The organism is Ruegeria sp. SAZD011 (assembly GCF_059612545.1).
The window spans coordinates 56,781-110,136 of sequence record NZ_JBXWQU010000026.1 but is presented as its reverse complement, the minus strand read 5'-3'; the positions used below and the strand labels follow the sequence as shown (position 1 = coordinate 110,136).

At 64.2% G+C, this 53,356-nt stretch carries 59 protein-coding genes and 1 tRNA gene (2 of these 60 only partly in view); 34 read left to right on the top strand and 26 right to left on the bottom strand.

Going from position 1 to position 53,356, the window contains the following annotated elements; all coding sequences use genetic code 11:
• A protein-coding gene (locus AC2FLM_RS13770) for an AraC family transcriptional regulator (RefSeq protein WP_496858642.1) crosses the window boundary here: on the bottom strand, positions 1–4 show its beginning. 827 nt of this gene lie to the left of the window's left edge; only the first 4 of its 831 coding nucleotides appear in the window; it begins with the start codon at positions 2–4; its stop codon lies beyond the left edge, outside the window.
• A gap of 122 nt (positions 5–126) precedes the next feature.
• Here AC2FLM_RS13770 and AC2FLM_RS13765 point away from each other — a divergent pair, with 122 nt between their 5' ends.
• Positions 127–1,089 carry an acetyl-CoA carboxylase carboxyltransferase subunit alpha gene (locus AC2FLM_RS13765; protein WP_496858640.1) on the top strand — a complete coding sequence of 321 codons (963 nt, stop codon included), beginning with the start codon at positions 127–129 and terminating at the stop codon, positions 1,087–1,089.
• Positions 1,090–1,181: 92 nt separating this feature from the next.
• Here the strand turns inward: AC2FLM_RS13765 and AC2FLM_RS13760 are convergent, their stop codons facing one another.
• The 4 genes from AC2FLM_RS13760 to AC2FLM_RS13745 are packed head-to-tail and all read right to left on the bottom strand — an operon-like array spanning position 1,182 to position 4,930.
• Positions 1,182–2,321: a lytic murein transglycosylase gene (locus AC2FLM_RS13760; RefSeq protein ID WP_496858638.1), complete on the bottom strand. Its 1,140-nt coding sequence runs from the start codon at positions 2,319–2,321 to the stop codon at positions 1,182–1,184.
• Between the two features lie 40 nt (positions 2,322–2,361).
• The gene (locus AC2FLM_RS13755; RefSeq protein WP_496858636.1) at positions 2,362–3,150 is read right to left on the bottom strand and encodes an ABC transporter permease; all 789 of its coding nucleotides are present in this window, start codon (positions 3,148–3,150) and stop codon (positions 2,362–2,364) included.
• Entirely contained in the window at positions 3,143–3,910 is a 768-nt protein-coding gene (locus tag AC2FLM_RS13750; RefSeq protein WP_496858634.1) for an ABC transporter ATP-binding protein, read from the bottom strand. The genes AC2FLM_RS13755 and AC2FLM_RS13750 overlap by 8 nt, the downstream gene beginning before the upstream one ends.
• Before the next feature lie 6 nt (positions 3,911–3,916).
• A complete protein-coding gene (locus tag AC2FLM_RS13745) occupies positions 3,917–4,930 on the bottom strand; it encodes an ABC transporter substrate-binding protein (protein ID WP_496858632.1) in 1,014 nt (337 codons plus the stop codon).
• Positions 4,931–5,094: 164 nt separating this feature from the next.
• Between AC2FLM_RS13745 and AC2FLM_RS13740 the strand changes: the two genes are divergently transcribed.
• Positions 5,095–5,898: a methyltransferase domain-containing protein gene (locus tag AC2FLM_RS13740; RefSeq protein ID WP_496858630.1), complete on the top strand. Its 804-nt coding sequence runs from the start codon at positions 5,095–5,097 to the stop codon at positions 5,896–5,898.
• Positions 5,899–5,908: 10 nt separating this feature from the next.
• On the opposite strand, the gene AC2FLM_RS13735 is transcribed toward AC2FLM_RS13740, so the two are convergent.
• The 3 genes from AC2FLM_RS13735 to AC2FLM_RS13725 form a co-directional block, all read right to left on the bottom strand.
• Entirely contained in the window at positions 5,909–6,556 is a 648-nt protein-coding gene (locus AC2FLM_RS13735) for a GntR family transcriptional regulator (RefSeq protein WP_496858628.1), read from the bottom strand.
• Between the two features lie 44 nt (positions 6,557–6,600).
• Positions 6,601–8,463 (bottom strand): adenylate/guanylate cyclase domain-containing protein, encoded by a 1,863-nt coding sequence (locus AC2FLM_RS13730; protein ID WP_496858626.1) that lies wholly within the window; start codon positions 8,461–8,463, stop codon positions 6,601–6,603.
• A 63-nt stretch (positions 8,464–8,526) separates the two neighbouring features.
• The gene (locus tag AC2FLM_RS13725) at positions 8,527–9,207 is read right to left on the bottom strand and encodes a M48 family metallopeptidase (RefSeq protein ID WP_496858624.1); all 681 of its coding nucleotides are present in this window, start codon (positions 9,205–9,207) and stop codon (positions 8,527–8,529) included.
• A gap of 100 nt (positions 9,208–9,307) precedes the next feature.
• Here AC2FLM_RS13725 and AC2FLM_RS13720 point away from each other — a divergent pair, with 100 nt between their 5' ends.
• Together AC2FLM_RS13720 and AC2FLM_RS13715 are read left to right on the top strand one after the other, a co-directional pair.
• Positions 9,308–9,634, top strand: a complete 327-nt coding sequence (locus tag AC2FLM_RS13720; protein ID WP_234144547.1) for a TIGR02300 family protein — start codon at positions 9,308–9,310, stop codon at positions 9,632–9,634.
• A gap of 178 nt (positions 9,635–9,812) precedes the next feature.
• Positions 9,813–9,888 (top strand) — tRNA-Ala (locus AC2FLM_RS13715).
• Positions 9,889–10,091: 203 nt separating this feature from the next.
• Here AC2FLM_RS13715 and AC2FLM_RS13710 read toward each other — a convergent pair.
• The gene (locus AC2FLM_RS13710) at positions 10,092–10,997 is read right to left on the bottom strand and encodes a LysR family transcriptional regulator (protein WP_234137133.1); all 906 of its coding nucleotides are present in this window, start codon (positions 10,995–10,997) and stop codon (positions 10,092–10,094) included.
• A gap of 154 nt (positions 10,998–11,151) precedes the next feature.
• Positions 11,152–12,060, bottom strand: coding sequence for an AEC family transporter (locus AC2FLM_RS13705; protein ID WP_496858622.1), 909 nt, complete (start codon positions 12,058–12,060; stop codon positions 11,152–11,154).
• A gap of 143 nt (positions 12,061–12,203) precedes the next feature.
• Here AC2FLM_RS13705 and AC2FLM_RS13700 point away from each other — a divergent pair, with 143 nt between their 5' ends.
• From AC2FLM_RS13700 to AC2FLM_RS13690, 3 genes are all read left to right on the top strand, one after another.
• Positions 12,204–12,644: a DUF4399 domain-containing protein gene (locus tag AC2FLM_RS13700; protein WP_496858620.1), complete on the top strand. Its 441-nt coding sequence runs from the start codon at positions 12,204–12,206 to the stop codon at positions 12,642–12,644.
• 78 nt (positions 12,645–12,722) lie between these two features.
• Entirely contained in the window at positions 12,723–13,046 is a 324-nt protein-coding gene (locus AC2FLM_RS13695; RefSeq protein ID WP_496858618.1) for an NIPSNAP family protein, read from the top strand.
• Positions 13,043–13,387 (top strand): antibiotic biosynthesis monooxygenase family protein, encoded by a 345-nt coding sequence (locus tag AC2FLM_RS13690; RefSeq protein ID WP_496858616.1) that lies wholly within the window; start codon positions 13,043–13,045, stop codon positions 13,385–13,387. Before AC2FLM_RS13695 ends, AC2FLM_RS13690 begins: the two co-directional genes overlap by 4 nt.
• Positions 13,388–13,446: 59 nt before the next feature.
• Here the strand turns inward: AC2FLM_RS13690 and AC2FLM_RS13685 are convergent, their stop codons facing one another.
• Complete coding sequence (locus AC2FLM_RS13685) at positions 13,447–14,076, bottom strand: hypothetical protein (RefSeq protein ID WP_496858614.1); 630 nt, start codon at positions 14,074–14,076, stop codon at positions 13,447–13,449.
• A 141-nt stretch (positions 14,077–14,217) separates the two neighbouring features.
• Complete coding sequence (locus AC2FLM_RS13680; RefSeq protein ID WP_496858613.1) at positions 14,218–16,245, bottom strand: FAD-dependent oxidoreductase; 2,028 nt, start codon at positions 16,243–16,245, stop codon at positions 14,218–14,220.
• A 135-nt stretch (positions 16,246–16,380) separates the two neighbouring features.
• Between AC2FLM_RS13680 and AC2FLM_RS13675 the strand changes: the two genes are divergently transcribed.
• Entirely contained in the window at positions 16,381–16,866 is a 486-nt protein-coding gene (locus AC2FLM_RS13675) for an RNA pyrophosphohydrolase (RefSeq protein ID WP_496858611.1), read from the top strand.
• Here the strand turns inward: AC2FLM_RS13675 and AC2FLM_RS13670 are convergent.
• Positions 16,824–17,732, bottom strand: a complete 909-nt coding sequence (locus AC2FLM_RS13670; RefSeq protein ID WP_496858609.1) for an EamA family transporter — start codon at positions 17,730–17,732, stop codon at positions 16,824–16,826. The genes AC2FLM_RS13675 and AC2FLM_RS13670 overlap by 43 nt on opposite strands.
• A gap of 83 nt (positions 17,733–17,815) precedes the next feature.
• Here AC2FLM_RS13670 and AC2FLM_RS13665 point away from each other — a divergent pair, with 83 nt between their 5' ends.
• Entirely contained in the window at positions 17,816–18,325 is a 510-nt protein-coding gene (locus AC2FLM_RS13665) for a MarR family winged helix-turn-helix transcriptional regulator (protein ID WP_496858607.1), read from the top strand.
• A 111-nt stretch (positions 18,326–18,436) separates the two neighbouring features.
• On the opposite strand, the gene AC2FLM_RS13660 is transcribed toward AC2FLM_RS13665, so the two are convergent.
• From AC2FLM_RS13660 to AC2FLM_RS13645, 4 genes are read right to left on the bottom strand one after another with little or no spacing between them, the layout of a single operon-like run.
• Positions 18,437–19,423, bottom strand: a complete 987-nt coding sequence (locus AC2FLM_RS13660; RefSeq protein WP_496858605.1) for an adenosine kinase — start codon at positions 19,421–19,423, stop codon at positions 18,437–18,439.
• A complete protein-coding gene (gene nth / locus AC2FLM_RS13655) occupies positions 19,420–20,064 on the bottom strand; it encodes an endonuclease III (protein ID WP_234137123.1) in 645 nt (214 codons plus the stop codon). Before nth ends, AC2FLM_RS13660 begins: the two co-directional genes overlap by 4 nt.
• A gap of 51 nt (positions 20,065–20,115) precedes the next feature.
• A complete protein-coding gene (locus tag AC2FLM_RS13650; protein WP_496858603.1) occupies positions 20,116–20,760 on the bottom strand; it encodes a cysteine hydrolase family protein in 645 nt (214 codons plus the stop codon).
• A 1-nt stretch (position 20,761) separates the two neighbouring features.
• Positions 20,762–21,211: a MarR family winged helix-turn-helix transcriptional regulator gene (locus AC2FLM_RS13645; RefSeq protein WP_496858601.1), complete on the bottom strand. Its 450-nt coding sequence runs from the start codon at positions 21,209–21,211 to the stop codon at positions 20,762–20,764.
• Positions 21,212–21,332: 121 nt separating this feature from the next.
• Here AC2FLM_RS13645 and AC2FLM_RS13640 point away from each other — a divergent pair, with 121 nt between their 5' ends.
• The 7 genes from AC2FLM_RS13640 (at position 21,333) to AC2FLM_RS13610 (ending at position 25,719) form a co-directional block, all read left to right on the top strand.
• Positions 21,333–22,184: a methylated-DNA--[protein]-cysteine S-methyltransferase gene (locus AC2FLM_RS13640; protein ID WP_496858599.1), complete on the top strand. Its 852-nt coding sequence runs from the start codon at positions 21,333–21,335 to the stop codon at positions 22,182–22,184.
• A 269-nt stretch (positions 22,185–22,453) separates the two neighbouring features.
• On the top strand, positions 22,454–23,152 hold the full coding sequence (locus AC2FLM_RS13635) for a helix-turn-helix transcriptional regulator (RefSeq protein WP_496858597.1): 699 nt from the start codon (positions 22,454–22,456) through the stop codon (positions 23,150–23,152).
• Between the two features lie 127 nt (positions 23,153–23,279).
• Positions 23,280–23,945 (top strand): YiaD family glycine zipper/OmpA-like lipoprotein, encoded by a 666-nt coding sequence (locus AC2FLM_RS13630; RefSeq protein WP_234176237.1) that lies wholly within the window; start codon positions 23,280–23,282, stop codon positions 23,943–23,945.
• A 153-nt stretch (positions 23,946–24,098) separates the two neighbouring features.
• Complete coding sequence (locus AC2FLM_RS13625; RefSeq protein ID WP_234144534.1) at positions 24,099–24,455, top strand: MerR family transcriptional regulator; 357 nt, start codon at positions 24,099–24,101, stop codon at positions 24,453–24,455.
• A 1-nt stretch (position 24,456) separates the two neighbouring features.
• Complete coding sequence (locus AC2FLM_RS13620) at positions 24,457–24,705, top strand: NAD-dependent epimerase/dehydratase family protein (RefSeq protein WP_496858594.1); 249 nt, start codon at positions 24,457–24,459, stop codon at positions 24,703–24,705.
• A gap of 12 nt (positions 24,706–24,717) precedes the next feature.
• Positions 24,718–25,056: a Rossmann-fold NAD(P)-binding domain-containing protein gene (locus tag AC2FLM_RS13615; protein ID WP_496858592.1), complete on the top strand. Its 339-nt coding sequence runs from the start codon at positions 24,718–24,720 to the stop codon at positions 25,054–25,056.
• A 120-nt stretch (positions 25,057–25,176) separates the two neighbouring features.
• Positions 25,177–25,719, top strand: a complete 543-nt coding sequence (locus tag AC2FLM_RS13610) for an NADPH-dependent FMN reductase (RefSeq protein WP_496858590.1) — start codon at positions 25,177–25,179, stop codon at positions 25,717–25,719.
• Between the two features lie 190 nt (positions 25,720–25,909).
• Here AC2FLM_RS13610 and AC2FLM_RS13605 read toward each other — a convergent pair whose 3' ends face one another.
• Complete coding sequence (locus AC2FLM_RS13605; protein ID WP_496858588.1) at positions 25,910–27,115, bottom strand: hypothetical protein; 1,206 nt, start codon at positions 27,113–27,115, stop codon at positions 25,910–25,912.
• A 149-nt stretch (positions 27,116–27,264) separates the two neighbouring features.
• Between AC2FLM_RS13605 and AC2FLM_RS13600 the strand changes: the two genes are divergently transcribed.
• The 4 genes from AC2FLM_RS13600 (at position 27,265) to AC2FLM_RS13585 (ending at position 29,707) form a co-directional block, all read left to right on the top strand.
• Positions 27,265–27,609, top strand: coding sequence for a YbaB/EbfC family nucleoid-associated protein (locus AC2FLM_RS13600; RefSeq protein ID WP_496858586.1), 345 nt, complete (start codon positions 27,265–27,267; stop codon positions 27,607–27,609).
• A 74-nt stretch (positions 27,610–27,683) separates the two neighbouring features.
• Positions 27,684–28,280 (top strand): recombination mediator RecR, encoded by a 597-nt coding sequence (recR, locus tag AC2FLM_RS13595; RefSeq protein WP_234171493.1) that lies wholly within the window; start codon positions 27,684–27,686, stop codon positions 28,278–28,280.
• Between the two features lie 60 nt (positions 28,281–28,340).
• Positions 28,341–29,036: a substrate-binding domain-containing protein gene (locus AC2FLM_RS13590; protein ID WP_496858583.1), complete on the top strand. Its 696-nt coding sequence runs from the start codon at positions 28,341–28,343 to the stop codon at positions 29,034–29,036.
• Between the two features lie 182 nt (positions 29,037–29,218).
• Complete coding sequence (locus tag AC2FLM_RS13585; RefSeq protein ID WP_234221298.1) at positions 29,219–29,707, top strand: hypothetical protein; 489 nt, start codon at positions 29,219–29,221, stop codon at positions 29,705–29,707.
• 7 nt (positions 29,708–29,714) lie between these two features.
• Here the strand turns inward: AC2FLM_RS13585 and AC2FLM_RS13580 are convergent, their stop codons facing one another.
• The gene (locus AC2FLM_RS13580; protein ID WP_496858581.1) at positions 29,715–30,344 is read right to left on the bottom strand and encodes a ribonuclease T2 family protein; all 630 of its coding nucleotides are present in this window, start codon (positions 30,342–30,344) and stop codon (positions 29,715–29,717) included.
• A gap of 128 nt (positions 30,345–30,472) precedes the next feature.
• On the opposite strand from AC2FLM_RS13580, the gene AC2FLM_RS13575 reads away from it, so the two are divergent.
• Positions 30,473–31,249 carry a DUF1013 domain-containing protein gene (locus AC2FLM_RS13575; protein WP_234221296.1) on the top strand — a complete coding sequence of 259 codons (777 nt, stop codon included), beginning with the start codon at positions 30,473–30,475 and terminating at the stop codon, positions 31,247–31,249.
• 50 nt (positions 31,250–31,299) lie between these two features.
• Positions 31,300–31,692 (top strand): hypothetical protein, encoded by a 393-nt coding sequence (locus tag AC2FLM_RS13570; RefSeq protein ID WP_234221295.1) that lies wholly within the window; start codon positions 31,300–31,302, stop codon positions 31,690–31,692.
• A 4-nt stretch (positions 31,693–31,696) separates the two neighbouring features.
• Here the strand turns inward: AC2FLM_RS13570 and AC2FLM_RS13565 are convergent, their stop codons facing one another.
• Together AC2FLM_RS13565 and AC2FLM_RS13560 are read right to left on the bottom strand one after the other, a co-directional pair.
• Positions 31,697–32,725 (bottom strand): permease, encoded by a 1,029-nt coding sequence (locus AC2FLM_RS13565; RefSeq protein ID WP_496858578.1) that lies wholly within the window; start codon positions 32,723–32,725, stop codon positions 31,697–31,699.
• Positions 32,718–33,035, bottom strand: coding sequence for an ArsR/SmtB family transcription factor (locus AC2FLM_RS13560; protein WP_234171485.1), 318 nt, complete (start codon positions 33,033–33,035; stop codon positions 32,718–32,720). Before AC2FLM_RS13560 ends, AC2FLM_RS13565 begins: the two co-directional genes overlap by 8 nt.
• Positions 33,036–33,217: 182 nt before the next feature.
• Between AC2FLM_RS13560 and pdxR the strand changes: the two genes are divergently transcribed.
• The 3 genes from pdxR (at position 33,218) to AC2FLM_RS13545 (ending at position 37,751) form a co-directional block, all read left to right on the top strand.
• A complete protein-coding gene (gene pdxR / locus AC2FLM_RS13555) occupies positions 33,218–34,684 on the top strand; it encodes a MocR-like pyridoxine biosynthesis transcription factor PdxR (protein WP_234137103.1) in 1,467 nt (488 codons plus the stop codon).
• Between the two features lie 125 nt (positions 34,685–34,809).
• A complete protein-coding gene (gene xsc, locus AC2FLM_RS13550; protein WP_234221292.1) occupies positions 34,810–36,585 on the top strand; it encodes a sulfoacetaldehyde acetyltransferase in 1,776 nt (591 codons plus the stop codon).
• Positions 36,586–36,590: 5 nt separating this feature from the next.
• Positions 36,591–37,751 carry an acetate/propionate family kinase gene (locus AC2FLM_RS13545; protein ID WP_496858575.1) on the top strand — a complete coding sequence of 387 codons (1,161 nt, stop codon included), beginning with the start codon at positions 36,591–36,593 and terminating at the stop codon, positions 37,749–37,751.
• Positions 37,752–37,758: 7 nt separating this feature from the next.
• Here AC2FLM_RS13545 and AC2FLM_RS13540 read toward each other — a convergent pair whose 3' ends face one another.
• Complete coding sequence (locus AC2FLM_RS13540) at positions 37,759–38,610, bottom strand: phosphate acyltransferase (RefSeq protein ID WP_496858573.1); 852 nt, start codon at positions 38,608–38,610, stop codon at positions 37,759–37,761.
• Between the two features lie 36 nt (positions 38,611–38,646).
• Here AC2FLM_RS13540 and AC2FLM_RS13535 point away from each other — a divergent pair, with 36 nt between their 5' ends.
• From AC2FLM_RS13535 to AC2FLM_RS13520, 4 genes are all read left to right on the top strand, one after another.
• Positions 38,647–39,780 carry a citrate/2-methylcitrate synthase gene (locus tag AC2FLM_RS13535; protein ID WP_496858571.1) on the top strand — a complete coding sequence of 378 codons (1,134 nt, stop codon included), beginning with the start codon at positions 38,647–38,649 and terminating at the stop codon, positions 39,778–39,780.
• A 117-nt stretch (positions 39,781–39,897) separates the two neighbouring features.
• Positions 39,898–42,723: a molybdopterin oxidoreductase family protein gene (locus tag AC2FLM_RS13530; RefSeq protein ID WP_496858569.1), complete on the top strand. Its 2,826-nt coding sequence runs from the start codon at positions 39,898–39,900 to the stop codon at positions 42,721–42,723.
• Between the two features lie 82 nt (positions 42,724–42,805).
• Complete coding sequence (locus AC2FLM_RS13525) at positions 42,806–43,555, top strand: 4Fe-4S dicluster domain-containing protein (protein ID WP_234176210.1); 750 nt, start codon at positions 42,806–42,808, stop codon at positions 43,553–43,555.
• Positions 43,555–44,442 (top strand): dimethyl sulfoxide reductase anchor subunit family protein, encoded by an 888-nt coding sequence (locus AC2FLM_RS13520; RefSeq protein WP_496858567.1) that lies wholly within the window; start codon positions 43,555–43,557, stop codon positions 44,440–44,442. Before AC2FLM_RS13525 ends, AC2FLM_RS13520 begins: the two co-directional genes overlap by 1 nt.
• A gap of 94 nt (positions 44,443–44,536) precedes the next feature.
• Here AC2FLM_RS13520 and dapA read toward each other — a convergent pair whose 3' ends face one another.
• Positions 44,537–45,409, bottom strand: coding sequence for a 4-hydroxy-tetrahydrodipicolinate synthase (dapA, locus tag AC2FLM_RS13515; RefSeq protein WP_234171473.1), 873 nt, complete (start codon positions 45,407–45,409; stop codon positions 44,537–44,539).
• Between the two features lie 130 nt (positions 45,410–45,539).
• Between dapA and AC2FLM_RS13510 the strand changes: the two genes are divergently transcribed.
• Positions 45,540–47,531, top strand: a complete 1,992-nt coding sequence (locus AC2FLM_RS13510; protein ID WP_496858565.1) for a lytic transglycosylase domain-containing protein — start codon at positions 45,540–45,542, stop codon at positions 47,529–47,531.
• Here AC2FLM_RS13510 and AC2FLM_RS13505 read toward each other — a convergent pair.
• Together AC2FLM_RS13505 and mnmC2 are read right to left on the bottom strand one after the other, a co-directional pair.
• Complete coding sequence (locus AC2FLM_RS13505; protein ID WP_496858563.1) at positions 47,487–48,383, bottom strand: DMT family transporter; 897 nt, start codon at positions 48,381–48,383, stop codon at positions 47,487–47,489. The two genes, AC2FLM_RS13510 and AC2FLM_RS13505, sit on opposite strands and share 45 nt — an antisense overlap.
• Positions 48,380–49,045 carry a tRNA (5-methylaminomethyl-2-thiouridine)(34)-methyltransferase MnmC2 gene (gene mnmC2 / locus AC2FLM_RS13500; RefSeq protein WP_496858561.1) on the bottom strand — a complete coding sequence of 222 codons (666 nt, stop codon included), beginning with the start codon at positions 49,043–49,045 and terminating at the stop codon, positions 48,380–48,382. The genes AC2FLM_RS13505 and mnmC2 overlap by 4 nt, the downstream gene beginning before the upstream one ends.
• 49 nt (positions 49,046–49,094) lie before the next feature.
• On the opposite strand from mnmC2, the gene AC2FLM_RS13495 reads away from it, so the two are divergent.
• Together AC2FLM_RS13495 and AC2FLM_RS13490 are read left to right on the top strand one after the other, a co-directional pair.
• Positions 49,095–50,138 (top strand): NAD(P)/FAD-dependent oxidoreductase, encoded by a 1,044-nt coding sequence (locus AC2FLM_RS13495; RefSeq protein ID WP_496858559.1) that lies wholly within the window; start codon positions 49,095–49,097, stop codon positions 50,136–50,138.
• Entirely contained in the window at positions 50,135–50,605 is a 471-nt protein-coding gene (locus AC2FLM_RS13490) for a GNAT family N-acetyltransferase (protein ID WP_496858557.1), read from the top strand. The genes AC2FLM_RS13495 and AC2FLM_RS13490 overlap by 4 nt, the downstream gene beginning before the upstream one ends.
• A gap of 79 nt (positions 50,606–50,684) precedes the next feature.
• Here AC2FLM_RS13490 and AC2FLM_RS13485 read toward each other — a convergent pair whose 3' ends face one another.
• The gene (locus tag AC2FLM_RS13485) at positions 50,685–52,430 is read right to left on the bottom strand and encodes a DNA polymerase III subunit gamma/tau (RefSeq protein ID WP_496858555.1); all 1,746 of its coding nucleotides are present in this window, start codon (positions 52,428–52,430) and stop codon (positions 50,685–50,687) included.
• Positions 52,431–52,600: 170 nt separating this feature from the next.
• Between AC2FLM_RS13485 and AC2FLM_RS13480 the strand changes: the two genes are divergently transcribed.
• Both AC2FLM_RS13480 and AC2FLM_RS13475 read left to right on the top strand, forming a co-directional pair.
• The gene (locus AC2FLM_RS13480; protein WP_496858553.1) at positions 52,601–52,912 is read left to right on the top strand and encodes a hypothetical protein; all 312 of its coding nucleotides are present in this window, start codon (positions 52,601–52,603) and stop codon (positions 52,910–52,912) included.
• A gap of 131 nt (positions 52,913–53,043) precedes the next feature.
• Positions 53,044–53,356 carry the 5' portion of a protein-tyrosine phosphatase family protein gene (locus tag AC2FLM_RS13475; RefSeq protein WP_496858551.1) on the top strand. 185 nt of this gene lie beyond the right edge of the window, so 313 of the gene's 498 nt are visible here — the first part of the coding sequence; its start codon is at positions 53,044–53,046; its stop codon lies beyond the right edge, outside the window.

Genomic DNA, 53,356 nt, shown 5'->3' with positions numbered 1-53,356 from the left:
TCATTGCCTGATGCCTGTTTCCTCTGCCCCGGCAGACTGCCATCGAAGCGTCCCACAAATCTTGCCGAGTTGCATCCTGCGCGACCTGAGGTCATATAGCGTGAAACTCCGCGACGTGAGGGCACCATGACCCAGTATCTGGATTTCGAGAAACCGCTGGCCGAAATCGAAGGCAAGGCCGAGGAACTGCGCGCTCTGGCCCGCGCCAACGAAGAGATGGACGTGGCAGAAGAGGCCGCGGCGCTCGATGCCAAGGCGGCCAAGCTTCTGGACGAGCTTTATCGCGATCTGACCCCCTGGCGGAAATGCCAGGTGGCCCGGCACCCCGAACGCCCGCATTGCCGCGACTATGTCGATGCGCTGTTCACCGAATACACGCCGCTGGCCGGCGACCGGAACTTTGCCGATGATCTGGCGGTAATGGGCGGGCTGGCACGGTTCAATGACCGCCCGGTCATGGTGATCGGCCACGAAAAGGGGTCCGACACCAAGTCCCGCATCGCCCACAATTTCGGCATGGCCCGGCCCGAAGGATATCGCAAGGCGGTGCGCCTGATCGAGATGGCCGGCCGGTTCGGTCTGCCGGTGGTGACCCTGGTCGATACCGCGGGCGCCTATCCTGGCAAGGGCGCCGAAGAGCGCGGCCAGTCCGAGGCCATCGCCCGTTCGACCGAGATGTGCTTGCGCGCTGGTGTGCCGCTGGTCTCGGTCATCATCGGCGAAGGTGGCTCGGGCGGCGCCGTCGCCTTTGCCACCGCCAACCGGGTGGCGATGCTGGAACATTCGATCTATTCGGTGATCTCGCCCGAGGGCTGCGCCTCGATCCTGTGGAAGAATGCCGAAAAGATGCGCGAGGCCGCGGAAGCGCTGCGTCTGACCGCGCAGGACCTGCTGAAACTGGGCGTGGTCGACCGCGTGATCCCCGAGCCGCGCGGTGGTGCCCATCGCGACAAGGCTGCCGCGATGGAGGCGGTACGCACCTCCATCGCCGCCATGCTCAAGGAGCTTGAGGGCAAATCCGCCGAGGCGCTGATCAAGGATCGTCGCAAGAAATTCCTCGATATCGGATCCAAAGGGCTGGCCGCATAGGAAAGGGCGCCGCGTGCCTCTTCATTTCGCCTGAAATACTCCGGGGGAGTCGCCCATCGGGCGACGGGGGCAGCGCCCCCGCCCCGCTCAGCTCAGCGCAGCATCCGCAACAGCTCGACCGAGGGCGTGCCGGTCACTGCCAGCCCACGCGCGCGCTGATAGTCGCTGATCGCTGCGGTGCTTTTCGAACCGATCACCCCGTCTGCACCGCCGGTATCATATCCAGCCGCCGTCAGGCGGGTCTGCAACTCCTTGCGCTCTTCCAGCGTCAAACCGGTCTCGTCCGGCCCGAACGATGCCTTGAACGGCCCGCCGCCCTTGAGGCGGTCCGACAGGTGGCCGACGCCGATGGCGTAGCTGTCGGAGTTATTGTAGCGCTTGATCACGTTGAAATTCTTGAACACCGCGATCTTGGGTCCCGGCACCTGCGGTTGCAGCACGGCCAGCGGCGTGCCCGAATTGGCAGCGGCGGATCCCACTTCGCCCCCCCAGGGCTGGCCCCGCACCCAGCCCGCATTGGCCAGATAGGCGGCGGTCGAGGCCAGCGCATCGGTCGGATCCTCGGACCAGATATCGCGCCGCCCGTCGCCGGTGAAATCCACCGCATAGGCCAGGTACGAGGTCGGGATGAATTGGGTATGGCCCATCGCACCCGCCCAGCTTCCGGTCATGTTTCGGGGTGACGTATCGCCGTTTTGCAGGATCTTCATCGCTGCGATCAGCTGTTTTTCGAAGAACGCGCCGCGCCGACCGTCATAGGCCAGCGTCGACAGGGCCGAGACGATCGGCACATCGCCGCGCCGGGTTCCATAGCGGCTTTCCAGCCCCCAGATTGCGGTCACCACCGCCTTGTCGACCCCATAACGTTGCTCGATCCGGTCCAAGAGCGCGCCGTGCCGGGCCAGCATCTGCTTGCCGGTCGCGATCCGCTCGTCCGAGGCCGCGATGGCCAGGTAATCCTCCAGCGAGCGTTTGAACTCGGTCTGGTTGCGGTCCCGCTCGATCACCTTTGGGATGTAGCCCGCCCCGCGAAACGCGCTGTCGAGGGTTGAGGCGGAAATGCCCTGCGCCGAAGCCCGCCCCTTGAAAGAGGCGACCCAGGCGGTCCAGCCCGCGTTGGGAACGGTGGGCCAGGCTTCTGCCGGCGCGGCGGTGGGCGCGGTCGTAGCCCCGCCACAGGCCGAAAGCGTCAGCGCTCCCAAGCCGAAAGTAAAAAGGCGACGATCAATCATGGTGAATCCTGCTCGTTTGTTTTGCCGCAAGATACCGCGATCAGCCGCGCCAGACCAGCAAGCGTTTCTCGATTTTGCCGATGGCCCAGCTGGTCAGCACGCCGAGGCAGGACAGAATGACCACACCGGCAAAAAGCCGCTCAAGATCATAGAGCGCGCCCGCTTGCAGGATATACGCGCCGATCCCGTGTTCGGCGCCCAGCATCTCGGCCGCGACCAGCAGGATGATGCCGATGGCCAGCGACACCCGCAGCCCCGACAGGATGCCGGGTAGCGCGCCGGGCAGCACGATCTTGCGCACGATAGACCACCAGCCCAGGCCAAAGCTCTGACCCATGCGAATGAGCCCCCGGTCGACATTGTCGACCGCGCCATAGGTGGCCACCACCGTGGGCGTGAAGGTGCCCAGTGCGATGAGCGCGTATTTCGACCCTTCGTCGATGCCGAACCAGATCACGAACAGCGGCAGCAAGGCAATCTTCGGGATCGGAAAGATCGCCGCCACCAGCGGCACCAGCCCGGCCCGGATGTAAGAGAAGAGCCCGATCAGCACGCCCACACCAACACCCGCGCTGATTCCCAGAATCGAGCCCACCGCCAACCGGCTGAGCGACGGGAGCAGATGCGTCCATAGCGCGCCGGACCGGGCCAGATCACCCAGCGTCGCGGCCACGTCCGAAGGGCGCGGCAGGGTCAGGTTGGAAATCCAGCCCGTCCGCGTGCCCCATTCGATCAGGAACAGCAGCAGCACGAACACCGCGATGCCAGTGCCGCGCCGCGCCTCGGGACGGAAACCGCCGCCACGAAAGGGAACCCTGATCTCAGGCATCCAGCAACTCCAGATCGGCGGCCATCGCCTCGTCCCGCATCAGTGCCCAGAGATGGGCCTGGATCGCCTCCAGCCCCGCGTCCCCTGCATGCCGTTCCGACAGCGTCCCCGGCACCTCGATCACCTCGCGCACGCGGCCAGGGCGACGCGACAGCACCGCGATGCGGTGACCCAGGCGCACCGCCTCGGCCAGGTTGTGGGTGACATAGACGCCGGTAAAGGGCTGCCGCTCCCACAGGGCCACCAGATCCTCCATCAACAGCTCGCGCGTCTGCGCGTCCAGCGCCGAGAGCGGCTCGTCCAGCAGCATCACCGCCGGGTTCACCGCCAGCGCCCTGGCAATGGCGACCCGCTGTTTCATGCCCCCCGACAGTTGTCGGGGCAGGGCATCGTGGAAATCCGACAGCCGGGTGCGGGCCAGCACATCCTCGATGATCGCGCGCACCCGGTCGCCCGGCAGACGGTGATCTTCGAGCACCAACGAGATATTGCCCGCCACGCTGCGCCAGGGCAGCAGGGCGAAATCCTGAAACACATAGGTCAGCGGGTTCAGACAGCCCTCGGGCGGGGTGCCGCCTTGCAGCACCTCGCCCCAATCGGGTTGTTCCAGCCCGCCCAGCATCCTGAGCAGCGTGGACTTGCCGCAGCCCGACGGACCGACCACGCACAGGATCTCGCCCGCCGGGATATGCAGCGAGACATCGTCCAGCACCACCATGTCGCCATAGCGATGGGTCAGACCGCGAACCGCGAGCTCCATGTGCCGTCAGATCATCGGTGCATAAGATCCGTCGACCAGCACCTCGGTGGTGATGCTGTCCTTGACCAGACCTTCGGACTTGAACCAGCCCAGCTGATCCTCGACCGAACCCATGTTCAGTCCCGCATCCTTGTTCAGGCGCATCGCGCCGTTGCGGATGGATTTCTCGGCCTTCTCGAAGGGTTGGTCTGCATAGACATATTTGTGCACCAGCTTGACCATTTCGACCCCGGCCTCGTCCCCGGCGGTCTTGTCCACCAGGGCCGCGTTGAAATCCGCCGCCCCGCGCGAGAAGGCGCGCAGGAACGCTTCGGTCTGCGCCCGTTCGCCGGATGCATTGCTGGCCGAGGTAAACACGGTGGTGACCTGATAGTCGGGCAGATAATCCGCAACCATGCCGATGTGCTTGACCGCACCACCGCCCGAGAGCGCCTTGCCTATATGGGGCACGATGGTCCAGGCGTCGACCTGTCCCGATTTCATCGCGCCGATGATCGCGCCCACCTTTTGCAGCGGCGTGAACTTGACCGAGGCGCCCTCGGCCGCCGCGATCTTGGCGCCCATATAGTGGAAGGACGAGCCCGGCTGCGTCACCGCAAAGCTGCGCCCGTCCAGCGCCGCGGCGCTGGTCAGCCCCGCGTCATAAGCCGCGTTCGAGGCCAGGATCATTTGGCCGTCAATGCCCTTTTCCTCGCTCAGCGCGCCGCCGATCACCTTGGCTGCGCCTTTTTCGGCCAGGCTGATCAGGCCGCCGGTGATTGCGGTGACGGCATAATCGGCGTCACCGCTGGCGATTGCCACCGCCATCGGTTGGGCCGCCTCGAAGAACTTGAATTCGACGTCCAGTCCCTCGTCAGTGAAATAGCCGCGCTCGAAGGCGACAAAGGACGCTGCATGGCTGGTGAAGCGCAACGCGCCGACCGTCATCTTGGGATTTGCCAGGGCCGGTGTTCCCAGCATCGGCAAGGTGGCCGCGCCACCGATCAGCCCCAGCGCACCGCGACGGGTGAAATATGTCATGGTTTCTCTCCCCTGTTGTTCACTGGATAATGTCGCAGTTCTGAAAATCATCCAAGCCCTGTTGGCCAAGCGTCGGGCCATCATGGGTTTCGGTGGCGTCGATTTGGTTCTTAGGCCGTTTCATGGGACGCTGACCGGATAACTTGCGAGTTCAGGGGGCCGAAATGTCAGATCCATATTCGAACCTTGCAGCACAGGACCGTGCCATTCAAACCGCAATCGCGGATGCTATGGAACTGCGTTGCCTTGACCCGTCACAAGTCGCAATCCGCGAAGCATATCTGTGCGGGTTAGAGTTGCCGCCGGGCGCTCTCGCCGTTGAGCTCGGTTCTGGCACCGGCCATGTCACACTGGACCTGATCAAACTTGCAGGCGCCTCCAACGCGCTGGGGATTGAGCCATCACCCGTCATGGTCGAACGCGCCCGCGCGCAGTTTGCCACCGAGCCGAATTTGCGCTTCGAAACCGGTGACGCCAGGGATACGGGGTTGCAGGATGCATCCGTGGACATGGTCTTGATGCATACGCTGCTTTGCCATGTTCCCAGCCCCAGGGATGCGATTGCCGAGGCGTTCCGCATCCTCAGGCCGGGTGGGGTTCTGGCGATATGTGACGGGGATTACAGCACCGCCACGACCCAGATCGGGGATTTCGATCCGCTGGAGCAGGTTGTGCGGTTCATGATCAATCAGAATGTCACCAACTTGTGGATCATGCGGCAGGTTGGCGATCTATTGACTGACGCCGGGTTCGAATTGGGTGCTCGACGGGGGCATGGATACGTGGCCGAGGGCGAGGCCGGGTATTTTCTGACTGTTATCGACCGCGGTGCGGACAAGATGGTGGAGAATGGGGTGTTGTTCACCGAAACGGCGGCGGCCCTGAAATCCGAGGCACGCCAGCGTCTGGAGGCCCAAAAGTTCTTTGGATTCATGTCCTATGTGAGCCAGATCGCGACAAAGCCCTGAGGGCTATTGCTCACGTCACCAACAGCCGCAGGCCCTGGGTCACGTCGGAACGCACCGCCAGCCGCAATCCGGGTTCATCGCCTGCCTTGAGTGCGGCGATGATCAGCTTGTGATATTGCGGCGGATCGGTGCGGCGTAGTCGGCCATAGAGCGCGCGCATCGTCGGCCCCAACTGCAGCCAGACGGTTTCCGCCATGGCCAGCATCGCCGGCGCCTGCGCCCGAAGGTAAAGGGTGCGGTGAAATTCCAGATTGGTGCGGATATACCCCACCGCATCGCGTTTCGACACCATCTCGGCCACCGTGCCGTTGATCGTCTGCAACCGGTCGATCAGAGCCATATGGGCACGCGGCAGGGCGCGGCTGGCCAGCTCCACCTCGAGAAGCGCACGCAGGGCGGCCAATTCCTCGATCCGGTCGCTGCTCAACTCGGGGGTCGACACGCGGCCCGAACTGGACAGGAACAACGCCCCCTCGGCCACAAGGCGACGGATCGCCTCGCGCGCGGGGGTCATCGAAACGGCGAATTCCTTGCCAATGCCGCGCAAGGTCAGTGCCTGACCCGGTGACATTTCGCCATGCATGATGCGGGTGCGCAGGGTGCGATAAACCCGGTCATGGGCGGCAGCTGTCTGGTCGGTCGGGCGCGGGTTCTGCATGCTTCCATGTGATCACATCCGCAAGCGGCGTCAAGCCGACCTTGTCATTCCGGCAGGCCGGCGGTGCGCAATGCCTGCTCCAGACGGTTGAGCGTGCTACCTTCGCGATAGGGATAGATATCGGGCAGGTTGGCAATCGTGATGCCGGGTTGAAGCGCAAGTGCCTCGACCACTTCCCATTCGGCATCCTCGATCTGGCCCAGCTCGGTCAGGATCGCGCCTTGCAGCAGACGTTGGCGCAGCGCTTCGGGATTTCTTTCCAGCGCCTCGGTGCTCCACTCCAGCGCCGCTTCCAGGTTGCCAAGGCTGAAATGCACTTCGGCGATTGCATTCAGATAGGGAAACGGCGCCCGCGGGTTCAGGCGCATGGCGTGCTCAAACCCGGCCAGGGCGCGCTCCGGCTCACCAGCGTAATGCCAGTTCCAGGCCTGCATTCCGAAACCATCGGCATAGTTCGGGTCAAGCTTTACCGCCTGTGCGAAAGAGGCATCGGCCTTGTCGTATTCCCGGCGAAACATGTGAACCAGTCCCAGCGAGGCATGAACGGCGGGCAACTCGGGGTCGATCGTCACCGCCTGACGGGCGAGCCGATACGCGGTTTCCAGCGATTCGGCGCTGGCGGTCAGCGAGACGCCGGTGCGATTGGTATAGGTGGTTGCAAGGATAGCCTTTGCCAGCGCGAAATCCGGATCCAGATCCAGCGTGGACCACAAGTAGGCCTGGGCCGCCTTGCGCGATTCATCGTTGAACCTCCAGATCTCCTCCCAGGCGCGCAGGAACAGATCATAGGCCTCCAGATTGTCGGTATGGCGCTTTGACAACCGCCGCCGCTGGTCCTGTGTCAATTCGATCTTGAGCGCATCGATGATCTGCGAGGCGACCTGATCCTGTAGCGCGAAGAGATCGCTGAACTCGCGGTCCAGCCGTCCGGCCCACAATTGGAACCCGGTCGTGCCATCGACCAGATTGGCATTGATGCGGACATGATCGCCGGCGCGCTGCACGCTGCCTTCGACCACATACCGCACGCCCAGAACCTTGTGGACGGTCTGCGCGTCCATCGCCTCTTGCCGGTCGCGAAAGGAAAAGCTGGTGTTGCGGGCAATGACCAGCAGGCCGCCGATCTGGCTGAGATCGTTGATCAGGTTGTCGGTCATACCGTCGCTGAAATACGTCTGCTCGGGATCGCCCGAGAGGTTGGCGAAGGGCAGGACAACCAGCGAGGGCCGGTCCTGCGCCTCCGGCACAGCGACCGTTGCACTGTCGTGCCCGCCAATGCCGAGGTCCCGGCCCAGCAAGGCAAAGGCCAGACCGGCGGCGGCGATGACGCTTGCCACGATTGAAAGAGGCTGAAGTCGCCGCCGCGCAGGCCCTTGGCGCTTGGGGGCTACCGCGCCTTCGCCGTCTTCAGTGGTCAGGTGAAACACCGCGACCGGCTCGGCCACGTTCTTGACCATATGCTTGCCGCCATCGACAAACCGCAGGTCCCCCCGTTTGCGGGCCTGCTCGAAGACGCTGTGCGAAACGGCAATGCCGCCCGGACGCGCCAGGCCCTCGATCCGCGAAGCGACGTTGACCCCATCACCATAGATGTCGTCATCCTCGACAATGATTTCGCCGAGATTGATGCCGATCCTGAGTTCCAGGGGATGGTTCCGCATCGCGGTCTGAATTTCGCGTGCGCAATCAAGCGCGCTGGTGACGCTGGCGAATTCCGCCAGTGCCCCGTCGCCCAGCAACTTGACCAATCGCCCGTCATGGCGTGCCAGCGCAGGTTCGACATGGGTGCGGCGTGCATCCAGGACAAGCGCCAGCGTGCCCGACTCGTCCTCGCCCATCAGGCGGGTAAAGCCGGCGACATCCAGCATCATGATGGCTGCCAACCGTCGCTGTTCCTGTCCGGTCATGCTGCCCCGACCCCTCATTCCCCAAGGTCACCTTAGCAACTCACCCTGTTCGGACCAACAGGGTTAGAAGAGGTAACTGTGAAGCTGGGTGCCGTTGTCGCGCAACCACTGGCGCGGTTCCTCATAGGGTCCGTGGATGCGGGTGACCGTGCCCCAGAACCGCGAGGAATGGTTCATCTCGACCAAATGCGCCACCTCGTGGGCGGCGACATAGCGCAGGATCGAGGGTGGCGCGAGAATCAGCCGCCAAGAGAACATCAGCCCGCCCTCGGCGGTGCAGGACCCCCAGCGCGAACGCGTGTCACGCAGGGTGATGCGGCTATAGGTCTGGCCCAGTTCGGCCGCATAGAAATCGCAGGCCGCTGCCAGCCGGTCTCGCGCCAGTTCGCGCAGGAACCGGTGCAGCCGCGCCTCCATTCCCTGCGATGGCACCTCGACCTGACCCGGGCGCAGCTGGATCCGCCGCCCCGTCGCCGGAACGATACGGGTGGGGACCCCCTCGATCGGAATCGCGTCACCATATCCGGGCTGCCGCCGGGGCGCATGCCGGGCCAGATGTCCGCGAATCCAGTCGGCCTTGCTGTGGGCAAAGTCGATGGCCTCGCGCTCGGGCACACCCGGTGGCAGGGTCAGCGTGACCCGCCCGTCCAGTTGTGATATGCGCAGGCTTATCCGCCGTGCACGCGCCGAGCGTCTGAGCGTCAGCGGCACCGGTGGTTGTCCCGGCAGATGATGCTGCCCCATATCGCGCTCCCTCTGGCGTAAAGGCTTTGACAGTCTGCACCTCATGTGGCACGAGGCCGGAATCGTCGTTGCGACTCACCAGATATCAAGGGGATTTCACATGCCCAAGGAAGAATGGGGTGTAAAGCGCGTTTGCCCGACCACAGGCAAACGGTTTTATGACCTGAACAAGAATCCGATCGTCAGCCCCTATACGGGCGAGGTTGTCGAACTCGATCTCGGCAAGGGCCGCATGATCGCTGCCGATGCCGAGGATGCCGCCACCCGCAAAGCCCGCCAGACCGTGGAGGACGACGAAATCGTGCTGGACGACAGCGATGACGATTCTGTCGACATGGATCTGGATGATGACATCCTTGAAGACGATGATGACGAGGACAGCGTTTCGCTGGACGACATCAAGGATATGTCCTCGGAAGACGAGTGAACCGGATCGGATGCGCGTAAGTCAGGGCGGGCTTTGTCCCGCCCTTTTTTCGTGCCCGGCCGGCCGGTATCCAACTGCGGGAAAATCTGCGACTTCGCCGTTTTTTCGCTTGCACTCCCCCGGCCGCTCTCATAAACGTCCGCTCACCGCAGCGACGCGCATGTTCGCTGGCCGGTCCGGGGCCTTAGCTCAGTTGGGAGAGCGCTTGCATGGCATGCAAGAGGTCAGGGGTTCGACTCCCCTAGGCTCCACCAGATTTCTTACGAAAAATCCAGACCCCTTTCTGTTTGAAGCAAGCCGTTGTTCGCCTCGGCATTGCTGTTTGCACCACTGCCTGGCTGCTTCTCCACGTTTTCACGGGTGACAGGGCGGTGCGGTTTTGCCTCTCCGCTCCACAAGAAAAACCCCGCGCCGGGCGCGGGGCAGTTTTCTTGCCAAGGGAAGCAAGCGGGGAGAATTACCAGTTCATCGGACCCTTGTCCGCAAAGGAATGGACCAGGAAATCTATGAAGGCGCGCACCTTGGGCTGGGTGAACCGGCCCGGCGGATAGACCGCGTAGATGCCCTGCACTTCGTCGGGCAGCGACGGCATCGCATCCTCGACCAGCCCCTGTTCCATGGCATCGGCGAACAGGTAGCAGGGCAGATAGGCGATCCCGAGGCCCGAGATGGCAGCATTCAGCAGCGACTGGCCGTCGTTCACGCTCAGCCAGCCGGCGGTGCGCACCTGACGTTTCTCGCCCGACGGCGCAGTCAGCTTCCAGACATTGCCCGAAGCCTGGCTGGAATAGTGCAACAGCTTGTGTTCGTTCAGATCGTCGATTTTTTGCGGGCGCCCGTATTTCTCGAAATAGCTGGGGCTGGCGATCATTCGCTTGGTCGTTTCGCTCAGCTTGCGGGCACGCAGGGTGCTGTCCTCCAGCTCACCGATGCGGACGGCCATGTCGAACCCTTCCGAAATCAGTTCCACATAGCGGTTGTTCAGGACCATGTTGACGGTGATATCGGGAAACTCTGCTAGAAACCCGGACAGCACCGGCGACAGGTGATTGACGCCGAAATCGGTAGCCACCGAGATCCGCAGCAGCCCCGAGGGCGCCGATTGCATCGAGGTCACCAGCGCGTCGGCCTCTCCGGCATCGTTCAGCACGCGGCGGGCGCGGTCGTAATAGGCCAGCCCGATTTCGGTGGGTGATACCCGGCGCGTGGTCCGGTTCAACAGCCGGGCGCCAAGGCGTGCTTCGAGACTGGAAACATGTTTGGATACCGCGGATTTCGAGATACCCATCTTCTTGGCCGCGTCGGTGAACCCGCCCTGGTCCACGACATTGGCAAAAGCTTCCATTTCTGTCAGTCGGTCCATGCTCGGTTCCTCGGCTGATTGATCTTGCTTGAGGATCACTTATCCGCGCAGATCTGGGCGAGAACGGGGCAGAGCTGGGATAATATCGGGGTTTTGTCGCGGATCGTTTGCGGCGGGGAAACAGGGAAACAATAGCGAAAGCCCGTTGCAGTTTTCAGAAACTGATGCCGATTACATAGATCCAAAATGGCAAGGTCGCGGCGCTGAGCAGGGTGGATTGGGCAATCAGCGTTGCGACCAGCCTGCGGTCGGCACCAAAACCCGACGCCAGAACATGTGCCGCCGATGCCGTCGGCAGGGCCGCGAACAGGATCACCACCGCCGCCAGACCGGGACCGGCCCCCAGCAAGCGGCACAGCAGCCACGCCGTTGCAGGGGTAAGGAGCAACCGCACCGAACAGAGATAGCCGTTGAACACATCAAGCCGGGTCAGGGCTCGCCAGTCCATGGTGGCGCCGATCGAGAGCAGGGCGATCGGAATGGCGGCGTGGGCCAACATCTGCGCCGGTGCAAGGATCGGATCCGGAATCTTGTATCCCGACAGGCCCACCGCCACCCCGGCGACCGAGGCCAGCAAGAATGGGTTGAGCGCGATTTTCTGCACCGTGGCCCACAGGGTCAGGTTACCGCCCCGCGACAGGGCGGAGACCGCCAGCAGATTGGCCACCGGAACCGCCATGCCGATGGCAACCGCCATCTGACCGACTTCGGCCAGGTGCAGCGTTGGTACCGCGACAAAGGCTATCGCGCTGTTGAATCTCCAGGTGGTCTGCCAGGCCCCGGCAAAATCCAGAAACCGCTCCGGGCCTGCTCGGCGGGCCAGGTAACCAAGCATCAACGCAAGCCCCATCACTGTCCAAACGGCCGGCCCGATGCGGATCACATCCTGCACTGCAATAGGCCGGTTGCTGGCCGCAAAGAACAGCAAGGCCGGAAACAGGACCTCGAAATTCAGCTTGTCCAGCCCCTGCCAGGCCGCAGGTGTCAGCCGGTCCCGCACCGCGCCGCCCAGACCAACCATCAGAAAGCTGGGCACCAGCCCCATCAGGATTGTCGTGATCATGCCCGCTCCATTTCCCAGCCATTGCGCCAGACCTTGCGTCTCTGCCGGTCAATACACAAGTACGTGTGCCTGTAATCCGTGTTCGATTCCGGAACCGCGATCGCGTAGGATGCCACCAGTGTTTCAGCAACGAGGAACTGGTTGTGAAAAGCTTTCTTGCCGCATTTGGTATCGGCCTTCTGGCGACGGCAGCCCTGGCGGGCGGCGATACCCCCGCCAACCCCGAGGCGCGGGTCTATTTCGCTAATCTCGCCGATGGCGATACCGTGGCCTCTCCGGTCACGGTGATCTTCGGTCTCAGCGGCATGGGCGTCGCCCCCGCCGGGACCGAGGTCGAGAATACCGGTCATCACCACCTGCTGGTCGACCGCCCCCCGATGGGTCAGGGCGAAGACGGGGCCGAAGAGCTGACATTCGCCCTTCCCGCCGATGAGCACCACCGCCATTTTGGCAAAGGCCAGACCGAGGTTACGCTCGACCTCGAACCGGGCAAACATACGCTGCAACTGGTGATGGGAGACCATACCCATGTGCCCCACAGCACCCCGATCGTGTCCGAGGTGATCACCATCGAGGTGAAGTAAGGACCGAGACTTCGGCCGCGGGCGAACCCTCGCCCGCGATCTTTACCCTAAGACGGGGGTCCAGACGAAAGGACCCCCATGCTGACCTGCATCATCCGCTACCATATCGACCCGACCAAACGGGCCCAGTTCGAACGCTACGCCCGCACCTGGGGACAGGCGATCCCGCGTTGCGGCGCCGACCTGATCGGTTACTACGCCCCGCACGAGGGCTCATCGACCCTCGCCTATGGCATCTACAACATCCCGAGCCTGACCGAATACGAGGCCTATCGCGCCCGCCTCGCCGCCGATCCGCTGGGGCGCCAGAACTACGACTTCGCCCAAACCGAGAAGTTCATTTTGCGCGAGGACCGCACATGGCTCAAACTGGTCTCCACCCCGCATGGAGAGCCGACATGATCGCCGTCATCTTCGAAGTCGAACCCGCCCCCGGGCAACAGGACGCCTATCTCGATCTCGCAGGCCGGATGCGCGCCCTGCTTGACGATATGCCGGGCTTCATCTCGGTCGAACGGTTCCAGAGCCTCACCACTCCCGGCAAGCTCTTGTCGCTGTCGTTCTGGGAGGATGAAGAGGCCGTCACCCGCTGGCGTCAGCTTGCCGCCCATCGCGGCGCGCAGACCCGTGGGCGCGAGGCGCTCTTCGCCGACTACCGCCTGCGCGTGGCGGGCGTGATCCGCGACTATGGCATGACCGACCGCGATCAGGCCCCCGACGACAGCCGCGCAAGCTACGGCTAGAACAACCAGCGCAACAGACGTTTCAACCAACAGGGGGCGCGGTCCGATCCGTGTGACGGTCAATCGCCCCCGGCACCGGCCCGCAGCTTGCCCAGAACGACCGGCGAATACTGCGCCGCGCCGCCCGGCCCGAACACATGTTTCTGGATGCGCTCGAACGCTTCGAGATATTTGGTGTACGAGGTCAGGTCGACCCCGCTCGGCGCGGGCAGCATGTCGCCCAGCGCCCCGGTATAGCCCCTTACGCTGATCTCCATCTCTGCCCGCGACAGGCCCAGCTGCGCCTCGGCCGCGATATTGGCCACCGAGACCTGCGCATCCGATTTGAAACTGGTGGCCTCGATCTTCAACAGAACCGCAACGCCGATCTCCACCTGTTGGCCATCGACCGTCCCAACCATGAAGGATTTCGCCTCCTGCAACACGCCCACCGACTTGCCGCTGGCCTGCGCACTGAACAGGCTGTTGAACCAGCTGACCTTGCCGCTGGCCTCGCGGGTAAAGGCCACCGCGCGCACGTAATGCTGATCGAGCGCAACCGGATCGCCCGGTTGCAGCCCGTTCTCGCCGCCCAGGCCAAGACCCAGCCCTTCGGTCTGCGGGCCACCTGCATCGCCGGTGCGAAACCGATAGCCCGAAAACAGTGGGTCTCCGGCAGAGAGAGGTTCATAAAGCGCTTTTTCCGACATGAGCGTTCAATCCTTGCAACCAATGGCTGAACGCTACCATGAAACCCAGCCAAGGCCCAAGCGCTTTGCCCCTTCATTTCGCTGCAAATACTCCCGCCGGAGGCAGAGATTTTTCGACGAAAAATCTCTCCATCGCCCCGATCAGAACGACAGCGCCAGCCGGGTGCCCTGGTTGATCGCGCGCTTGGCGTCCAGTTCGGCGGCCACGTCCGCCCCGCCGATCACATGGCAGGGCACGCCCTTGGCCTCCAGCGCATCCGCCAGCGACCGGTCCGAGACCTGACCGGCACACAGAACCACGGTGTCGCAGGCGATCACCGTCGGGTTCTCGCGCGCCTCGCCAAAGCTGACATGGAGACCGTCGTCGTCGATCTTCTCGTAGTTGACGCCGCCCACGAAATTGACACCCTTCATCTTCAGCGTCGCGCGGTGGATCCAGCCTGTCGTCTTGCCCAGGTCCTTGCCATGCGCCTTGGCCTTGCGCTGCAACAGCGTCACTTCGCGCTCGGGCTTGGCGGGCTGCGGCCCCTCGGGCGCCAGGCCCGAGCGATGCTCGCCCGGATCGGTCACGCCCCATTCCTTCATCCACAGCGGCAGGTCGGTCGCCGGGCTGTGGCCCTCTTCCAGCAGGAACTCGGAGACGTCGAACCCGATGCCTCCGGCACCGATCACGGCGACCCGCTTGCCCACCGGCTTCTTGTGGCGCAGCACATCGATATAGCTCAGCACATTGGCCCGGTCCTGTCCCGGGATCGCCGGATCGCGCGGGCTGACGCCCGTGGCGATCACCACCTCGTCAAATCCGCTTAGATCATCGGCGCCTACCGCCTGGCCCAGTTTCAGGGTCACACCCAGATCGGCCAGCATCACCCGGTACCAGTCCACGAGCCCCCAGAACTCTTCCTTGCCCGGCACCTGCTTGGCCATGTTCAGCTGACCGCCGATCTCGTCCGACTTGTCGAACACGGTCACCGCATGGCCGCGCTGCGCGGCGGTGATCGCCGTCGACAGGCCCGCAGGACCGGCGCCCACGATGGCAACCTTCTTGGGCGCCGCCGCCTTCTCCACCACCAGTTCGGTTTCATGACAGGCGCGCGGGTTCACCAGGCACGAGGTCAGCTTGCCGCCAAACGTATGATCCAGACAGGCCTGGTTGCACGCAATGCAGGGGGCAATGCGGTCGCCCTGTCCTGCTGCCGCCTTGTTGACGAAATCCGCATCCGCCAGCATCGGGCGGGCCATCGACACCATGTCGGCGCAGCCGGTTGCCAGCACGTCCTCGGCCACTTCGGGCGTGTTGATCCGGTTCGAGGTGATCACCGGGATCGACACCTGCCCCATCAGCTTTTTCGTGACCCATGCAAAGGCCGCGCGCGGCACGCTGGTGGCAATCGTCGGAATCCGCGCCTCGTGCCAGCCGATACCGGTATTGATGATGGTGGCCCCGGCCTTTTCGATCTCTTTCGCCAGCTGCACCACCTCGTCGAAGGTCGAGCCATTGGGAACAAGGTCGATCATCGACAGGCGATAGATGATGATGAAATCAGTGCCCACCGCCTCGCGGGTCCGGCGCACCACCTCGATCGGCAGGCGCATCCGGTTTTCATAAGACCCGCCCCAGCGGTCGGTGCGCTTGTTGGTATGGGTGACCAGGAACTGGTTCAGGAAGTAGCCTTCGGACCCCATGATCTCGACCCCGTCATAGCCCGCCTGCTTCGCCAGCACCGCGGCATTGACGATATCGCCGATCTGCTTCTCGATCCCTTCCTCGTCCAGCTCGGTCGGCGGGAACGGAGAGATCGGCGATTTCACCGGGCTGGGTGCCACGCATTTCGGCCCATAGGCATAGCGCCCCGCATGCAGGATCTGCATCGCGATCTTACCGCCCGCCTCATGCACCCGGGCGGTGACGATGGAGTGGTTCGCGACATCCTTGTCGCTGGTCATCATCGCCGCCCCCGGCAGGACAGACCCTTCCATGTTCGGACCGATACCGCCGGTCACCATGAGCCCCACGCCCCCCCGCGCGCGATCGGCATAGAATTCGGCCACCCGGTTCCAGTCGCGGGTCTCTTCCAGCCCGGTATGCATCGAGCCCATCAGCACGCGGTTCTTCAGCGTGGTAAAGCCCAGATCAAGCGGCGCAAGCATATGTGGGTACGCAGTCATCGGAATTACTCTCCCTCGGATTTGACGGGCAGGATCACCCTAGCCCGCGCCCCTGTCACGCGAAACCCGACGTCACCCCCTTTGCCGCCGTAACGTCGCTTGATAGACAGGGCCAACCGCAATGAAAGGCCCCGGATGACACCCGAACAGATTGCCGCGCTGCCCTATCGCCCCTGCGTGGGCGTGGTCCTGATGAATGGCGATGGGTTCGTCTTTGTCGGCCAACGCATGGACCAGAACACCGATGCCTGGCAGATGCCCCAAGGCGGGGTGGACGAGGACGAGGACCCTTATGAGGCCGCCCTGCGCGAGCTATGGGAAGAGACTGGCGTGACAGCGGATCTGGTCGAAAGGGTGGCAGAAACCGAGGGCTGGCTGCCCTACGACCTGCCGCATGACCTTGTGCCGCGCATCTGGAAGGGGCGCTATCGCGGGCAGGAGCAGAAATGGTACCTGTTCCGCTTTCTGGGCCACGACGATCAGATTGACCTGGAAACCGACCACCCCGAATTCAGCCGCTGGAAATGGCAAGACCCCGACCGTCTGGTGGCCGAGATCGTGCCGTTCAAGCGTGACGTCTACGAGCGCGTCGTTGCGGCCTTTGCCCCGCATCTGGGCTGAGCAAAGCGCAGTCGTCGGGGCGCGTCCGCCGGGCGCTGCCCGATCCACACCGCGCCCAGCACGATGATCGCGCCCAACCCCTGAACCGGGCTCAGGGATTCGCCCAGCGCCAGCCAGCCCAGGATCACCGCCGTCAACGGGCTGAGGATGCCGAGCAGCGAGACCGCTGCCGGTTCGATCCGCGCCAGACCGCGAAACCACAGGATATAGGTCAGCGCACCGCCGATCAGGCTGAGCCAGGTCAGCGCGGCCAGATTGATCAGGCTCAAGCCGGGCCAATCGGGCGCGGCCAGCCAGGCCACCGGGATCATCAACAGACCACCGGCGGTCAACTGCCAGGCGGTGAATGTGACCAGCGGCACATCGGGCCGCCATTTGCGGGTCAGCACCACGCCCACCGCCATCGACAGCGCGCCGCCCAGCCCGGCCAGCACGCCTACCGTATCCAGCCGCGCCTCGGGACCCAACAGCAGCAGCGCCACGCCGACGACCCCCGCCAAGGCTGACAGCACCGCTCTCAGCCGTATCTGTGTGCCCAGCGCCACCGCTGACAGGAAAACGACGATCAGCGGCTGTACCGCGCCCACCGTCGCGGCCACCCCTCCCGGCAGGCGATAGGCGGCAACAAAGAGCAGCGACCAGAACACCGCAAAGTTCAGCGCGCCCAGGATCAGCAACTGCCCGATCCAGGCCCGAGGCGGCAATTGACGCACCAGCAGCATCAAAAGCAACCCAGCAGGCAGCGCCCGCAGCAGCGCCACGACAAAAGGCGAATGCGCGGGCAGGAACTGGGTGGTGACGATATAGGAACTGCCCCAGATGGCCGGGGCGATTGCGGTCAGGGCGATATCCGTTGTCCGTGACATAGGGGGCCTCATCAATTTATCTCGACGTCGAGATAACATCATTTATCTTGACGTCAAGATAAATCGACGAAATAACCCGGATCATGGATCATGTAGACCTTATCACCCGGCAATGGGCGGCCGAGCGCCCCGACCTCGACACGCGGGCAATGGCGGTGATCGGCCGGGTCGCGCGGCTGTCGATGGCTTTTGGACAGGGGATGCAGGAAAACTTTGCCCGCAACGGGCTGAACGCGGCCAAGTTCGACGTTCTGGCCACGCTCTTGCGCTCGGGTCCGCCTTATGCGCTTTCCCCCGGCGCGCTGCTCGATGCCACCATGGTCGCCTCAGGGACCATGACCAACCGGATCGACCGGCTGGAACAGGACGGACTGGTCGAACGCCGCAAGAACCCCGATGACAGCCGCAGCGTGATCATTGCGCTCACCCCCAGGGGGCTGACCCTGATCAACGAGATGATGGCCGCCCATGTGGCGACGCAGGCGCAGCTCTTGGAGGGATTGACGACAGAGGAACAAGCGGCTCTGTCCACCCTGCTGGCCAAGGCACTTCACAGCGCCGAGACTGCAAACGCGCGCGCCGCTCAGGTGTAGCCGGAACTCCGGAGGACTCCCAGCCTCAGCCTCTGCTTCTTTCTGGTCGAAAATACTCCGGGGTGAATTGCCCGCAGGGCAAGAGGGGCAGCGCCCCTCCCGAGCCCGAACTCAGAGCAGCCCGTTTTCCTTCAGCAGCTCGACCATGTTCGTTTCGGGGCGCGGGCCGATATGGCCGATCACCTCGCGCGCGCAGACATTGCCGATCCGGGCACAGGTCTCGTAATCGCGGCCCGTGGCCATGCCAAACAGGAAGCCCGCGGCGAACTGGTCGCCCGCGCCGGTGGCATCCACCGGCACCACCTTTTCCACCGGCACGTCGATGCGCACCGTGCCGTCCATCACCGTCACCCCGTCGCCCGAACGGGTGCAGACCACCAGCGGGCAGATGCCCGAGGTCAGCATCAGCGCATCGTCCAGATGGTCGCTTTCGAACAGCGACTGGATTTCGGCCTCGTTGCCGATCACGAAATCCAGATCGTGCTGGATCAGCGACAGGAAATCGGCGCGGTGCCGGTCGACACAGAAGGGATCGGAAATCGCGATCCCCGCCTTGCCGCCCGCCGCGCGGGTTGCCCGCGCCGCCTCGCGAAACGCGGATTTCCCGGCATCGTGGTCGAACAGATAGCCTTCGAGGAACATCAGTTTGGCATTGCCCGTCACCTGCTCGGGCACATCCGCCGAGCTTAGCGTGGTCGAGATACCCAGATAGGTGTTCATCGACCGCTCGCCATCGGGCGAGACAAAGATCATCGACCGCGAGGTCGCCAGATCGCCCGCCACCGGCGGGTTGACGAAGTCGATACCGCCCTCATTCATCGCATCGGCATAGAAATGGCCCAGCGCATCGTCGCGCACCCGCCCGATAAACGCCGTATCCAGACCCAGCGCGCCCGCGCCGGCAATGGTGTTGGCAACCGAACCGCCCGGCGTCTGCACCCGCTCCTTCATCGAGGCATAGAGCACCTCGCCGCGCTCCTGCTCGATCAGCTGCATGATGCCTTTCTCGATTCCCATCAGGTCGAGAAAGCTGTCATCGGCTTGCGAGATCACATCGACAACGGCATTGCCGATGCCAACGACATCGTAGGTCTTCATAGGGTCTTGTCCTCGAATTGGCACAGATCACGTATGAGGCAGGTGCCGCACATCGGCTTTCTGGCTTTGCAATGGTAACGGCCGTGCAGGATCAGCCAGTGATGCGCGTGCTGCTGGAAATCGGCCGGGATATTGTCCTCGATGGCGCGTTCGACCGCGTCCACATCCTTGCCCGGACAGATGCCGGTACGGTTGCCGACGCGAAAGATATGGGTGTCCACCGCCTGCGCCGGGATGCGCCACCACATGTTCAGCACCACATTGGCGGTCTTGCGCCCGACACCGGGCAGCGATTGCAGCGCGGCGCGCGAATTGGGCACCTCGCCGCCATATTGCTCGACAAGGATGCGGCTCAGCTTGATCACGTTCTTGGCCTTCTGACGGAACAGGCCAATGGTCTTGATATGCTCGGTCACGCCCTCTTCGCCCAGCGCCAGCATCTTTTCCGGCGTGTCGGCGATCTTGAACAATTCGCGGGTGGCCTTGTTCACGCCCGCATCGGTGGCCTGCGCGCTCAGCGCGACCGCCACCACCAGCGTATAGGCGTTCACATGCTCCAGCTCGCCCTTGGGTTCGGGATCGGCGGCCTGAAACCGGGTAAAGATCTCGCGGATCGTGTGGTAATCGAGTTGCTTTGCCATCCGGGCCTTAATGCCCTGACAGACACTCCCCCGCAATTGAAAAGGCAGCGCCTAGGCCGCCGTCGCGCCCAATTCCGCCCCGGCTGCCGTCAGGTTTTGCTGTACCTTTGACCATTCGACCTCATTGGCCGCCAGCACTGCCTTGGGATCGATCCGCACCGCATATCCCCGGTTCAGAGCGCCAAACGCAGTGTTCTTGACACAGTGACAGCCATCCAGACCGGTCAGGATCAGGGTGCCGATCCGGTTTTCCTCCAGATATCGCTCCAACGCGGGTTCGGAAAAGGCATCACCCATGGATTTCTCGAACCCGATATCAGGCACCAGTCCCAGGCGCGGGTCCAGCCCGATGCCCGCCGACCCGGCATTGCCGCGCCCCTGATTGAACCAGCCGTTCAACAGCCGGGCCAGCCCGGCCTTGTACACCTGCCGGATCGCGATCACCGACATCCCCGCCCACCGCGCCGCATCCACCGCTGTTCCGACATTCTCCATCGCGATTTCCAACTGCGCGGATTGCCACACAGGCAGCGAGGTGAAATCGGTCTGCATGTCGATCACCAGCAGCGCGGTTTCCGGACGCACAGCGCGGTCGATCACAGGACCTTTGGTCGGAGTGCCGATCTTGCGGATCTCCAGCCGGACATAGAGAGCCGCGATCACGATCCCGGCGGCGAAAATCCAGAGAACGGACATGTCAGGCCTCCTTGGCCAAGTCTGCAAAGAACCGGGTCAGGGCAAGCTGCACTTTGTGATGGGCGGCAAGCTCGGCGGGTGAGAACCCCTCGGAGAAAAGCGCCAGCTTCTCCATCTCATCCGCCCGGATCGCTGTGATGATGGCCTCCCCCCTCGGGGTCAGCCAATAGCGGGGGGACCGCGCGTGTTCGGGATTTGCGCGCCGCTCGATCAGCCCGGCGCGCTGCACCTCTTGCAGGATGCGCGAGATATATTGCCGCTTCATCTGCAACGTGGCGCCCAGTTGCGGCGCCGTGGCGCCGGGAGCCAGCGACAGACCTTCAAGAATGGCGCGCTGTCCCACGGTTACGCCCTCGCGCATACTCCCCCGCTCCACCGCTGCCGTGATGTTGCGCAACAGCGGCCGCGTGGCCTGTACCGCCTGATAAAGCTGATCGGGTTCACGTGTCATGCCCATAGTACTGGACCGGACGGCACGATTCGTCAACTCAGTTGACAAATATTTGCACAGGTTCCGGGTCGCGACAACGGCGCCCGCGCGCTACTCTCCAGTTCAGACAAAGAGGTGCGACATGAATGTTCAGACGATGGAAGAGGGCTATCACTATGGCGTCATCCGCCGCGCGATCGAGCTGATCGACGCAGGCGGCGAGAGCATGTCGCTGGACGATTTGGCCGCCCGGATGAACATGAGCCCCGCGCATTTCCAGCGCGTCTTTTCGCGCTGGGTCGGGGTCTCGCCCAAGAAATACCAGCAATACCTGACGCTGGGCCATGCCAAGGCGCTGCTTGAGGAACGGTTCACGCTGTTGGAGGCGGCCCAGAATGTCGGTCTCTCGGGCACCGGGCGCCTGCACGACCTCTTCGTCCGGTGGGAGGCGATGAGCCCCGGCGACTATGCCCGCAAGGGCGCGGATCTGACGATCTACTGGGGCTGGTTCGAAAGCCCCTTTGGTCCCGCACTGGTCATGGGAACCGAGCGCGGCATCTGCGGCATCGGCTTCGCCGCCGAGGCGGGCCCCGAGGCCACGATGGAGGATCTGCTGTCGCGCTGGCCACAGGCCACCTTCGTCGAGGACCCGATGCGCCTGCGCCCTTGGGCGCTCAGTGCCTTTGGCGCCGCCAGCGACCGGCTGGAGCCGGTGCCGCTCTACCTGATCGGTGCGCCCTTGCAGATCAAGGTCTGGGAGGCGCTCTTGCGCATCCCTTCGGGCCAGGTCACCACCTATGGCGAACTGGCCCAGTCCATCGGACAGCCGCGCGCGGTGCGCGCGGTGGGCACGGCGGTGGGGCGCAACCCGGTCAGCTGGCTGATCCCCTGCCACCGCGCCCTGCGCAAATCCGGCGGACTGGGCGGCTATCACTGGGGTCTGCCGGTGAAACGTGCCATGCTGGCCTGGGAAGCGGCCCGCAGCGAGGCCTAGCGCCAGCGCGCTGCCATCCAGCGCAACAGATGCAACCGCCTCGACGGGACCGCGCGCCGGGCGGCAAGCCCTCTCTCGGTCTCCCAATTGCGCAGTGTTTTGGGCTTGCTCCAACGCTCCAGTCTGAGGGCCATCAGGACATGGTGGTCGCGGCTTGGCATGGTCGGTCTCCTATGGCTGTCGATACGCCCGCCATCAGACCGCAACCCTGCTGACACCCCGTTGTCAGGGGGCTGTGCTAAGGTGTCAGCAGTGTTCCAGAGGATCCCATGCGCCGCTCCACCCGTTTGTTCGAAATCATCCAGCTCCTGCGCGCCGCCACCGCACCCATCACCGCCGAGGATCTGGCCGCGCGGCTCGAGGTCTCGGCCCGCACCGTCTATCGCGATATCGCGGCGCTTCAGGCCATGCGCACCCCGATCGAGGGCGCGGCGGGCCTGGGTTACGTTATGCGCGGCGGCTATGACCTGCCGCCGCTCAACTTCGACCAGGAAGAGGTCGAGGCGCTGCGCGTCGGCCTCTCGATGCTGGCCCGCACCGGCGACAGCGCCCTGCAACAGGCCGCAGAACGGGTTTGCGCCAAGATCGACGCGCTGCACGATCCGGCCGACTGGCTGCGGGTGGCGCCCTGGGGCGCGCCCGCCGACGATCCCGGGCAGGGCTGTACCCCCATCGCACTGCTGCGCACGGCCGTTCGTGAGGCGCGCAAGCTCAGGATAGAGTATCGCAGCGGAGAGGGCGCCCGGACACAGCGCGTGCTGCGCCCGGTCGGCCTGATCTATCACCTCGACTGCACCATGCTGGCGGGTTGGTGCGAGTTGCGGCAGGGGTTTCGCAATTTCCGCACCGACCGGATCTGGGCCTGCGACCTGTTGCCCGACAGCTTTGCCCCGCAGGCCAAGGCCCTGCGCCAGCTCTGGCAGGATCAAAGCCGCTGGGACGAGGCCGCCACGGCCAGCGCGCGGTAGGGCGATGCGCAAGGAACCGCCGATTTCACCGCTTTGTTGCTTGTTTGTACCGGCCCGCCCAGTGATATACTTGGGGCAAAAGCAACAAATCCCGCGGCAATCGGGACCAGGAGCAGAAGGTGAACCCATGACCAAGACAAAACTTACACTCGCCACCGGGCTGGCAGTCGTTCTGGCGCTGGGCGCCTGCACAGACCCGGCCTCGCTCAGCACCAATACCGACCCTAATCGGCAGGCCAAGCAGGGCGCGCTGATCGGCGGTATCCTCGGGGCCGGTGTTGGTGCCATCGCCAACGATTCCAATCCCGGCCTGGGTGCACTGGCCGGTGCGGCCATCGGGGCCGCCGGTGGCGGATTGATCGGCAACCAGTTGGACAAGCAGGCCGCCGAACTGCGTCAGGAACTGGCCAATGACGGCATCACCATCACCAATACCGGCGACCGTCTGGTTGTGAGCGTGCCGAACGACATCACGTTTGACACCGACAGCGCCACGGTGCGTCCGGCCCTGCGGTCGGATCTGCAAAAGGTCGCGGCGCATCTGGTCCGCTATCCGAAATCGACGGTGCAGGTCATCGGCCATACCGACAGCGACGGCGAGGCTGCCTATAACCAGGGTCTGTCCGAGCGGCGCGCTGGCGCCGTGGCCGACATCCTGCAGGCGGGCGGCGTGACCTATGACCGGATCTCGACTCTGGGCATGGGCGAGAACAGCCCGATCGCCTCGAACCTGACGCCCGAGGGCAAGGCCCAGAACCGGCGTGTCGAGATCGTGGTGATCCCGCGCAACTGATCGGGGCAACAAGCCCAGGCACTCAAACCCCGCGCCCCGCAAGGCGCGGGGTTTCGCGTTTCCGCCGGTGTCTTTAACAATCCGCAGAAACCGCTTGATCTGGAGCCACTCAAGGGCGGTAGGCTTGGGAAAACCCAACGGCGGAGATCGCGGATGAAGATTGCAGAGGCTGCCGCCAGATCCGGTTTGAGTATCGACACGATCCGTTTCTACGAGCGTTCGGGGCTGCTGCCCCCGATTGCGCGCGGCGCTGACGGGATGAGGCGGTTTTCACCGGAAACGGCGGACTGGCTCAGACTGCTCGCCTCCTTGCGCGAAACCGGGATGGAGCTGCGCGCGATGCGCCGCTTTGCCGAGCTCTACCGGCAGGGCGATGCCACCATCCCCGAGCGGCGCCGGATGTTGCAGGAGCATGCCGCCAACCTTGAACTGCGCCGGGCCGCGCTTGACCGCTGCGCCGCGCTGCTGGCGCACAAGTTGCAGAGATATTCCGAGATCGAAGGAGGATGAGATGCGGATCATTGTGGTTGGGGCCGAAGGCGACGTCGGCAGGGCGGTTTGCAAGGAATTGGGCAGTCGGCACGAGCTTATTCGAGCCGGGCGCAGCCGGGGTGACGTGACGGTCGATATTGCCGACCCTCAGTCGGTCGCCGCGATGTATGCCCGGACTGGCATGGTCGATGCGGTGGTCTCGACAGCCGGAGAGGTACATTTCGGCGCCTTGTGTGAGTTCACGCGCGAGACCTTCATGATCGGATAGCGAAACAAGGTGATGGGCCAGATCAACCTGGTGCTGGGTGGGTTCGACCATGTGGTCGAAGGCGGGTCCTTTACGCTGACAAGCGGCGTACTCGACCGCGATCCGATCCCGATGGGCGCCGGTGCGGCGACCGCGAATGGCGCCCTTGGCGGATTTGTCGTGGGCGCGGCGCTCGAAATGCCACGCCGGCAACGGATCAACGTGGTCAGTCCCGGTCTGCTGGATGCCTCTGTTCCCCGCTATGGCGCGTGGTTTCCCGGCCATGAACCGGTGGCCGCCGGTCGGGTTGGCCGGGCCTTTGCCAAAAGCGTCGAGGGCGCATTGACCGGGCAGGTGATCATCGTCGGCTGAGCCAAGGCAGATCGCGCCCATGGACCCCTGCATATTTGAACAACGCTTGCGCGGGGTCAGGGGTTTGGATCGGCGGGATTGCCCTCTAGGTAAAAGGGGACGCAGAAACAGGAGAACCCGATGACCGACCTCACCCTGCTGGGCCTCAGCGGCGCCTTGCGCGCGGCCTCGACCAACCGCAAACTGCTGCGCGAGGCGGCGCGGCTTTTCGGACCGGTGAGCTATACCGAGGCCGATCTGAACCTGCCTCTCTACGATGGCGACAACGAAGCCGCCGACGGCATTCCAGAGGTTGTTCAGCGCCTTGCCGATCAGATCGCTGCTGCGGACGCGGTGATCATATCGACGCCGGAATACAACAAGGGGCCGTCCGGCGCGTTGAAGAATGCGCTCGACTGGGTCAGCCGGGCCAGTGGCAAGCCCTGGGCTGACAAGCCGGTTGCAGTGATGTCAGCGGCAGGTGGCCGGGCCGGGGGCGAGCGTGCACAGGCGGTTCTGCGCGGCTTCATGGTGCCGTTCCAGCCGCGCCTTGTGACTGGCCCCGAGGTGCATCTGGCCGACAGTTCCAACCAGTTCGACGAGAACGGCCAACTGACCAGCGCGCTCTATGTCCAGACTTTGCAGGCGCTGATGGACAAGCTGCGGACCGAGGCACAGCGTTGAACCAAAATATGACTTAATACCGGCTGGCGTGGCTTTGGCCGCCGCGCCAGTCTGGCTCTTTCAGCCTAGCTAGGCACTGAACACGGGACAGCCCGGTCTTGTCCGAACTTCGGGCGCAGGGCGATCTGGCACCAGCTGTCGCACCCCTTTTCGGTCCGATCGACCGGCCTGCCGACCGGGTGTTGCAGGCCTAGGCGATTGGATCAACGGCCTGTGCCTTGATCCACCGATCAAACCGCCACATGCCCCAGGCGATCGGGATCAGGGCCAGTCCGCCGATGACATAGGCAAGCGGTTCGTCTCCAAAGCTTTCGAACATCTGGGTATAGGCGTGGATCACGCCGAACACGAGCGAGGCGTTGAACAGCCCCCGGTTACCGCGATGCGCCGACCAGAACAACAGCGCCACCAGCGCCCCCGCCCACAGCACCGAATAGATGCCCTCGGAAATGACCACCGCGCTGTCGCGAAAGGCATCGCGCGCCCTGGAATAGGCATCCCAGGCGTCTTCGGTCCAGACCGTCGGCTCTGCCGGACCCCAGATCGTCTCGCCCACCACATCGCCCCAGAGCGAGCCAACCAGCGCACAAAGATTGGCAACGACAAAGCCCAGCATTGCCAGGATGCGCGCGTGCCGCGCGCTACGCTCGCCATACCGCCCGGCGACCCAGAGACAGGCCGCCAGCAGCACCGCCATTTGCAGGATCGAAAGCGTCGATTCCGGCGAATAGAACACATAGGCCGCGTGGAAATAAAACGTGCCGGTATCCAGCATCTGGGCAAAGGGAACGATGGCCAGCGCCGTGATCAGCCGCACGTCCAGCAGCCATCCACCCGCCAACAGCAAAGCTGCCGTATAAAGATAAAACAGGCTGACCGGCAGACCCGACACCTCGTTGTCGGCAATCAGATACCCCAGCCCGCCGACATGCATCGCCAGTCCCATCAGCGCGACCGCCCCGGTGACAAACGGCGCCCGCACCAGATCACGGACAAAGGCAAGTGTCGCCCCGGCCATGATCAGCCCGCCCAGAACACTCAGCATCTGGCCCGCGATCTGCGGATGGTTCGACACCAGCTCGGCCGTGCCGCCGCCGCATAGCATCCCGGACCCGATCAATGCCGCGGCATTGCCGAACATCCGCAAGTCGCCGCCGCCACGCGATAGAATGCCAAACCCGCCCGCCAGCAACAAAAGCCCCACCACCGCCACTGCCAGCGGATCCTGCAACCACAAGACAAGCCCGCCCGTCGCCGACAGGATACCCAGGCACAGGACCGTGTTGATACCCAGTGTCACCATCGCCTGCCGCGATCGCGCCTCGATCTCGCGCGCGGCCTCCGGGGTGATCACCGCGTCGTCAACTAGCTTGTCCGTATCTGCAACCGCGAACATGGCCACTCTCCTCCCGCGATCCGGTTGCCGGCAAGACTAGCACCGAACGGGGCCAAAGACAGCCGGCTGCGCTTCCGCGCCGGGATAGGCTTGTGCCGCTGGACCGGCGCCCGTATCTAGGCGCAAACCGGATTTGCAGGAGACACCCAATGTTCAAAGGACTCGGCGGCCTTGGCGATATGGCCAAGATGATGAAATCGGCGCAGGAATTGCAGACCAAGATGGCTCAGATGCAAGAGGACCTGAACAGCATTCTGGTCACCGGCGAATCCGGGGCCGGGCTGGTCAAGGCCACCGCCACCGCCAAGGGCGAGCTGAAGGGGCTGGATATCGACCCCTCGATCTTTAACGGAGACGACAAGGAAGTGGTCGAGGACCTGATCCTGGCTGCCATCAAGGACGCCCAGGCGAAGGCCGCCGAAAGGGCGCAAGAGGAAATGGCCGCCCTGACCGAAGGCATGGGCCTGCCCAAGGATATCAAACTGCCGTTCTGACACGGTGGCGTTCCCTTTGTGGTGAACTGCGGGCATGATCGCGTCAGAGCGGGGGAGCGCACGGGAAACAGGATATGGCCGGATCGACCAAGGATATCGACGCGCTGATCGAGCTGATGGCGCGTTTGCCCGGGCTGGGTCCGCGCTCGGCCCGGCGCGCGGTGCTGCACCTGATCCGCAAGCGGGCGCTGCTGTTGACGCCGCTGGCCGATCTGATGGGGCAGGTGGCGGCCACCGCCCGTGAATGCCTAAACTGCGGCAATGTCGGCACCTCAGACATCTGCGACATCTGCACCGATGAACGGCGCGCCACCGGCGAGCTTTGCGTGGTCGAGGATGTGGCCGATCTGTGGGCAATGGAACGTTCGGGCGTCTTCAAAGGCCGCTATCACGTGCTGGGCGGCACCCTGTCGGCGCTGGATGGGGTCGGTCCCGAGGAATTGCGTATTCCCCGCTTGGCGGATCGGGTCACCGCCGAGTCGATCTCGGAAGTGATCCTGGCGCTGAACGCCACCATCGACGGTCAGACCACGGCGCATTACATCGCCGACCAGCTGGGCGGCCGGGTGCGGCTGACCTCGCTGGCGCAGGGGGTGCCGATCGGTGGCGAACTCGACTATCTCGACGACGGCACCATTTCGGCCGCGATGCGCGCCCGCAAGGATCTCTAGCCCGGCTTCCAAAAGGCCAGTACTTTGACCCAGAGGGTAGGTCGCCAAAAGGGCCCGGCAATGACAACAGCCAGTCTGCACATCTTCGTGCCCACAGCGATCCGGGGATTGATGGCGCGCCTCGGCCCGCGCCTCGACGCGGCAGCGGGCCGACCGGTGACACAGATCATCGACCTCAACCCGCGGATACCCGAGCGCATCGCAGCCGGCGAAGCCTTCGATATCGGGCTGACCAATCCCGAATATGTCCCCGCCCTGATCGCCAGCCGCCATGTCGATGCTACCACGCACCGGCCCTTTGGCCGGGTGCCGCTTGCGGTCGGCTGCCGGGCAGGTGCCAAGGCAGAGCCCCTCCGGCACGCGCCCGCAATTGCCGATCTTTTCCGGCGGGCGGACAGCATCGCCTATACCGGCGCGGGCACCAGCGGCCGCATCTTCCTAGATGCGGTTGCGCGGCTGGGGCTGTCTGACACCCTGCGCCCCAAAAGCCGCCCGATGGGCGGCGGCGAACCGGTCGCCTCGGTCGTGGCAGGGGACACCGAACTGGCCGTAGCACCACTATCGACGATTCTGTCGACCCCCGGTCTCGCCCCCGCTGCGGTCTTTCCCGGTGATTTCGCCACCGACATAGACATGTCGATCTTCCTCAGCCCGACACCGGGCTCAGGTGCCACCGCCGTTCTCGACCTGCTGACCTCCGGCACGCTGGATGACGAACTCGCAGCGGCGGGCGCCATGCGCTTTGGCTTTGCCTGACCGCGCCGTCATCGCTTGACTTGCCGGGGTATTCCCCGGCGCTGAACCCGATGGCCATATCATGGAGCACGCCCCAAACCAGCCGCATGAAATCGGTAACGCCCGGCGGAGTTTTCCTTTTGTCCCGCGCGCTTTGCGGCTAGGTAAGGATAGAGCCTCACTCACCGCCCGGAGATGTCCCGATGACCCGCATTCTTGCCTTTGTGCTCGCCGCCGTCACTGCCACCGCCGCCTGGTCGCAGGAGCTGATCGACAAGGGGTTCGTGCATGGCTGGAACCTGATGGTCGACCCGGCGCTGGGCAATGGCTGCCTGATTCAGACGGTTTACGAGGATCTCTCGGTGGTGCGGCTGGGTTATGACCGGACCGGCAATCGCGGCTATTTCACCGTGTTCAACAAGAACTGGGGCGCCATCGAGGATGGCGGCAGCTATCCCATCACCTTTGATCTGGATGGTGAGCGGTTCGAGGCCACCGCCATCGGCGCCAACAAGGGCAAGGTGCGCGGCGCAACGGTGTTCTTTACCGACCGCGAGTTCGTACATGCCATTGCCCAACGCAAGGTGATGACGGTCTATGGCGCCGAGGGGCAGGAGATCATGGCGATCGACCTCAAAGGCACCTCGAAGGCGCTGGAATACGCGCGCGAGTGCCAGAAGGCACAGAACTGAATCGAAGTCAGCGAATCGCGTATAACAGCGCGTCCTCGGTCCGGCAGTCGCGCACGACGTCCCGGCCGCAGGGCACTGGCTGGAGCGAGTTCGACAGGCAAATCCTGACTTCGGCGATGTAGCGTCCGTTACAGGTCACCGTCAGCATGTCGCGTTCCAGCTTCGGATTTGCCTTCAGAAAGGCCTCTTCGACCACCCGCGCCGGCAGTTGCACTGTCCGGTCCAGCCGCCGGAACACTTCGGGGCGGACCACGCTGTCATAGGCCTCGCGCGACAGATCGAAATAGGATTGCGCGCTTAGCCCGCTACAGGTGCCGTGTTTCTTCCATTGGTGCCAGGCCAGGCCCGAACTGCCCTGAATATCGGTCATTTCCGCTGTCATCCGGCGGGTGGGCGGGCTCTCGGAGGTGCGGCAATAGGAGGGCCAGCCATACTGGTATTGCGGCCAGAGGCCATGCAGTATCCAGCCGTGGTCATGGCGCGGGTTGCACTGGTCCTCGCCGCGTGCATCTCCTGTGGTCTCGCACCAGTTGGGGGACCAGCTGAGCGAAAGAACGTAATAGTCGAACTGGCCCGCTTTCTCGCCATCGGCCAAGGCCGAAACAGCGGTCAGAATCCAGAGAATCAACCAGCGCATTCGCTCTTTCCTTATCTGCCCGGCCCGACTATATACGCTCGGAGTTCCCCGACAACGGAAACCGCCCCAAGACCCCGGGGCAGCCGAATTCCGGCGACGGGAGAGATGTATTCGCAAGGAGACAAGCCATGGCAAAACCTCTGATGGCCAAGGCAACCGCCGTCTGGCTGGTGGACAACACGACGATCAGCTTCAAGCAGATCGCCGATTTCGTCGGCATGCACGAGCTGGAAATTCAGGGCATTGCCGATGGTGATGTGGCGGCGGGCGTCAAGGGGTTCGACCCCATCGCCAACAACCAGCTGACCCAGGAAGAAATCGACAAGGCCGAACAGAATCCGCTGCACAAGCTGAAGCTCAAGTTCAACCCCGCCGCCGCTGGCGAGGAAAAGCGCCGCGGCCCCCGCTATACGCCGCTGTCGAAACGCCAGGACCGCCCGAACGCGATCCTGTGGCTGGTCAAGTTCCATCCCGAGCTGTCCGATGGCCAGATTGCCAAGCTGGTCGGCACCACCAAGCCGACGATCCAGTCGATCCGCGAGCGGACCCACTGGAACATTTCCAACATGCAGCCCATCGACCCGGTTGCGCTGGGTTTGTGCCGCCAGTCGGAACTGGACTCGGTCGTGCAAAAGGCAGCCGCCAAGAAAGCCGCCGAGGGCGGCGTGATGAGCGACGACGAACGCCGCAAGCTGGTTTCGACCGAACAGTCGTTGGGCATGGATACCGGCCCGCGTATCCCGACCGCGATCGAGGGGCTGGAGAATTTCTCGCTGTCCGAGCCGATCGACACCAGCGATGACGACGAGGATGACAACAACCCGATCATCGATGCCGACAGCTTCTTCAACCTGCCCAAGGGTGGCAAGGATGACGAGGACGAGGACGACGATCCCCGTTATTGATCGGAACCGCCCCGGCCCTGTGGCCGGGGCTTTTTCATGCTTGGCGACCCATGCTTGATGTGCTTTCCAAACTGATCGGCCCGCACCGGGCGGTGTCGGTCTATGCGTTTCTCCATACGCGCGGCGCCGCGCTTGTGGCCGCCGTGCTGTTCGCCGCCATCCTTGGGGGGCTCTTGCTGTTCGGCAGGGGAGAAGAACCCCATGAGCACGAGGCGTTTCTGACGCTCGACGTGCTTTCTCTGACCGCGCTCAACGGGGATCTGCGCAATGGCGCGCTTGTCTCGGTTCGTCTGCCTGATGGACATGCCACTTCGATCACCTCGACCGAGGGGCCGGTGGCAGCCAGCGTGACCACCACCGCCTGTGTTGAAAAGCGCATCTATGTCACCAGCGGCGAGGCGCGGTACCGGTTGAAACTGCCCCAGTACTGCGCGGGGTCGTAGCCGGTCACAGCGTCTGGAACAAAAGGCCTGCGATCACCGCGCCGGTCAGTCCCAGGCCAAGATACAGCGCGAAAACGCGCGGTTTCACCAATGACCAGACCGCTGCCATCGCCGGTACCGAACTGACCGCGCCCGCCACCATGAAGGCCATCGCCGCCCCGGCTGTCATGCCCTGTTCCATCAACCCCGCCAGCAGCGGCGGTGCCACGTAGGAATTCAGATAGGCCGGCATGCCGACCAATGCGGCGGTTGCAATGGGCACCACCCCCTCGCCACCAACCAGGCCAGCGATCACCTGCGCCGGCACATAGGTGACCAGCAGCGCCTCGATCACATAGGCCAGGGTCATCCATTTCAGCAAGAACAGGCCGTTGCCGAGGAATTCGGCGCGAAAGACGCGGGTGCGCTCGGGCTCGGTCCAGAACCGCCACCGCGGCGCCGTGGTTTTCGGCGCGCCACAGCCGCAGCCTCGGGTCTTGGCGTTGCGCAGCGGATCGCTCAGCGCTCCGCCAGCGGACAGCGCCCGCACGACAAAGCCGCCGAACAGGCCCAGCCCGACCGCTGCCACCGCCTTGCCGATGGCAAAGGGCCAGCCCAGCGCGCCCGCCGTGATCAACAGTGTCGGCGGGTCGATGAGGGGCGAGCTGAGCCAAAAGGCCATCACCGCCGACAGGGGCGCCCCCAGTGCCAGCAGCCCGGCGATGAACGGGATCACCTCGCAGGAGCAAAACGGCGCCAACCCGCCGAATAGCGCCGCCAGAAGGATCATCCGCGTTTCCCGCCCCTCGAAGGCGCGCGCCACCAGGACCTCGGCGCCGGTCGCCTTGAGCCAGGCCAGCAGCAGCACGGCAAAGAGGATATAGGGCGCGGTTCCCGCAAGAGCGGCAGTTGCAAAACGGACAACAGCGACCAGTTGCGCCGGATCCAGCAGCGCCACCGCGCCAATCAGCCCCGCGGCCACCGCCCAGGGCGTTTTCAGCCATGTCGTCAGACGGCCCGGTCCGCGCCTCGGGGGAGATGTGATCTCAACCATTGTCTGTCTCCTGTATGTCGTGTCCGCATTGATCGGCGCAGCATTCCGCGATGATGAAGTGCGCCAGCGCCTCAAGATGGTCGTATCGGGCGCGATTGATGGTTTGCCGGCCCTGGCGGGTCTGTTCGATGACTCCCCCCGCCGTCAGCGCCTTGAGGTGATGGGCCAAGGTCGAGGCCGCCATGTCCGTGCGCTGCTGGATCTCGCCCACGGTCAGACCGGGACGGCCGGCCCGAACCAGTGTGCGCAAAACCTTGAGCCGCGCCACCGATCCCATGGCGGCAAATCCGCTTGCTGCTTCATCCCACATGATTGCTCCATAAATAACCACAAAACCAGTTTTATAGTTATTATTGCAGACGTCAAGACGCATCCTGTTTGGGGCGATAAGGCCAGATGGCTCGCATGCATATCTCCAATCTATCAAAGGCTCTTGTCAGCGGCCCATAAGTCCAAATTGATGGCAGCATAAGTCCAATCTATTGTGAGCCCATGGCGATACCGGTCGAAACCTTCTTTCTGAAACAGGGCGCGCAGGGCACGCTTCAGGCGCAAATCCAGCAGATGATCGCCGAAGGCATCCTGTCGGGGCGTTTTCATGTGGGCGAGAAATTGCCCTCGTCGCGGCGATTGGCGACCCATCTGGGGGTCAGCCGGATTACCGTGACGCTGGCATATACAGAGTTGCTGGCGAACGATTACCTGACCTCGCGCGGGCGGTCGGGCTATTTCGTGTCCGAGAACGCGCCGATCCCGCCCAGCTATGCCCCGATGGAACGCGACCAGGAAACGGTGGACTGGTCCCGCGCCATCGCCCGCAAGTTTTCGGGTGGAGACACGTTGCAGAAGCCGGCGGATTGGCGCGACTATCGCTATCCGTTCATCTATGGCCAGGCCGATCCAACGCTGTTCGATCACGCCAACTGGCGGCTTTGCGCGGTGCGGGCGCTGGGACAAAAGGATTTTGCCTCGCTCACCGCCGACTATGTCGATCAGGACGATCCGCTGTTGATCGAATTCATCGCGCGCCACACCTTGCCTCGGCGCGGTATTTCGGCCCGACCCGAGGAAATCCTGATCACGCTCGGCGCCCAGAATGCGCTCTGGCTGGCGGCGCGGGTGTTGTTGAACCGCAGGCGCAAGGCGGCGGTCGAGGATCCCTGCTATTACGCGCTGCGCGAATTGTTGATCCAGTCGCGCTGCAATCTGGTGCCGCTGCGCGTCGATCTGGACGGGCTGCCGCCCGATGCCATCCCCGACGATACCGACGTGATCTTTACCACGCCCAGCCATCAAAGTCCGACCACCGCCACCATGCCGGTGTCGCGCCGTCATGCACTGTTGGAGCGCGCACGCGAGATCGACGCGATGATCGTCGAGGACGATTACGAGTTCGAACTGGCCTTTCTGGGCGCGCCCTCTCCGGCGCTGAAGTCGCTCGATCGCGATGGGCGTGTCGTTTATGTCGGCAGCTTCTCGAAATCGCTCTTTCCCGGTCTGCGTTTGGGCTACATGGTCGGCTCCGAGCCGTTCATCCGCGAGGCGCGCGCGCTGCGGTCGCTTGTGCTGCGCCACCCGCCCGGCCATATCCAGCGCACCGCTGCCTATTTCCTGTCGCTGGGCCATTACGACGCGCAAATCCGGCGGATGTCCTCGGTCCTGCTGCAACGACGTCAAGAGATCGAGCGTGCCATTGCCCAGCATGGCCTCAGCATCGCCGGGCGTGGTGTCTATGGCGGTTCGTCGCTCTGGATGCAGGCCCCGGTCGGGGTGGATTGCGGCGCGCTTGCCATGGCTCTGCGCGGCGAAAGCGTTCATATCGAGCCTGGAGTGGCCTTCTTCTCGGGGCCGGACCGGCCCACGAACTATTATCGCCTGGGTTATTCCTCGATCCCGACCAGCCGCATCGCGCCGGGGATAGAGCGCATCGCTGGCGCCATCGCCCGTCATGCTGGGTAGGGTCTGGCCCTATCCCGGTTTTCATTCTGGCCCTAACGCCTGCCTTCCCGTTGCGCCTAAACCTTTAACCAAGATGCCGGTTCCCGTTGTGGCCGGCCAATCAGAACACCATGGAGTGCGATCTCATGAAGATGACGACCGAAGAAGCCTTCGTCAAAACCCTGCAGATGCATGGCATCCAGCATGCGTTTGGCATCATCGGATCGGCGATGATGCCGATTTCCGACCTGTTCCCCTCGGCCGGGATCACCTTCTGGGACTGCGCGCACGAGGGCAGCGCCGGCATGATGGCAGACGGTTACACCCGTGCCACCGGCAAGATGTCGATGATGATCGCCCAGAACGGCCCCGGCATCACCAATTTCGTGACCGCTGTCAAAACCGCCTACTGGAACCATACACCGCTTCTGCTGGTCACGCCGCAGGCCGCCAACAAGACCATCGGTCAGGGCGGTTTCCAGGAAGTCGAGCAGATGAAACTGTTCGAGGACATGGTCGCCTATCAGGAAGAGGTGCGCGACCCCACACGCGTGGCCGAAGTACTGAACCGCGTGATCATGAACGCCAAGCGTGCCAGTGCCCCGGCACAGCTGAACATTCCGCGCGACATGTGGACCCAGGTCGTCGATATCGAACTGCCCGCGATTGTCGAGTTCGAACGTCCGTCGGGCGGTGAGCAGGCCGTAGCACAGGCGGCCGCGCTGCTGTCGGATGCAAAGAACCCGGTAATCCTGAACGGCGCGGGCGTGGTTCTGTCCAAGGGCGGCATCGCGGCCTCCAAGGCGCTGGCCGAGCGGCTCGATGCGCCGGTCTGCGTAGGCTACCAGCACAATGACGCTTTCCCCGGCTCGCATCCGCTCTTTGCCGGTCCGCTGGGCTATAACGGTTCGAAAGCCGGGATGGAGCTGATCAAGGACGCCGACGTTGTGCTGTGCCTTGGCACCCGTCTGAACCCGTTCTCGACCCTGCCGGGCTATGGCATGGAATACTGGCCGGCAAATGCCAAGATCATCCAGGTCGACATCAACCCCGACCGGATCGGCCTGACCAAGAAGGTTACTGTGGGCATCATCGGCGACGCGGCCAAGGTGGCGACCGGCATCCTGAACCAGCTGTCGGGCACTGCCGGCGACGAAGGCCGCGCCGCGCGCAAGGCCAAGATCGCCGAGACCAAGTCGCGCTGGGCGCAACAGCTGACCGAGATGACCCACGAGGATGACGATCCGGGTACCAGCTGGAACCAGCGCGCCCGCGATGCGAAACCCGAATGGATGAGCCCCCGCATGGCCTGGCGCGCGATCCAGAGCGCCCTGCCGAAAGAGGCGATCATCTCGTCGGACATCGGTAACAACTGCGCCATCGGCAACGCTTATCCCTCGTTCGAGGATGGCCGAAAGTACCTGGCCCCCGGCCTGTTCGGCCCCTGCGGTTACGGCCTGCCCGCTGTTGTCGGCGCCAAGATCGGATGCCCGGATGTGCCGGTGGTTGGTTTTTCGGGTGACGGTGCCTTTGGTATCGCGGTCAACGAGCTCACGGCAATCGGGCGTGGCGAGTGGCCAGCGGTCACCCAGATCGTGTTCCGCAACTACCAGTGGGGTGCGGAAAAGCGGAACTCCACCCTATGGTTCGACGACAATTTCGTCGGCACCGAGCTGGACGAGCAGGTGAGCTATGCCGGCATCGCCAAGGCCTGTGGTCTGCAAGGCGTTGTCGCGCGCACCATGGACGAGCTGACCGCCGCGCTGGCCAAGGCCATCGAGGATCAGAAGGCAGGCAAGACCACCCTGATCGAAGCGATGATCAATCAGGAACTGGGCGAACCCTTCCGCCGCGACGCCATGAAGAAACCCGTTCGCGTGGCCGGTATCGACAAGGCCGACATGCGCGAACAGCAGGTCTAAGCGACATGCACGAACCCGGCGCCAAAGACAGCATTCTCGTACTCAACGCCGGGTCCTCGTCGATCAAGTTTGCGGTTTTCGGACCCGACCTGACAGAGCTGCTATCAGGACTCGCCGCCGGTATCGGTGGCGTGTCCTTCCTTCAGGTTGGTTCGGAAAAGACCGAGTTGCCGCTGATCGACCACCGAGCCGCCCTTGCTGCGGTGCTCAAATCGCTTGAAGCCGCTGGCGTGCAGGTCGCGGACCTGCGCGCCGCCGCCCATCGTGTTGTCCATGGCGGGCGAAAGCTGACCGCGCCCGTGCGCATCACGCCCGAAGTGCGGGCCGAGATCGCCGCGTGTTCACCGCTGGCGCCGCTACACAACCCGCACAATCTCGCCGCGATAGACACGCTGGCCGAACTGGCGCCGGAGTTGCCGCAACTCGCCAGTTTCGACACCTCGTTCCATGCCACGAACCCCGAGGTTGCGACCCGCTACGCAATCCCCCGGATGATCGAGACCAAGGGGATCCGTCGTTACGGGTTCCATGGCCTCAGCTATGCCTCGCTGGTACGCCGCCTGCCCGAGATCTCGGGCGAGGCGCTGCCCTCGCGCCTGTTGGCCTTCCATCTCGGAAATGGCGCCTCGCTTTGTGCGATCAAGAACGGTTGTTCCATAGCCACGACCATGGGCTATTCCCCGCTCGATGGATTGACGATGGGCACCCGCTCGGGCGGGATCGACGCCAATGCCGTCCTGCGCCTGGTCGAGGATCATGGGTTGGAGCGCACAAAAGCGATACTCAATCACGAAAGCGGGCTGTTGGGCCTGTCGGGCGGAAAGTCCGACATGCGCCGCCTGATGCTGGACCACACAGCCGACAGCGATTTCGCCATCGAGCATTTCTGTTACTGGACGCTGCGCCATGCCGGTAGCCTGATCGCGGCAATGGAGGGGCTCGATGCCATCGCTTTTACCGGCGGCATCGGCGAAAATGCCATTGGCGTGCGCGCCCGTATCCTGCGCGGTCTGGAATGGTTGGGCGCGCGTATGGACCCCGACGCCAACCACGCGGGCAAGCCGCGCCTGCACACGGATAACTCGAAAGTCGCGATCTGGATCGTCCCGGCCGAGGAAGAGCGCATGATCGCCCGCGACGCCCAGACCCTGCTGGAGGCCGCATGACCCGTCGCTATTCCAGCGCCAGCGTGACCGCCGTCGCCGCGACGATGTCGTCAACCGTGGCGCCTCTGCTCAGGTCGCAGACCGGTTTGCGGAACCCTTGCAGGATCGGTCCCAGCGCCTGTGCGCCGGCCAGTTCCTGGCACAGCTTGTACGCGATGTTGCCTGCATCGAGATCGGGAAATACCAGTACATTGGCATCGCCCGCGCCCAGCCCCTTCTTGGCGGCGATGGTGGGGTTCAGCGCTGCATCCGCCTGTACCGGCCCCAGGAATCCGGTGGCCTCTACCGCCGATCTGACAAGGTCGACGCTGTCACCCGCGCCCGAGGTGCCGGTCGAATATGACAGCATCGCCACGCGGGCAGAGCCCAGAAGCGCGCGCGCCGACACCTCTGACGCACGCGCAATCGCTGCCAAAGCCTCGGCGTCGGGGGTCACGTTCACCGCGCAATCGGCAAAGATCAGTTCGCGCCCGTCAGGAAACCGCATCAGGAAGAACGACGACGGCACCGAGACCCCTTCGGCCAGCCCGATCGCGATGGCGGCCGCCTCGATCACCCGCTTGGTCGGGCTGTCGGCACCTGCCACCATCGCTTCGGCCTCACCGCTGGCGACCATGGCGGCGGCCAGGTACAGGGGTTTGCCCAGCATGCGGCGCGCGACCGCCTCTTTCACTCCGCGCGCCTCGACCAGAGCCGCGACATGGGCCTCCGAGGGAGTGCCCAGACCGACCGGCTCGCACAAGCCCAGCCGCGCCAGTTCCGCCGTGGCTGCCGCCACGCGCGGGTCGTCCATTTCCGGAAACACCACCCGCGCCCCGCGGGTTCTGGCTTTTTCGATGGCGCGCTGCTGTGCGGTCATGGGCCCCTCCAATTCAGTCACCGAAGGGAGACAGCGATGAGCGACGAGGTCAAGATCAACCGTGGTCTGGTGGGCGTCTATTTCGAGCGCTCGGGCGTCAGCCATATCGACGGATCGCAGGGAGAACTCAGCTATCGGGGCTATTCGATCCACGATCTCGCCACCCATTCCACCTTTGAAGAAGTGGCGTATCTGCTGATCCATGGCGAGCTTCCATCCGTGGCAGAACTTGCTGATTTCGATTCCCGGCTGAAAGCGGCGCGCAGCCTGCCGCCCGCGGTATTCGACATCATCCGTGCCACAAAGGATGGCCACCCGATGGATGTGCTCCGCACCGCCGTTTCGGCGCTGGCGGCACTGGAACCGGGCAGCCGCGCGGTCAGCGAGGAGGCCTTTGTCGAGAACGGCATTCGCCTGACCAGCCAGATCCCGATGATCGTCGCCGCGCACGAGGCAATCCGCAATGGGCGCGACCCGGTGACCCCCGACAACAGCCTGTCGCACGCGGCCAACTGGCTTTGGATGCTCAAGGGCGAAAAACCCTCGACCGATGCCGCCCGGCTGGCCGATGTGGATTTCATCCTGCATGCCGAACACGGCTCGAACGCCTCCAGCTTTGCCGCCCGCGTCACCATCGGGACCGAGGCCAATCTGCACGGCGCCATCGTGACCGCGCTGTCCACGCTTGCCGGCCCCGCTCATGGCGGCGCCGCCGAGGACGTGATGAAGATGGTGCAAGAGATCGGCAGCCCGGAAAACGCTGCCGACTATGTCCGGGCCAAGCGCAAGGCGCGGGAACCGGTCACCGGCTTTGGCCATCGCGTTTATCGCACCGAGGACCCGCGCGCCCGCCATATGCGCGAAGGCGTGCGCAAGCTGGGCGAGGAAATGGGTGCGCCGGAATGGTATGCCATCCTGCAAGCCGTGGTCGCGGCGATGCAGCCCTACGCGCGGCACGGGCTGAACGTGAATGTCGATTTCTATTCCGGCGTGATCTACCAGTTGCACGGCATTCCGATGGACCTCTATGTACCGATATTTGCCATCGGCCGCGTGCCGGGCTGGATCGTGCAATGCATCGAGCAACTGCGGCGCAATATCCTGATCCGACCGCTCACGCTCTATGACGGTCCGGACCCACGGGTCTATGTGCCGATCGGAAAGAGATAGCTTTACCAGTCAAGAGCGCAAAGCGAACGACATCGTCCCGACAATGGGACGAATTTCAGAAAACGGTTCGCAAATCCATTCTTGCGCAGTACCGTTGGCGAAAAAAGGGAACAGGGAATGACCTTTCAGCAGCCGCAGATCGACACCTCGCCGCATGTCTCGGACGAGGTCCGCAAGACGACGTGCTACATGTGCGCCTGCCGATGCGGGATCAACGTGCACATGAAGAGCGGCAAGGTCGCCTATATCGAGGGCAACCGCGACCACCCGGTGAACAAGGGCGTGCTCTGTGCCAAGGGGTCTGCCGGGATCATGCAGGTCAACGCCCCCTCGCGCCTGCGCGCACCGCTGAAACGGGTGGGGCCGCGCGGTTCAGGCGAGTTCCAGGAAATCAGCTGGGACGAGGCGCTGGAGATCGCGACCGGCTGGCTGAAACCGATCCGCGAGAACGATCCGTCGAAACTGGCCTTCTTCACCGGGCGCGACCAGTCGCAAAGTTTCACCAGCTTCTGGGCACAGAATTTCGGCACCCCGAACTATGCCGCGCATGGCGGCTTCTGCTCTGTCAACATGGCGGCGGCGGGCATCTATACGATGGGCGGCGCGTTCTGGGAATTCGGCCAGCCCGACTGGGATCATACCAAGCTGTTCATCCTTTTCGGCGTGGCCGAGGACCATGACAGCAACCCGATCAAGATGGGCATCGGCAAGATCAAGGCGCGTGGCGCGCGGGTGGTCGGAGTCAACCCGATCCGCTCGGGCTATAACGCGGTGGCCGATGACTGGTACGGGATAACGCCCGGCACCGACGGTCTGCTGATCCTGTCGCTGATCCACGTGCTGATGAAGGCAGGCAAGATCGACCTCGACTATCTCGCCCGCTACACCAATGCGCCCTGTCTGGTGATCGACAATCCCGGCGCCGACGATCACGGCCTGTTGCTGCGTGATGCGGAGGGCAAGGTGCTGGTGATCGACCGGGTCAGCGGCGAACTGGCCCCCTTCGACCGTCCCGGCGTGCGCCCCGATCTGTCGGGCAGCACCGAGGCGAACGGACGCACCTGTCGCACGGTGATGCAGTCCATGGCCGAGCGTTACCTGAGCGCGGAGTACGCGCCCGAGGCGGTGGCCGACCGCTGCGGCATCCCGGCGTCGCGCATCCGCGCGCTGGCCGCCGAGATCGCCCGCGTCGCCTTTGACGAGGCGTTCGAAATCGAACAGGAATGGACGGATTTCCGGGGCGAGACCCACAAGGTGATGAAGGGCCGCCCGGTCTCGTTCCACTCGATGCGCGGGGTCTCGGCCCATGCCAACGGGTTCCAGACCTGCCGCGCCTTGCACCTGTTGCAGATCCTTTTGGGCACCGTCGAGGTGCCGGGCGGCTTCCGCTTCAAACCGCCCTATCCTAAGCCGGTCGAGGCCCATCCCAAGCCCCATTGCAAGGTGACGCCGGGCGCTCCGCTTGACGGCCCGCACCTGGGATTCGTGCGCGGCCCCGAGGATCTGGCGCTGAAACCCGATGGCAGCCCCGCGCGCATCGACAAGGCGTTCACCTGGGAAAACCCGATGTCCTCGCACGGACTGATGCATATGGTGATCTCGAACGCCCATGCCGGCGATCCGTACAAGATCGACACGCTGTTCATGTACATGGCGAACATGTCATGGAACTCGACCATGAACACGCGCGGCGTGATCGACATGCTGACCGACAAGGACGAAAGCGGCGAATATGTCATTCCGCGGATCATCTATTCCGATGCCTATTCTTCGGAAATGGTGGCCTATGCCGACCTGATCCTGCCCGACACCACCTATCTGGAGCGACACGACTGTATCTCGCTGCTCGACCGTCCGATCTGCGAGGCGGATGCCGCCGCCGACGCGATCCGCTGGCCGGTGATCGAACCCGACCGCGATGTACGCGGCTTTCAGACGGTGCTGGTGCAACTTGCCAACAAGCTGAAACTGCCCGGATTCACGGATGAGAACGGCGCGGCGAAATATGCCGATTACGCCGATTACATCGTCAACCACCAGCGCAAACCCGGCATCGGCCCGCTGGCCGGTTTCCGGGGCGCGGCAGGTGACAAGGCCGGGCGCGGCGAGGTCAACCCGGATCAGCTGAACCGGTATATCGAAAACGGCGGCTTCTTTGTCGAACACGTGCCGGAGGCGGCGCAGTATTACAAACCCTGGAACGCGGCCTATCAGGACTGGGCCGTCGGTATGGGTCTCTATGACAGCCCGCAGCCCTACCTGTTCCAGCTCTATTCGGAACCCATGCGCCGGTTCCAGCTGGCGGCCGAAGGCCATGGCGAGCGGCAACCGCCCGATCACCTGCGCGACCGGATCAGTCAGCGGCTGGACCCGCTGCCGATCTGGTACGAGACCGACCAGCAAGGCAACGAGGGCTTCACCGTCAACGCGCTGACCCAGCGACCCATGGCGATGTATCACAGCTGGGGCACGCAGAATGCCTGGCTGCGGCAGCTGCACGGGCGCAATCCGCTCTACGTGCCGACGAAAATCATGCGCGAGCAGGGGATGAAGGATGGCGACTGGGCGCGCCTGACCTCGCCCCATGGAGAGATCGTGGTGCCGGTGATGGAGATGGCGGCGCTCAATGAAAACACCGTCTGGACCTGGAACGCGATCGGCAAGCGCAAGGGGGCCTGGGCGCTGGAACCGGATGCACCCGAGGCCACCAAGGGCTTTCTGCTCAACCACCTGATCCACGAATTGCTGCCAGCCAAGGGCGACGGGCTGCGCTGGGCCAACTCCGACCCGGTGACCGGTCAGGCGGCGTGGTTCGACCTCAAGGTGAAGATCGAAAAGGTGGCGGGCCCCGAGGAGAGAGCTGAAAGCCAGCCCGAGTTCCCCGCGTTGAAATCGCCCGTGGGAACCGGTCCGAAAGAGCTGACATGGAAGGTGGGAAAATGAGCGGAACAATTTTCTGCACAGAAAATTGCCAAGAAAATTCGGCGAATTTTCTTGCGCGCGCCTGTGGCCATTGGAGCGGGACATGACCAGCCTACCAAAGACGACCGACCGCAAGCTGGGGCTGGTGATCGACCTTGATACCTGTGTCGGTTGCCATGCCTGCGTGATCTCCTGCAAGGGCTGGAACACCGAAAATTACGGTGCGCCGCTCAGCGATCAGAATCCCTATGGCGCCGATCCGTCGGGCACCTTCCTGAACCGGGTGCATTCCTACGAGGTGCAACCCGACCAGGGGCACGCCCAGCTGATCCATTTCCCGAAATCCTGCCTGCATTGCGATGACGCGCCCTGTGTCACCGTCTGCCCGACCGGCGCCAGCTATAAACGCTCGGAGGACGGGATTGTTCTGGTCAACGAAAGCGACTGCATCGGCTGCGGCCTCTGCGCCTGGTCCTGCCCTTATGGCGCGCGCGAACTGGACCTGGCCGAAGGCGTGATGAAGAAATGTACCCTCTGCGTCGACCGCATCTATAACGAGAACCTGCCCGAGGTGGACCGGGTGCCTTCCTGCGTGCGCACCTGCCCGGCCGGTGCGCGCCATTTCGGCGATCTGGGTGACCCGGACAGCCCGGTGTCGCAGCTGGTGGCCGAACGCGGCGGCATGGACCTGATGCCGGAAATGGGCACCAAGCCCGTCAACAAGTACCTGCCGCCGCGGCCCAAGGATCGGATCGAAGATCAGATCGATATCCTGGCACCGCTGCTGGCCCCGGTGGCCGAAGAACCCAAAGGGTTCATCGCCTGGCTTGACAAGGCCCTGGAGAAACTCTGATGCATCCCGCTCCTTCCGTCATCATCTTCACCACCTTGTCGGGCCTCGGCTTTGGCCTGCTGGCCTTTCTCGGTCTTGGCCTGCCGGATGTATCCGGTTGGGTGGCCTTCGTCTTCTTCGCCATTGCCTTCGGTCTGGCCGTCGGCGGGCTTCTGGCCTCGACATTCCACCTCGGCCACCCGGAACGCGCCTGGAAGGCGTTCCGCCAGTGGCGCACAAGCTGGCTCAGCCGCGAGGGCTGCTCTGCGGTGGCCGCACTGATCCTCATGGGGATCTATGCCATCGGCGTGATCTTTCTGGACCAGCGCTGGGCTGTGCTGGGCTGGCTGGGCGCGGCGCTGTCGCTGATCACGGTGTTCACCACGTCGATGATCTATGCCCAGCTCAAGACTATTCCGCGCTGGAATATGAACCTGACACCGGCGATGTTCCTGTCCTTCAGCCTCGCCGGCGGCGCGCTGCTGGCCGGCCAGAGCGCAGCCGCAATCGTGCTGCTGCTGATCGCGGGTGCGGTGCAACTGGCCTACTGGAAACAGGGCGACGCTGCGCTGGCGAACTCGGGCACCGATATCGGCACCGCGACCGGGTTGGGGTCGCGCGGCACCGTGCGCGCCTTTGAGCCACCGCATACAGGCAGCAACTATCTGCTGCGGGAATTCGTGCATGTCGTCGGCCGCAAACACGCGGCAAAGCTGCGAATGCTGGCCTTGGGCTTTGGCTTTGTCCTGCCGCTGGCGCTGTTACTGGTGCCGATGCATGACGTGGTCGTCAAACATCTGCTCGCCCTGATTGCCGTGATCGCGCATCTGATCGGCATCGCCACGTCGCGCTGGCTGTTCTTTGCGCAGGCGGAACATGTGGTCGGGCTCTATTACGGCAAACGTTAGCCTGCGCGGCAACGCCGCGATTTGAGTATTTTTGACCAGAAAGAAGCAGAAGCCCGGCGCCCAGGTATCGGACGCCGGGTTGTTGATGGGGTCGTTACAACAGCCCGGCGTGCTTCATCGCGGCGTCGATGGCGGCCTTGGTGCTGTCTTCCAGACCGGTCAGCGGCGAGCGGACCTCTTCGCTGCACAGGCCCAGTTTCGACAGGGCATATTTGGCGCCGACCAGACCCGGCTCGATAAAGATCGCCTCGTGCAGGGGCATCAGCCGGTCCTGATAGGCGAGCGCCTTGGCATAGTCACCGGCAAGCGTCGCCTGCTGGAATTCGGCACACAGGCGCGGCGCCACGTTGGCGGTGACAGAGATGCAGCCGACCCCACCATGGGCGTTGAAGCCCAGCGCGGTGGCGTCCTCGCCCGAAAGCTGGACAAAGTCCGGGCCACATGCGGCACGCTGCTGACTGACCCGGGCCAGATCTCCGGTGGCATCCTTGACACCGATGATGCGGGGCAACTTGGCCAGCGCGCCCATGGTCGCGGGCGTCATGTCCACGACCGAGCGGCCAGGAATGTTGTAGATGACGATCGGGATCTCGGCGCAGTCATGCAACGCGGTGAAATGCGCGATCAGTCCGCGCTGGGTGGGCTTGTTGTAATAGGGCGTCACTACCAGTGCTGCATCGGCTCCGATCCGCTGGGCGAATTGCACGAAGCGGATCGCTTCGGTGGTGTTGTTCGACCCCGCGCCCGCGATCACCGGCACGCGTCCGGCGGCGGCCTTGACCACCTCGGCCACAACGGTTTCGTGTTCCTCGTGGGTCAGCGTGGGGCTTTCGCCGGTGGTGCCGACGGGAACCAGGCCGGTCGAGCCTTCGCCGATCTGCCATTCGACAAGCCGTTTGAGCGTCTCCAGGTCCAGCTCGCCGTTGCGGAACGGGGTGACGAGGGCAGGCATCGAGCCTTTGAACATGGAAAACGCTCCCTAGATAGAGTGGTAAGCGGGCAGTTGCCCGCCGGTTGCCCCGTTTGGTCCGGAAAGTGAATTGATCCGGGCCGCGCAAGGTATAACGTGAAAGGCTCTAGCCTTGGTTCGGCAGGAAATGCAAGGGATGTCCCGCGTTCTGATCGTCAGTCTGGCAGCGATTTTCTGGTGTTTCGCGGCAATCGGCCCTGTATGGGCCGATGCTGCCGCGAATCTCCGGGTTGCTCTGCGGGAAATGCGGGCCGAGAACTGGACCGAGGCGCTCAGGGTCGCGGGCGCGCGCGGATCGGTGTCGCGCGATATCATCGTCTGGCACTGGCTGCGCAGGAGCTATGGGACCGATGGCGATGCGCTGGTGTTTCTGAACCGCCGGGGCGATTGGCCGGGTCTTGACTATCTGCGCCGACAATCCGAGCCGCAATTCACCCTTTCCCCGCCGGAACGGGTGCTTGAATTCTACTCGGGCGCACCGCCACAGACCGCCGAGGGCGTGCTGAACTATGCGGTGGCGCTGCTGGCCACGGGACAGCGGGGCGATGCCGAAGCGGAACTGGTCAAGGCTTGGCGCACCCTGCCCATGGGGGCCGGGCTGCAACGCGATTATATCGAGAATTACGGCAAACTGCTGGCGCCGCATCATGTCGCGCGACTCGATCGTATGCTGTGGGAGGGTTACACCATCAGCGCCAAGCAGATGCTGTTGCTGGTGGATGAGGATCAGCGCAAGCTGGCGCAGGCGCGGCTTGGGTTGAAGGACCGGGTGCCCGGCGTCGATGCCCTGATCTCTGCCGTGCCCGAGGCATTGGCCCAGTCGCCTGGGCTGGCGCATGACCGGTTTGTTTGGCGTGACCGAAAGGAGCTGGATGACAGCGCCATAGACCTGATGTTGGAACGCTCGGTCAGTGCCGAGGCGCTGGGCGAGCCGGGCATGTGGGGCAAGGCGCGCGCGCGGCTGACGCGGCTGATGATGCGGCAGGACCGCAACGAACGTGCCTATCAGATGGCCGCGCGCCATTTCATGACACCGGGGATGGGCTATGCCTATGCCGATCTGGAGTGGCTGGCAGGGTATCTTGCCTTGGCCAAGCTGGGCGACCCAGCTGCGGCCGTCGCCCATTTCCAGCGCTTCGATGCGGCGGTCAACTCGCCGATTTCGAAAGGGCGGGCAGGCTATTGGCTGGGCCGCGCCTATGCGGCGCTGGGCGATGTGGACAAGGCCCATGCCGCCTATGCCATGGGGGCCGAGCACCAGACTTCATTCTATGGTCTGCTGGCTGCCGAGCGGATCGGGCGCCCGTTCGATCCGGCCCTGGCCAACCCGCCCGACACGCCCCCCTGGCGCGAGGCGGCATTCATGACGTCAAGCGTACTCGAGGCCGGGCTGCTGTTGCTGCGCGCCGGAGAGCGTGATCTGGCCGAGCGGTTCCTGACCCATCTTGCCGAGAGTCTCGACCCGGTACAGGCGACGCAGTTGGCCGAGATGGCGCTGGAGATGCAGGAACCGCATCTGTCGGTGATGATCGCCAAGCGAAAAGCGCAAGAAGGGGTGGTGCTGACCGGCGCCTATTACCCGTTGCATCCGGTCGGGCGGCTGAACCTGCCGATGGCGCCCGAAATGACGCTGGCCATCGCGCGCCGTGAAAGCGAGTTTGACCCGGTGGTGATTTCGGGTGCGGGCGCGCGCGGCCTGATGCAGGTGATGCCCGCGACGGCGCGGCTGGTGGCCGACACGCTGGGTATTCTGGGCGGACACTCGACCGACAGTCTGACGTCCGATTGGGAGTATAACGCCAAGCTGGGCGCCAATTACCTGGCCGAACTGGCCGGAGAGTTCGACGGCAATGTGGTGATGATGGCGGCGGGCTATAATGCCGGCCCCAATCGCCCGATAAGCTGGATGGAGCGGTTCGGCGATCCGCGCAGCGGCACTCCGGATATCGTCGACTGGATCGAACATATCCCGTTTGAGGAGACCCGCAATTACATCATGCGGGTGACCGAGAGCCTGCCGGTCTATCGTGCGCGCCTTGGCAATGAACCGCTGCCGTTGCCGTTTTCCGCCGAACTAGCGGGATCGACTTTGCGCGCGTTCGCGCCACAGGGTGAATAGACCGGCGGCCACGATCAGCGCGGCGCCGATGATGACGGCGCTGCGCAGGGTCTCGCCAAACACGGTGATGCCCAGGATCGCGGTCCACATCAGGTGGAAATAGGCAAAGGGTTGCACCGCGCTGGCCTCGGCCATCTCGTAGCACTTGATCAACAGCCAGTGCCCGGTGGCGCCGCTGACACAGAGCAGTGCCATCCAGCGCCAGTCGGCGGCATTCATCGGCTCCCAGAACCACAGGCCAATGGCGGTCATCGCCACGGCGCCCGACACACCGGTCCAGAAAAAGCTGGTGGCGGTGCTGTCCTGCCGGGCAGCATAGCGGGTCAGCAGACCATAAAGCGCGAACATCAGGGCCGAAATCAGCGGCACCACCGCCCAGGGGTTGAACACGCCCATGCCCGGCTGAAGGATGATCAGCACGCCGATCAGCCCCACCCCGATCGCCGCCCAGCGCCGCCAGCCGACCTTTTCCCCCAGCACCGGGCCGGACAGGGCCGCCACCAGAAGCGGATAGCAGATGAACACCGCCATGCTCTCGATCAGGCCCAGAACGGTAAAGCCGAATACCGCCACACAGATTTCGCCCGCCAGCAGCAGTCCGCGAAAGATTTGCAGGCCCGGTTGTGCAGTACGGGTGGCAGCCCGCAATCCGCCGCGCGACCGGGCCGCCAGCGCAATCACGAAAGCGGCAAAGAACCAGTATCGGATCATCACCACCATGTAGGTGTTGTAGCTTGACGCGAGATGGCGCGAGATACCGTCCTGAAGTGCGAACACCACCGTGGCGGCCAGCATCAGCGCGATGCCAGCGGGAATGTTGTTCTGCTGTACCCGTGCTGTGCCCTGCGTCATGGCAGAACCCCTTGTGTCATGTGCCGTTTGCGGCCGTATCCCGGCACCCGTGTCACGGCGAAGCCCGCCGCCTCCAGCCCGCGCCTCACAAAGCCTGCTGCCGTGTATGTGGCGACCGTGCCGCCCGGCGCTGTCCGGTTTGCGACATGGGTCAGCAAATCCTCCTGCCAGAGTTCGGGATTCTTGGCGGGCGAGAAGCCGTCCAGGAACCAGGCATCGGCCCGGCCCGTCCATTCCGGCAGGGTCTGGCGAGCATCGCCCTGCACCACATCCAGTTGCAGTGTGCCCAGATCGCAGCGCGCCCCGGTCCAGGCCGGCAGGAACCTTTCGACCCAGGGAGCAAGCTCGGGGAAGGCGGCCAGCGCCCGGGCCATGTCGCCCGGCGCCATCGGATAGGCCTCGAAACTGGTAAAACGCAGCGGGCCGGTCATGCCTGCGCCTTCCCAGGCGGCCCAGGCTGTCAGCATGTTGAGCCCGGTGCCAAAGCCCAGTTCGGCGATATGAAAGCCCGGTCGGAACCGCTCTGGCAGGCTGTTGCCCGCCAGAAACACATGCCGCGTCTCGGCCAGACCGTTTTCAAGCGAGAAATAGGGATCGTCGAACCGGTCCGAGACCGGTATCCGGTCCTCGGTCCAGCTGAGTTCCGCTTGCTGGTCAACCATGCGAATATCCCCTACGAAATCGGCGCGACACTGGCGAAAGGGACGGGCGATGGCAATGGCCGATGTGACGATACGCGGCGCGGGGATATTCGGCCTGTCCATCGCATGGGCCTGCGTCCTGCGCGGGGCGCGAGTGCAGGTGGTCGATCCGTTCGGGCCGGGGGCGGGGTCGTCCGGCGGGCTGGTTGGTGCGCTGGCCCCGCATGTGCCAGAGAACTGGAATGCCAAGAAGGCCTTCCAGTTCGACAGCCTGATGATGGCCGAAGGATTCTGGGCGGGGGTCGAGGCGGCAGGCGGCGTGTCGCCCGGCTATGGCCGCCCCGGACGCATCCAGCCGCTGTCGGATGATCGTGCCGTGGCTTTGGCACAGGAACGGGCGGAAAGCGCCCGCACCCTGTGGCAGGGGCGGGCCGAATGGCGGGTCTGCCCGGTTGGCGAGATGGGCGGCTGGTGCCCGCCCTCACCCACCGGGCTGGTGGTGCAGGATACGCTCAGCGCCCGGATGCATCCCCGCCGGGCCTGCGCAGCGCTGGTGGCCGCGCTGGCCGTCCGTGGGGTCGAGGTACTGACCGAGGCGCCTGACCGGGGACAGGTGGTCCATGCCACCGGCATCGCCGGGCTGGAAGAGTTGAACCGCGCGCAGGGGCGCACCGTGGGGACCGGGGTCAAGGGCCAGGCGGCGCTGTTGCGCTTCGATGCCGGGCGACAGGCGCCGCAGCTTTTTGCCGATACGGTGCATATCGTGCCCCACGCGGATGGCACGCTGGCAATCGGATCCACCTCGGAACGCGATTACGATGACCCTACCGGCACCGATGCGGCACTGGACGCGGTTCTGGACCGCGCAATGCAGGCGGTGCCGTTGTTGCACGGTGCCGAGGTGATCGAGCGCTGGGCGGGCGTGCGCCCGCGCTCGCGCTCGCGCGCGCCGATGCTGGGGGCGCATCCGCTCTATCCCGGCCAGTTCATCGCCAATGGCGGGTTCAAGATCGGCTTCGGCATGGCGCCCAAGGTGGCCCAGGTGATGGCCGATCTGGTGCTGGAGGGGCGCGACAGCATCCCCGAGGATTTCCGCCCGGAGGCTTCGCTGTGAACCTCGCCCCCTACCGGGTCGCACCGGATAGCCCGCAGATCGGGGCGATTCTGAGCCTGATCCGCAAGAGCTTCGCCTTCATGGATGGCCGGATCGACCCGCCCTCGTCAATGCACCGACTCACCGAGAAGGCAGTCGCGGATCACGCGGCACGGCACGAAATCTGGGCGCTGGGAACACCCCCGCTGGCGGTAGTTTTCCTGACGGCCAAACCCGGGCGGCTCTATCTCGGCAAGCTTGCGGTGGACGCTGGATTTCGAGGGCAAGGGCTGGCCCGCCGGCTGGTCACGCAGGCCGAGACCCGCGCCCGGGCGCTGGGTCTGCCGGTTGTCGAACTGGAAACGCGGGTGGAACTGGTGGAGAACCACGCCGCCTTCGCCCGGCTTGGTTTTGTCCAGACTGGTAAAACCGCGCATCCCGGATACGATCGGCCCACTTCGATCACCATGCAAAAGACGCTCGTCTGAAGCGCGCCGACGATCGCCGCGGACGACCACGAGAATTTTCGTCGAAAATTCTCGGCGCTCCGCGTTCGAGAGGCGGCGCTCAGCCGTCTTCGAACGGATCCCATTCATCCTCGACCTCGGGCAGCGCCTCGGTCACCACCTTGGCGGCGCGCTGTTCGGGGGTCTCGATATGGGTGATCCGCGCCTTGGGAAACTGCGCCAGCACCGCCTGCACCAGCGGGTGTTCGCGCGCCTTTTCCTCCAGCGCGTATTTCTCGGCGTTGCGGACCTCGTCGATGGTCTTGCCGCCGCCCTGCGCCACCACGCTCACCGCCCAGCGATTGCCGGTCCAGCGTTGCAGCGCACTGCCCAGCCGCTGCGCCAGGTCGCTGGGTGCGCGCTCGGTGGGCTGAAACTCGATCCTGCCCGGCTGATAACTGACCAGTCGCAGATCCATCTCGATATCCGCCAAAAGCTTGCCGTCGCGATTGGCGCGGATCAGCTCGACCACATGTTCAAACGTGGGAAACCGCGCCAGCGCGGTTTGCGCATCCTGTGCCAGCGCCGCCACCGGCCCACCGCCGCCGCCGCGCGGGGCGGGCGCATAGCTGGCGCTTACCCCGTTAGAGACCGGGGCAGCCTGACCGCCACGCCCCCCGCCGCCGGGGTTCGGCGGCGGCGGCGCATCCTGCAACCGCTTGATCAGTTCCTCGGGGCTGGGCAGATCGGCCACATGGGTCAGCCGGATCACCGCCATCTCGGCGGCCATCATCGCGTTGGGGGCGGCGGCCACCTCTTCCAGCGCCTTCAGCAGCATCTGCCACATCCGGGTCAGCACCCGCATCGGCAGCGCATCCGCCATCTGCCGACCACGCGCGCGCTCGTCTGGTGATACGGTCGGGTCCTCGGCGGCATCCGGCGTGATCTTGACCACCGATACCCAATGGGTGATCTCGGCCAGGTCGCGCAGCACCGCCATTGGGTCGGCGCCTTCGGCATATTGCGCGCCCAGCTCGGTCAGGGCCGCGCCCGCATCGCCGCGCAGGATCATGTCCATCAGGTCCAGCACCCGGCCACGGTCGGCCAGCCCCAGCATCGCCCGCACCTGCTCGGCGCTGGTCTCGCCCGCGCCATGGCTGATCGCCTGATCGAGCAGCGAGGTCGCATCCCGCGCCGACCCTTCCGCGGCCCGGACGATCAGCGCCAGCGCATCCTCGGCGATCTGCGCGCCTTCGGCATCGGCAATCCGGCGCATCAGCGCGATCATGTCCTCGGGTTCGATCCGGCGCAGGTCGAACCGCTGGCAGCGGCTCAGCACCGTTACCGGCACCTTGCGGATCTCGGTGGTGGCAAAGATGAATTTCACATGCGCGGGCGGTTCTTCGAGCGTTTTCAAGAGCGCGTTGAACGCGCTCGTCGACAGCATGTGAACTTCGTCGATGATATAGATCTTGTAGCGCGCGCTGGCGGCGCGATAGCGCACGCTGTCGATGATCTCGCGAATATCGTTCACGCCGGTACGGCTGGCGGCGTCCATCTCCATCACGTCGACATGGCGGCCTTCCATGATGGCGACGCAATGCTCGCATGTCCCGCAAGGTTCGGTGGTCGGCCCGCCATTCCCATCCGGGCCGATACAGTTCATTCCCTTGGCGATGATCCGCGCGGTGGTCGTCTTGCCGGTGCCCCGGATGCCGGTCATGATAAAGGCCTGCGCGATCCGGTCGGCGGCAAAGGCGTTTTTCAGCGTCCGCACCATCGCGTCCTGCCCCACCAGATCGGCAAAGGTCTCGGGCCGGTACTTGCGGGCCAGCACCTGATAGGCGGTCGGAGAGGCGTCGGACATTGGTAGCTTTCATCGGGACTGGATTCTACGTGCGCAGACGGTACCGGGCAGCGTGGCGAAGGTCCACCGCTTGCGTGATTGTTTCCCTTGCGTGCATTGATCGGACCCATCGGAGCATCGATGCCCCTCTTGCTCCCGTCGAGCGATTATGTGGCCAGGACACGCTGATCGTGGACGAGGGCGATCTTGTCACCACCGGCGTAGGCGCCGACAAGGTGGTGAGCAAGACCTATAGCGGCGTCTTTAATGGCTATGATCTGATCACCATCACGGTTTTCATCGCCGGACAGGATGGGCTGAGCGTGCAAGGCGATGCCGAACTGCTGCGACCCGGATCCTATGGCACCTCTCCCGTCAGCCTGCAAGAGCTTGGCGACCACAACGGCACCCTGGTCCTGATCAGCGGCATTCCGGTCGCGCATCTGCTGGGGGTTCAGGGGCTGAGCCCAAGCCAGATCGAGGTGCGCATAGACAACCGGTGACACAGGTCCAGTGCTGTTTTCCCACGCGCAGGCATCTTGGCTTGCGATACGGCTGCGTCAGGGGGCATTCTGCCATCGGGGCCGAATGTGTGTGCCCTGTGGCGCGGATCATTCGGAAGGGGAAACCGCAGATGGCGCAGCTGGTTCTCTATGCGCTGCAAGTCGGCGGCGGCACGCTGGCGATCTGCCAGTTGCCGGGACGGTCGGGCGATTATTCCGGCGATGTCGATCTGATCGGGTCCTGGGCGCCCGGGCTGGTGATCTCGATGACGACCGAGGTCGAAATGTTGCAGCACGGTGCGCGTAATTTTGGTGCTGATGTCCAGAGTCGCGCCTGCCGCTGGGCTCATCTGCCGGTCGATGATTTCGGAGTGCCTGGTCGTGATGCCGAGATCAAATGGAAGGCGATCAGCAAATCGGCCCGGCATGCGCTGCACGGCGGCG

Coding starts and splice junctions, on each gene's coding strand:
- AC2FLM_RS13735 (WP_496858628.1), bottom strand. CDS start 6,556: ATGCAGAACCCGCGCCCGACCGACCAGACAGCTGCCGCCCATGACCGG.
- AC2FLM_RS13740 (WP_496858630.1), top strand. CDS start 5,095: ATGTCAGATCCATATTCGAACCTTGCAGCACAGGACCGTGCCATTCAA.
- AC2FLM_RS13765 (WP_496858640.1), top strand. CDS start 127: ATGACCCAGTATCTGGATTTCGAGAAACCGCTGGCCGAAATCGAAGGC.
- AC2FLM_RS13570 (WP_234221295.1), top strand. CDS start 31,300: ATGCTTGATGTGCTTTCCAAACTGATCGGCCCGCACCGGGCGGTGTCG.
- AC2FLM_RS13730 (WP_496858626.1), bottom strand. CDS start 8,463: ATGACCGGACAGGAACAGCGACGGTTGGCAGCCATCATGATGCTGGAT.
- AC2FLM_RS13535 (WP_496858571.1), top strand. CDS start 38,647: ATGAGCGACGAGGTCAAGATCAACCGTGGTCTGGTGGGCGTCTATTTC.
- AC2FLM_RS13725 (WP_496858624.1), bottom strand. CDS start 9,207: ATGGGGCAGCATCATCTGCCGGGACAACCACCGGTGCCGCTGACGCTC.
- AC2FLM_RS13520 (WP_496858567.1), top strand. CDS start 43,555: ATGCATCCCGCTCCTTCCGTCATCATCTTCACCACCTTGTCGGGCCTC.
- AC2FLM_RS13670 (WP_496858609.1), bottom strand. CDS start 17,732: ATGTCACGGACAACGGATATCGCCCTGACCGCAATCGCCCCGGCCATC.
- AC2FLM_RS13745 (WP_496858632.1), bottom strand. CDS start 4,930: ATGACATATTTCACCCGTCGCGGTGCGCTGGGGCTGATCGGTGGCGCG.
- AC2FLM_RS13750 (WP_496858634.1), bottom strand. CDS start 3,910: ATGGAGCTCGCGGTTCGCGGTCTGACCCATCGCTATGGCGACATGGTG.
- AC2FLM_RS13705 (WP_496858622.1), bottom strand. CDS start 12,060: ATGATCACGACAATCCTGATGGGGCTGGTGCCCAGCTTTCTGATGGTT.
- dapA (WP_234171473.1), bottom strand. CDS start 45,409: ATGTTCAAAGGCTCGATGCCTGCCCTCGTCACCCCGTTCCGCAACGGC.
- AC2FLM_RS13680 (WP_496858613.1), bottom strand. CDS start 16,245: ATGACTGCGTACCCACATATGCTTGCGCCGCTTGATCTGGGCTTTACC.
- AC2FLM_RS13530 (WP_496858569.1), top strand. CDS start 39,898: ATGACCTTTCAGCAGCCGCAGATCGACACCTCGCCGCATGTCTCGGAC.
- xsc (WP_234221292.1), top strand. CDS start 34,810: ATGAAGATGACGACCGAAGAAGCCTTCGTCAAAACCCTGCAGATGCAT.
- recR (WP_234171493.1), top strand. CDS start 27,684: ATGGCCGGATCGACCAAGGATATCGACGCGCTGATCGAGCTGATGGCG.
- AC2FLM_RS13690 (WP_496858616.1), top strand. CDS start 13,043: ATGATCGCCGTCATCTTCGAAGTCGAACCCGCCCCCGGGCAACAGGAC.
- AC2FLM_RS13540 (WP_496858573.1), bottom strand. CDS start 38,610: ATGACCGCACAGCAGCGCGCCATCGAAAAAGCCAGAACCCGCGGGGCG.
- AC2FLM_RS13590 (WP_496858583.1), top strand. CDS start 28,341: ATGACAACAGCCAGTCTGCACATCTTCGTGCCCACAGCGATCCGGGGA.
- AC2FLM_RS13675 (WP_496858611.1), top strand. CDS start 16,381: ATGACACCCGAACAGATTGCCGCGCTGCCCTATCGCCCCTGCGTGGGC.
- AC2FLM_RS13695 (WP_496858618.1), top strand. CDS start 12,723: ATGCTGACCTGCATCATCCGCTACCATATCGACCCGACCAAACGGGCC.
- AC2FLM_RS13525 (WP_234176210.1), top strand. CDS start 42,806: ATGACCAGCCTACCAAAGACGACCGACCGCAAGCTGGGGCTGGTGATC.
- AC2FLM_RS13485 (WP_496858555.1), bottom strand. CDS start 52,430: ATGTCCGACGCCTCTCCGACCGCCTATCAGGTGCTGGCCCGCAAGTAC.
- AC2FLM_RS13650 (WP_496858603.1), bottom strand. CDS start 20,760: ATGTCCGTTCTCTGGATTTTCGCCGCCGGGATCGTGATCGCGGCTCTC.
- AC2FLM_RS13545 (WP_496858575.1), top strand. CDS start 36,591: ATGCACGAACCCGGCGCCAAAGACAGCATTCTCGTACTCAACGCCGGG.
- AC2FLM_RS13495 (WP_496858559.1), top strand. CDS start 49,095: ATGGCAATGGCCGATGTGACGATACGCGGCGCGGGGATATTCGGCCTG.
- AC2FLM_RS13610 (WP_496858590.1), top strand. CDS start 25,177: ATGACCGACCTCACCCTGCTGGGCCTCAGCGGCGCCTTGCGCGCGGCC.
- AC2FLM_RS13660 (WP_496858605.1), bottom strand. CDS start 19,423: ATGAAGACCTACGATGTCGTTGGCATCGGCAATGCCGTTGTCGATGTG.
- pdxR (WP_234137103.1), top strand. CDS start 33,218: ATGGCGATACCGGTCGAAACCTTCTTTCTGAAACAGGGCGCGCAGGGC.
- AC2FLM_RS13505 (WP_496858563.1), bottom strand. CDS start 48,383: ATGACGCAGGGCACAGCACGGGTACAGCAGAACAACATTCCCGCTGGC.
- mnmC2 (WP_496858561.1), bottom strand. CDS start 49,045: ATGGTTGACCAGCAAGCGGAACTCAGCTGGACCGAGGACCGGATACCG.
- AC2FLM_RS13720 (WP_234144547.1), top strand. CDS start 9,308: ATGCCCAAGGAAGAATGGGGTGTAAAGCGCGTTTGCCCGACCACAGGC.
- AC2FLM_RS13635 (WP_496858597.1), top strand. CDS start 22,454: ATGCGCCGCTCCACCCGTTTGTTCGAAATCATCCAGCTCCTGCGCGCC.
- AC2FLM_RS13580 (WP_496858581.1), bottom strand. CDS start 30,344: ATGCGCTGGTTGATTCTCTGGATTCTGACCGCTGTTTCGGCCTTGGCC.
- AC2FLM_RS13565 (WP_496858578.1), bottom strand. CDS start 32,725: ATGGTTGAGATCACATCTCCCCCGAGGCGCGGACCGGGCCGTCTGACG.
- AC2FLM_RS13640 (WP_496858599.1), top strand. CDS start 21,333: ATGAATGTTCAGACGATGGAAGAGGGCTATCACTATGGCGTCATCCGC.
- AC2FLM_RS13630 (WP_234176237.1), top strand. CDS start 23,280: ATGACCAAGACAAAACTTACACTCGCCACCGGGCTGGCAGTCGTTCTG.
- AC2FLM_RS13585 (WP_234221298.1), top strand. CDS start 29,219: ATGACCCGCATTCTTGCCTTTGTGCTCGCCGCCGTCACTGCCACCGCC.
- AC2FLM_RS13600 (WP_496858586.1), top strand. CDS start 27,265: ATGTTCAAAGGACTCGGCGGCCTTGGCGATATGGCCAAGATGATGAAA.
- AC2FLM_RS13620 (WP_496858594.1), top strand. CDS start 24,457: ATGCGGATCATTGTGGTTGGGGCCGAAGGCGACGTCGGCAGGGCGGTT.
- AC2FLM_RS13685 (WP_496858614.1), bottom strand. CDS start 14,076: ATGTCGGAAAAAGCGCTTTATGAACCTCTCTCTGCCGGAGACCCACTG.
- AC2FLM_RS13625 (WP_234144534.1), top strand. CDS start 24,099: ATGAAGATTGCAGAGGCTGCCGCCAGATCCGGTTTGAGTATCGACACG.
- AC2FLM_RS13615 (WP_496858592.1), top strand. CDS start 24,718: ATGGGCCAGATCAACCTGGTGCTGGGTGGGTTCGACCATGTGGTCGAA.
- AC2FLM_RS13760 (WP_496858638.1), bottom strand. CDS start 2,321: ATGATTGATCGTCGCCTTTTTACTTTCGGCTTGGGAGCGCTGACGCTT.
- AC2FLM_RS13575 (WP_234221296.1), top strand. CDS start 30,473: ATGGCAAAACCTCTGATGGCCAAGGCAACCGCCGTCTGGCTGGTGGAC.
- AC2FLM_RS13560 (WP_234171485.1), bottom strand. CDS start 33,035: ATGTGGGATGAAGCAGCAAGCGGATTTGCCGCCATGGGATCGGTGGCG.
- AC2FLM_RS13645 (WP_496858601.1), bottom strand. CDS start 21,211: ATGACACGTGAACCCGATCAGCTTTATCAGGCGGTACAGGCCACGCGG.
- AC2FLM_RS13755 (WP_496858636.1), bottom strand. CDS start 3,150: ATGCCTGAGATCAGGGTTCCCTTTCGTGGCGGCGGTTTCCGTCCCGAG.
- AC2FLM_RS13665 (WP_496858607.1), top strand. CDS start 17,816: ATGGATCATGTAGACCTTATCACCCGGCAATGGGCGGCCGAGCGCCCC.
- AC2FLM_RS13510 (WP_496858565.1), top strand. CDS start 45,540: ATGCAAGGGATGTCCCGCGTTCTGATCGTCAGTCTGGCAGCGATTTTC.
- nth (WP_234137123.1), bottom strand. CDS start 20,064: ATGGCAAAGCAACTCGATTACCACACGATCCGCGAGATCTTTACCCGG.
- AC2FLM_RS13605 (WP_496858588.1), bottom strand. CDS start 27,115: ATGTTCGCGGTTGCAGATACGGACAAGCTAGTTGACGACGCGGTGATC.
- AC2FLM_RS13710 (WP_234137133.1), bottom strand. CDS start 10,997: ATGGACCGACTGACAGAAATGGAAGCTTTTGCCAATGTCGTGGACCAG.